Below are 56,619 nucleotides of genomic sequence, written 5' to 3'. Positions count from 1 at the left end.
AAGCTGATCATGGCCGCCCGAGCCCACTGGTTCGAGTAAGTATCGCGGCCTGAGGAGAGAAGTGCATGACGCAAGTCACGGTGAAAGAACTGGCCCAGGTGGTCGACACACCGGTGGAGCGCCTGCTGCTGCAGATGCGCGAGGCGGGATTGCCGCACACCAGCGCCGAGCAGGTTGTGACCGACAATGAGAAGCAGGCCCTGCTGGCCCATCTCAAGAGCAGCCACGGCGAGCGCCTGGAAGAGCCACGCAAGATTACCCTGCAGCGCAAGACCACTACTACGTTGAGAGTTGCAGGCAGCAAGACCATCAACGTCGAAGTGCGCAAGAAGAAGACCTACGTCAAGCGCAGCCCTGACGAGATCGAAGCTGAACGCCAGCGCGAACTCGAAGAGCAGCGCGCCGCGGAGGAAGCCGCTCGCCTGAAGGCCGAGGAAGAAGCCCGTCAGCGCGCCGAAGAGGCCGCTCGTCGTGAAGCTGAAGCTCGTGCCAAGGAAGCTGCCCAGGCCGCCTCGGTCAATGCCGCTCCGGCTGTCGAGCCTGCCGCTGCCGCTCCTGTTGCTGCCGCAGCCACCGCCGCGCCGGCTGCTGGTGCCGCCGCTGCTGGCGCCGAGCGCAAGAAAGAGGAAGTGCGTCGCCCTGAGCGCGCTCGCGACGAAGACGATCGCCGCGACCGTAAACATGCGCAGCACCGTCCTTCGCTCAAGGAAAAAGAAAAGGCTCCGGCCCCCCGCGTTGCTCCGCGCAGCACCGAAGAGGAAAGCGATTCCTTCGGTCGTCGTGGTGGACGTGGCGGCAAGTCCAAGCTGAAGAAACGTAACCAGCACGGGTTCCAGAGCCCGACAGGACCTATCGTGCGTGAAGTCAGCATTGGCGAGACCATCACCGTGGCCGAACTGGCCGCCCAGATGGCCGTCAAGGGTGCAGAAGTCGTCAAGTTCATGTTCAAGATGGGGACTCCGGTGACCATCAATCAGGTGCTCGATCGCGAGACCGCCCAACTGATCGCCGAAGAATTCGGCCACAAGGTCAAGCTGGTCAACGAGAACGCCCTGGAAGAGCAACTGGCCGAATCCCTGAAGTTCGAAGGCGAGGCCCTGACCCGTGCGCCGGTGGTGACCGTGATGGGTCACGTCGACCACGGCAAGACCTCTCTGCTCGACTACATCCGCCGTACCAAGGTGGCCAGCGGTGAAGCGGGTGGGATCACCCAGCACATCGGTGCCTACCACGTGGAAACCGATCGCGGCATGGTGACCTTCCTGGACACCCCCGGCCACGCAGCGTTTACCGCCATGCGTGCCCGTGGTGCCAAGGCCACTGACATCGTCATCCTGGTGGTGGCGGCCGATGACGGCGTGATGCCGCAGACCGTGGAAGCCGTGCAGCACGCGAAAGCGGCTGGCGTTCCGATCGTGGTCGCGGTCAACAAGATGGACAAGCCCGAAGCCAACCCGGACAACATCAAGAACGGCCTGGCCGCTCTGGAAGTGATCCCGGAAGAGTGGGGCGGCGATACTCAGTTCGTACCTGTGTCGGCCAAGGTCGGTACCGGCGTCGACGAACTGCTCGAAGCCGTACTGCTGCAGGCTGAAGTTCTGGAACTTACCGCCACCCCGTCGGCCCCCGGCCGTGGTGTCGTGGTCGAGTCCCGTCTGGACAAGGGCCGCGGCCCGGTCGCTACCGTGCTGGTTCAGGACGGTACCCTGCGTCAGGGCGACATGGTCCTCTGCGGCGTCAACTATGGCCGCGTCCGCGCCATGCTCGACGAGAACGGCAAGCCGGTGAAAGAAGCCGGCCCGTCCATCCCGGTCGAAATCCTCGGTCTGGACGGTACGCCGGACGCCGGTGATGACCTGACCGTGGTTGCCGACGAGAAGAAGGCCCGCGAAGTCGCCCTGTTCCGCCAGGGCAAGTTCCGCGAAGTCAAACTGGCTCGCCAGCAGTCCTCCAAGCTCGAGAACATCTTCGAGAGCATGGGCCAGGACGAGAAGAAGACCCTCAACATCGTACTCAAGTCCGATGTGCGTGGTTCTCTCGAGGCGCTGCAGGGTGCCCTGGCCGAGATCGGCAACGAAGAAGTCCAGGTGCGTGTTGTGGGTGGCGGCGTAGGTGGTATCACCGAGAGCGACGCCAACCTGGCGCTGGCGTCCAACGCTGTGCTGTTCGGCTTCAACGTGCGTGCCGATGCCGGCGCGCGCAAGATCGTCGAGCAAGAAGGTCTGGACCTGCGCTACTACAACATCATCTACGACATCATCGAAGACGTTAAGAAAGCACTGTCCGGCATGCTGGGCAGCGAAGTCCGGGAGAACATCCTGGGTATCGCCGAGGTGCGCGACGTGTTCCGTTCGCCGAAGTTCGGCGCGATCGCCGGCTGCATGGTTACCGAGGGTCTGGTACACCGCAACCGTCCGATCCGCGTACTGCGCGACGATGTGGTGATCTTCGAAGGCGAACTGGAATCCCTGCGCCGCTTCAAGGACGACGTGTCCGAGGTGCGTGCCGGCATGGAGTGCGGTATCGGCGTGAAGAGCTACAACGACGTCAAGGTCGGCGACAAGATCGAAGTCTTCGAGAAGGTCCAGGTGGCGCGTACGTTGTAATCGGCTCCAGGCTACAGGCGGCAGGCCTCAGGCAGCGGATGGTACGCTGCTCGGGCTTGCCGTTTGTTTTTGTGTTTAGTGTTTTCAGCCTGCGGCTTGAAGCCTGCAGCCTGTAGCGAGTTTCGATATGGCCAAAGACTACAGCCGTACCCAACGCATCGGCGACCAGATGCAGCGCGAACTGGCGCTGCTCATCCAGCGAGAGATCAAGGACCCGCGTCTGGGGCTGGTGACCATCACCGCGGTGGAGGTGAGCCGCGACCTGTCCCACGCCAAGGTGTTCATCACCGTCATGGGCCAGGACGACAATGCGGAGAAGATCGAGTTGAACCTCGACATCCTGCAGGACGCAGCCGGTTTCCTGCGCATGCAGCTGGGCAAGGCCATGAAGCTGCGCAGCGTGCCGCAACTGCATTTCCACTACGACGCCAGCATCCGTCGCGGTGCGGAGCTGTCGGCGCTGATCGAGCGTGCCGTGGCGGAAGACCGCAAGCACCAGGGCAGCGGCGAGGAGTGATGGCGTGGCCCAGGTGAAACGTATCCGCCGCAATGTCAGCGGTGTGCTGATCCTCGACAAGCCGCGCGGCATGAGCTCCAACGCCGCGCTGCAGAAGGTGCGCTGGCTGCTCAATGCCGAGAAGGCAGGTCACACCGGCAGCCTCGACCCCCTGGCCACCGGCGTGCTGCCGCTGTGCTTCGGCGAGGCGACCAAGTTCTCCCAGTACCTGCTGGATGCCGACAAGGGCTATGAAACCCTGGCCCAGCTTGGCGTCACCACCTCCACCGGGGACGCCGAAGGTGAAGTGCTCGTGCGTCGCGAAGTGACCGTTGGTCGCCAGGATATCGAGGTGCAGCTGCCGCGTTTTCGTGGTGAAATCAAGCAGATACCTCCGATGTACTCGGCCCTGAAGAAGGACGGCCAGCCCCTCTACAAGTTGGCTCGTGCTGGTGAGGTAGTGGAGCGCGAAGCGCGTTCTGTTACTATTGCGCGCTTGGATTTGCTGGCCTGTGAAAACGGCCATGCAAGGCTGGCCGTAGCCTGCAGCAAGGGCACCTATATCCGCACCCTGGTCGAGGATCTTGGCCAGGCACTGGGATGCGGGGCACATGTGGCAGAGTTGCGCCGGACCCAGGCGGGCCCCTTCGTACTGGCCCAGGCGATCAGCCTGGAGACCCTGGAGAAGGCTCACGCCGAGGGCGGCAGCGAGGCACTGGACCAGTTCCTCCTGCCTGTCGACAGCGGACTGGAGCACTGGCCGCTGATCCAGCTGACCGAGCACAGCGCCTACTACTGGCTTCACGGTCAGCCGGTGCGGGCTCCGGAAGCACCCAAGTTCGGCATGATGCGAGTACAGGATCACACCGGTCGCTTCATCGGAATCGGTGAAGTGAGCGATGACGGGCGCATTGCGCCGCGTCGACTGATTCGGTCGGAATGACCGATCCGAGGATGGCTGTTAATAGGCACGGTCAATCCTCTTTTTTGAACACGGGGCGAAGGTCCCGGCCTATTACTCTCAGAGGAAGCCCATCATGGCACTGAGCGTTACTGAAAAAGCCCAGATCGTTAACGAGTACAAGCAAGCTGAAGGCGATACCGGTTCTCCGGAAGTGCAGGTTGCCCTGCTGACCGCCAACATCAACAAGCTGCAGGATCACTTCAAGGCCAACGGCAAGGATCACCACTCCCGTCGTGGTCTGATCCGTATGGTTAACCAGCGCCGCAAGCTGCTGGACTACCTGAAGGGTAAGGACACCTCTCGTTACAGCGCCCTGATCGGTCGTCTGGGTCTGCGTCGCTAAGCGACACAGATGGGCTGGAAGCTGGAAAACCGGAAGCTGGACATCGTTCCAGCTTTCGGCTTTCCAGCTTCTGGTTTTTTAAGGGATTGAAACGGGTCCGACTCCCGCCTCTCCCACGATTTCCCCCAAGGCAACATCAGAGAAGGAAAACACCGTGAACCCGGTAATCAAGAAATTCCAGTTCGGTCAATCGACCGTTACCCTCGAGACCGGCCGTATCGCCCGTCAAGCTTCCGGTGCCGTTCTGGTCACCATGGATGACGACGTCACCGTTCTGGTGACCGTGGTTGGCGCCAAGCAGGCCGACCCGAGCAAGGGTTTCTTCCCGCTGTCCGTCCACTACCAGGAAAAAACCTACGCCGCCGGCCGTATCCCCGGTGGTTTCTTCAAGCGTGAAGGCCGTCCTTCCGAGAAGGAAACCCTGACCTCGCGCCTGATCGACCGTCCGATCCGCCCGCTGTTCCCGGAAGGCTTCCTGAACGAAGTCCAGGTCATCTGCACCGTGGTTTCCACCAACAAGAAGACCGATCCGGATATCGCTTCCATGATCGGTACTTCCGCTGCACTGGCCATCTCCGGCATTCCGTTCAATGGCCCGATCGGTGCCGCCCGCGTGGCCTACCACGCAGAAGCAGGCTACCTGCTGAACCCGACCTACGAGCAACTGAAAGCGTCCGCCCTGGACATGGTCGTTGCCGGTACCGAAGACGCCGTGCTGATGGTTGAGTCCGAAGCCCAGGAGCTGACCGAAGACCAGATGCTGGGTGCCGTGCTGTTCGCCCACCAGGAATTCCAGGCCGTGATCACCGCGATCAAGGAATTCGCTGCCGAAGCCGGCAAGCCGGCCTGGAACTGGACCGCTCCGGTTGAAAACACCGCCCTGCTCAATGCCATCAAGGCCGAGTTCGGCGAGGCCATCTCCCAGGCCTACACCATCACCATCAAGCAGGACCGCTACAACCGCCTGGACGAACTGCGTGACCAGGTCGTTGCGCGCTTTGCTGGCGAGGAAGAAGGCCAGTTCCCGGCTGGTGAAGTGAAAGATGCCTTCGGCCTGCTGGAATACCGCACCGTTCGCGAGAACATCGTCAACGGCAAGCCGCGTATCGACGGCCGTGACACCCGCACCGTACGTCCGCTGAAGATCGAAGTCGGCGTGCTGGACAAGACCCACGGTTCCGCCCTGTTCACCCGTGGCGAAACCCAGGCCCTGGTGGTCGCCACCCTCGGCACCGCCCGTGACGCCCAGCTGCTGGACACCCTGGAAGGCGAGCGCAAGGACTCGTTCATGCTGCACTACAACTTCCCGCCCTTCTCGGTCGGTGAATGTGGTCGCATGGGCAGCGCCGGCCGCCGCGAAATCGGCCACGGCCGCCTGGCCCGTCGTGGCGTTGCCGCCATGCTGCCGAAGGGTGACGAATTCCCCTACACCATCCGCGTGGTTTCCGAGATCACCGAGTCCAACGGCTCCAGCTCCATGGCTTCCGTCTGCGGCGCCTCCCTGGCCCTGATGGACGCCGGCGTGCCGATGAAGGCGCCGGTTGCCGGTATCGCCATGGGCCTGGTGAAGGAAGGTGACAAGTTCGCCGTCCTGACCGACATCCTGGGCGATGAAGACCACCTGGGCGACATGGACTTCAAGGTAGCCGGTACCGCCAAGGGCGTGACCGCGCTGCAGATGGACATCAAGATCAACGGCATCACCGAAGAGATCATGGAGATCGCTCTGGAGCAGGCTCTGGAAGCGCGTCTGAACATCCTCAACCAGATGAACCAGGTGATCGCCGAGTCCCGCAGCGAGCTGTCCGCCAACGCTCCGACCATGATCGCGATGAAGATCGACACCGATAAGATCCGCGACGTCATCGGCAAGGGCGGCGCCACCATCCGTTCGATCTGCGAAGAGACCAAGGCCTCCATCGACATCGAAGACGATGGCAGCGTGAAGATCTTCGGCGAGACCAAGGAAGCTGCCGAGGCCGCGCGCCAGCGCGTTCTGGGTATCACCGCCGAGGCCGAAGTCGGCAAGGTGTACGTGGGCAAGGTCGAGCGCATCGTCGACTTCGGCGCCTTCGTCAACATCCTGCCGGGCAAGGACGGTCTGGTGCACATCTCGCAGATCAGCGACAAGCGCATCGACAAGGTCACCGACGTCCTGCAGGAAGGCCAGGAAGTCAAAGTCCTGGTTCTCGACGTCGACAACCGTGGTCGCATCAAGCTGTCGATGAAAGACGTAGAGGCTGCCGAAGCTTCCGGCGTTTGATAATCGTCACGCAATAGAAGAGAGGGCCCCTTGCGGGCCCTCTTTTTTTGCCTGGAGAATGGCAAACCGCCACCGTACCTGGATCTGTCATGGACAAGACGCTCTGCCAGTACCACCCAGCCCAACCCGCGACCTGGCACTGCGTGCCGTGCCAGCGCCATTTCGGCGATTGCTGCATCCCGCTCAACGCAGATGCCCCCGACGACAGCCCGGTCTGCCCCCTGTGCAGCCGCGAGCTCACCTTCCTCGGCGCGGCCAATACCGCCCTGCCGTTCTGGGAGCGGCTGCCGCAGTTCTTCGCCTACGGCCTGCAGGTCAGCCCGCTGGCGTTCAGTGCCCTGCTGGCCCTGGCCGGGCTGTTCATGCCGCGTTCGCTGGTCCTCTGGTGCATCCTGCTGAGCGTGGCCACCAAATACTTCCACAGCGTGATCGAGTCCAGCAGCGACGGCCTGCGCGAGGCGCCGAGCCTGATGAGCGCCTTCGGCGGCGACGGTTTCTCGCTGTTCATCAAGCAGGTGCTGGTGTTCGCCATCGCCCTGGGAGCGCTTTGGCTGGCGGCGGACTTCAACAGCGAAACCCTCTTCTGGGTGGTTAACATCGCCATCGTCCTGCTGCTGCCGGCGAGCATCATCCGCCTGGCGCTGAGCAAGGAACTGGGAGCGGCCCTGAGTCCTGACCAGGTGGGTGAGGTGATCAGGGCCATGGGGGGGCGTTACCTGATTCTCTGCGCCTTCCTCTTCATCCTCTGGCAGTCCCCCAGCTATGTCGCCTGGATGCTTTCCGGCGGCCTGCCCAGGGTGGTGCTGATGCCCATCGCCACCTTCCTCTTCGGCTACTTCGGTGTGGTGATGTGCAGCATGATGGGCTACGCGGTGTTCCAGTATCAGGGCGCGCTGGGCTTCGCCATTGCCGAAGAGGGCACCCAGCAAGGCCTGCCGGAGCACGAATGGCGCCGCCGCAAGGCCCTGGCCGAGGCCGAGATCCGCCTCAAGGAAGGCCAGAGCGACGGTGCGCTGGAAACCCTGGCCAACGCGCTACAGCGCGATCCGGAGGACCTGCGCATGAACGAGCGATACCACCAGCTGCTGTTCGGCCTGGGCGCCCACGAGCGCTGCCTGCGTCACCTGGATCACTACCTGCCCCTGGCCGCCCGCCAGAACCCGGCATTGGCTGCCACTGCACTGCTCAACGCCCGCCAGTTCAAGGCCGATTTCCAGCCGGCCGACGCCCTGGTCTGCGAGCAGGTCGCCGGCGCGCTGCTGGAGCGGCACAAGGTGCGCGAGGCCCTCAGCCTGCTGCGCAACCTGCACCAGCGCTTCCCTGACTATCCGCACATCCCACGCGCCTACCTGCTGGCAGCCCGTGGTTTCGCCGAAGGCCTCGGGCAGCTGGAGCCGGCGCAGAAGCTGCTGGCCTATATTCGCGCGCGCTATCCGGCCACGCCGTTGCTGGATCAGGTCAGTGCCCTGGAAGCCGCCCTCGCGAAGCTGGGCAACGCTGGCCGCTGAGCCCGTTTCACCGTGCAGTCTGCAACGCCCCAGTGGCGTGAACTTGCAGACTGCATGCAACGGGGCTCCTGGGTGTTTCCTTATCTTATTGATCTGGTTCGACTTTCTTGCCGTCGGGAGGCTGGCACAGGCCTTGCGATGACTCTGCTGAGCCTGCAATCACGAGTTCGATGCAGACGTTCCAGAGAAGAGAGGAGACCCACCTCATGAAACAGACTTTCACCAAATGGACCTTTGCCGCTGTCACTGCCGCCGCGATCAGCCTGCCGTTCGTGGCCGGCGCCTACGCAGAAACCAGCGGTGATCCGATGCTGGCAGCCAGCGAGACCATGCAGAAAGCCGAAGACGCGGTCTCTGATACCTGGATCACCAGTAAGGTCAAATCCACCTTCCTGGCCGACAAGAACCTCAGCGGGATGGACATCAAGGTTGAAACCAACCAGGGCGTAGTCGCGCTGTCCGGTACGGTGCAGACCGATGCCGAACGTGAGTTGGCCATCGATACGGCCAGCAAAATCAAAGGGGTCACTGCGGTTTCCGCCGATGGCCTGAAGTCCGCCGAGTAACGGTTCGGCCGGCGAATAGACGAGGCCCCGCATAGCGGGGCCTTTTCGTCTTCGGGGTCAGCGCGCCAGGTGCTGCTGGTAGAGCGCCAATTGCCGGGTCTGCTCCGCCTCGGGGAAAGCCCGGTGCAGGTACTGACCCAGTTCGTTCACTGCGCGCAGGTCCTGGCGCTGGCCCAGTTGCTTTGCCAGCTGCAGCGTCACGCCGGGGAGTTGCGCGGGCACCGGGGTCAACTGACAGAGGCGGCGCCATGGCGCCATGGCGCGAGTGCTGTCGCCGGCCCTGATCAGCCGCTGCAGCAGGTGCAGCAGCACGGCCGGGTGCTGCAGCAGGCGTTGCTGCGGGTCCGCCACATCGTCAGCGAGTTTCTGCAGCAGGGGCAGGGCGGCGGCCCGTTCCGGCAGGGCGAACAGCTGTTTCAGCACGGCGGCCAGGAGGGCCTTGTCCTGACGGCTCTTGGCCAGCGGATAGAGACGTTCCAGCAGGGCCATTCGGCTGGGATAGCGTTGCAGCATGTCCAGGCCGCGGGGCGCGGCTTGGTCGAGGGCGAATTGGCCGATCAACCGATCCAGGGCGGCCAGCTCGCGCTTGAAGGGCGCGTCCGGGTCTTCCTTGCTGAGGTAGGCCTCGTCCACCTTGAGAAAGCCCGCCCGATGCAGCAGCCAGGTGGCCAAGAAGCCGAAGGCCAGGCCGCCGAGGTGTGCGTAGTAGTTCACGTGGTCGTCGGCCAGCAGGACGCCATACAGTTCCTTGCCGAGCCAGGCGGGGAATATCCACAGGGCCGGGGCCTTGAAGTAGCCGATCAACGGGCCCAGCCAGTAGAAGAAGCGAATCTTGCGCAGCCCGTATACGCCGATGGTCATGCCCATCAGCCCCGATACGGCGCCGGAGGCTCCGATGCCTGCCGCCCAGACAGGGTCCAGCGCCCACCAGAGCAGGTGCGAGGCCAGCCCGCTGGTCAGGTAGAGACCGAGGTAGACCCAGCGCCCCAGGGCGGCTTCCAGGGCGAAGCCGCAGATGAACAGGAAGATCATGTTGCCCAGCAGGTGATCGAAGCTGCCGTGCAGGAACATGGCGCCGAACAGGCCATGGACGCTGAACTTGTTGGGAATAAAGCCGAAGCGCTGGGAGCTGATCCTGTCCCGCGCCGCCTCGGCCTGCTGTCGCGCCTGTTGCCACGCCGGATCGGCCTGGTAGGCCGGGGAGTGGTGCAGCCAGTCCTCGAATTCCAGGTCGCGCAGGATGAGGGTCGCCAGCGCTTGCCGGCGCATGCTATCGATGGCGTGGCGCTGGTCGGCGTCGTACTGTTCCCGCTTCACCAGGTGGTCGACGAACAGGGCTCGCTCGCGATTGAGCAGGCCGCCATCCAGATAGCGTTGCTGGGCCTCTTCGATCCGCGCCTGGTCACCGCCCTGGTAGACGATGTAGATCAGGGTGTTGAGCAGGATCAGTAGCAGGGTGATGACCGGCGGCCGCCGCCAGTCCAGGGGTTGATCGGCGGGAAGGATGATCATCGTGTGCGGCTCAGTTGCGCTTGCTGTCGATTTCGCTGAGGCGGCCGCCGACGAATCTCAGGTAGTGGTACATGCCGTTGGAGGGGCCGTAGACCCATTCCTCCACTTGCATTTCCTGGCGCCCGCTGGTGGTCTCCGAATAGCCGATGAAATCGCGGGAGGCGGGCTCGCCGCACTTGCGCTGAACCTCGGTGCTGCGATCGCCGACGCTCACCAGTTTGCTTTCGCAGCGGAAGGTGTTGGCGTTGGCCGCAAGGGGCAGAAGGAGAGCGGCTGCGAAGAGGCAGGCGGGGGCTTTCATGGGGCGGGCATCCTGTCCTTGGGGGTAAGGCGCAGAGCCTAGCATTCCCGCCGAGAGGTTGTCAGTTGCCGCGTTTGCTGTCGATGTCGCGCAGCCGATTGCCCTCGAAACGGAGGAACTGGTACATGCCGTTGCGCGGTCCGTAGACCCATTCCTCGACCCGCACTTCGTCGCGCCGGTAGTACTCGTCCACCACTTCCTTGAAGCCCAGGTCGGTGCGGCTGATCGGCTCGCCGCACTTGTCCAGCACTTCGCTGGTGGTGTCGTCGAGGCTGATGAGGCTGCTGTTGCAGCGCAGGGTGGAAGAGGCCTGGGCATTGCCCACGGCAAGCAGCAGGGACAGGCAGAAGAGCATGCGGCGTTTCACGGGGATGTCCGAAGATCGCTGGGAACTGGCTACAGCCTACACCTGGCGCCCCGGGGGCGTCAGCGGTTGCGCCGGGTTTCGATGCGGACCAGGCGATTGCCCTCGAAGGTGAGGATGCTGAGCATGCCGTTGTTGGGGCCGTACACCCATTCTTCCACGGTGAATTCGCGCCGGTCGTAGGAGCCCAGGGTGTAGCCGACCAGATCACGGTGCACCGGCTCACCACATTTCTGCAGGACTTCGAAGGTGCGGTCGCCGAGGCTGACCAGTCTGCTGCCGCAGCGCATGGTTTCCGCCCCGGCCGGAGTGGCCAGGGCGAGGACCAGCAGGGCGAACGGCAGCATGCGCATGAGAACTCCTACTCGCTGTCCAGGTGCAGCGGTGTGATCACCTCTCCGGCCTGGTTGGGCTCCACCAGGCTGACGTCCAGCAGGAAGATGCGGTCGTCGGCAAGGCCGCCGCGGTCCACCAGATAGTCCTTGATGCTGGTGGCGCGGGCCTGGCCCAGCTGGCGCAGCAACAGGTCGCTCTGGGCCCAGGAGGCGAGCACTGCTTCGCGCAGCCTGGCGGTGCGCTGCTCGCTGTCCAGTTCCTCCCACTCGGCCGGAGGCTGCTGCTTCAAGCGGGAACGGTAGATGCCCTCCAGCATAGGCCCTTTCTCGTCCTCGGGTATCTCCAGCTGCCTGGCTTCGGCCGGTACCTTGTCGCCCCGGCGCTGGGCGATCTTGTAGTAGGTGTTCTGGTATTCCCGCTCCAGGCGCTGCTCGGCCAGCAGTGGACCGTCGGCGGCCTTGGCGCTGGCCCCTTCCACTTCCAGGCGCAGGGCCGGACGCTTTTTCAGCGCCTCGGCCAGGGTATCCAGGGATTTCTGCGCCTCGGCATCCAGCTCGCTGCTGCCGGCCGGGAAGGGGACCTGGCCGAGGTCTGCGCTGCTGCCGCCGACCAGGCCGGCGACAAAGTTGAAGGGCGCCTGTACCGCGCGCAGCACCAGGTTGCGCAGGGTCTGCCAGACGATGGGCGCGACGCTGAACTGCGGGTCGTTGAGGTTGCCCGCCACCGGCAGCGAGATGTCGATCTTGCCCGCTGTGTCCTTCAGCAGCGCGACCGCCAGGCGCACCGGCAGGTCCACGGCATCGGGGCTGGAAACCTGTTCGCCGAGTTGCAGCTGTTCCAGTACCAGGTGGTTTTCGGCCTTCAGTTGTCCCTTCTCGATCTGGTAGTGCAGGTCCAGGTTCAGCCGCCCCTTGCGGATGCGGTAGCCGGCGAACTTGCCGGAGTAGGGCGTCAGGGTGGTCAGCTCGACGCGCTTGAAGCTGGTGGCGATGTCCAGGCTGTCCAGGGGATCGAAGGGGTTCAGGCTGCCCTTGATGGTCACCGGCGCGTAGCGGTCGACCTTGCCGTTCACCGCCACCTTGGCCGGTTTGGGATTGCGGTTGTCGAGGGTGCCGATTTCACCGTTGAGCTGCTGGATGGCGGTGGCGAAGTTGGGGGTCAGGCTGAAGTCGGCGAAGTTGGCTGAGCCGTCCTTGATCTCAATGCCGCCGATGCGGATGCCCATGGGCTTGCCGGCCGCTTCCGGCTGAGCGCTGGCGGCTTTCTGGGGACTGGCGTCGGCGGGTTGCTTGATCACCAGATCGCTGGCGTTGGTGGTCAGGTCCTCGTTGATGATGAAGCGCGCGTAGGGCTGGTTCAGGCTCACCTTGTCGATCACCAGGCTGTCGCCGTGCTGGTAGTTGAGGCCATCCACCAGCAACTGTTGCCATTTGACGAAGTCGCGTTCCTTGATGGTGTCCAGGGTGTGCATCTGGTTGACCAGCGCGCGGCCGGAAATGCCCAGGGCCAGTGGCTCGGTGCCCTTGAGGTCGACATTGAGGTCGCTGTCGAGCAGGCCGCTGCGCAGCTCCAGGCGCACGAAGGGGCTGATGTAGGCCTGGGCTATGCGCAGGTCGATGTCGCGGGTCTGCACTTGCAGCTTCGCCGTGACGGGCTTGAGCTGGACCTGGCCGACCGCCTGCACCTTGCCCTGCTTGCCGAGGCCGGTGTCGAGGCTGAGGTTGAAGGGCGATTCGCCGCGACTGTCGAAGTCCTTGAGGTCCAGGTTGAGCGGGCCCAGCTCCAGTTGCACCGGCTCCTTGGGCACCCGGTCGGCCAGGTGCACCTTGTAGCCGCGCAACTGGGTTTCCTTGAGCCGCACGACCCAGGGTTTACCAGGTTCGTCCGTTTTTGCCTGGGCATCAGCGGCCGCGGGTTTCTCTTCCGCCTTGGGCGCGGGCTTGGGCTTGCTGGCAAAAAGCTTCTGCCAGTCCAGCTGGCCGTCGGCCTCGCGGGCGGCCCAGGTTTCCAGATTCTGGCTGTGGATCTTGCCCACCAGCACTTCCTGCTTGGCCAGGTCCAGGGAGCTGTCGCTGACTTCCAGCGTCTCCAGGTTGACCAGGGGGCGGTTGTCCGGTGCCTTGATGGCGAAGGGCGCGACCTTGATCCAGATCTTGTCCAGGTTGAGCTGGGTGCTCTTGGCCAGGCTCAGCTTGTAGTCCGTGGACAGGCTCATCACGCCTTTTTCCAGGGCCAGGGGCACCGCGTCGCGGACATAGGGCCAGAAGGCCTTCATCTGGCCGTCGGTGATCTTCAGCTGGCCGCTGGAGGTGAAGGGCACCAGGCTGATCTGGCCTTCCCAGTCGATGCGCCCGCCATTGGGGCCGGTGGCCACGAGGGACATCTCGGCATTGTCGTCGGGCAGGGTGCTGAGGTTGTGCAGTTCGAGGTTGAGGGAGTCGTAGACGAACTCGATGGCCTCACTGGGGCGCAGGTCCTGGAAGTGCAGGCCACCTTCGCTCAGCTTGATGCGGTCGATGCGGACCGGAAAGGGATCACCCGCCGGCTCCTCCGGCTTGGGTTCGCTGGGGGGCAGCTTGAACAGTTGGGTCAGGTTGAGCGTGCCGTCCTTGGCGAACAGCACCTCGGTGTTCGACTTGTCCAGCTCCACGTCCGCCAGGTGCAGGGCGCCTGACCAGAGGCTGTCCAGTTGCAGGTTGGCATGGAGCCGCTCGAAGCCCACCTGTTCGGCCTTGTCTTCGCCTATGTGCAGGCCCCACAGGGTCAGCTCGAGGCTGAAGGGGTTGAGCTGGATGCGCTCCAGTCGCGCGGGGACCGTGGCGTATTGGGCCAATTGCTGGTTGGCCACCCGCAGGGCGATCCCCGGGATGATCAGAAAGCCAAGCAGGCTGTAGAGGGCAACGACGATCAGCAGGGCGCAGGCGGCCCGTTTCAATCCTTTGTACATGAGGCGTCAACTATCCCGGCAGAGAATCCCTTGGATTATGGCACGGCCTCCGGGTTCCGGCAGATGGCTGGATCTCGTTGCTGCGCTACTTTCAGAGCTGCAGGACCAGGGTCTTGAGCGGCGGCCGTCCGTCGAGCGAGGGGAAGTCGGCGGCAGGCGCGAGCGGTTGCCAGTCGCGCACCGGCCGCCCCAGCTTGCTGGCGCAACGCAACACCTGCTCGCGCCAGTCCTCCATCGCGACCTTGGCGAGGTTGTTGTTGCACACCAGCACGCCACCTTCGGCGGTCGCCATGAGCGCGGGCTTGAGCAGGCTCTGGTAGTCGCGCAGCAGGTCCACGGTGCCGAAGGCGCTCTTGGCCCAGGCCGGCGGGTCGAGGAATACCAGGTCGAACTGGCGCTGCTCCAGGCGCGGGTAGCTCGGCAACCTCTGGCCGTGGCGACGGGCGATGGGCAGGCCGGCGAGCTGGCGGATGGCCGGGAAGTAGTCCGATTGCACGAAGTGCATGGGCGCGAGCGTCGGGTTCAGCGCGCCGTTCTCGCGGCCGACCGCCAGGTTGCCCTCGGCGAAATCCAGGTTCCACACCTCGCTAGCGCCGCCCGCCGCCGCACAGAGTCCGACGCCGCAGGTGTAGGCGAAGAGGTTGAGCACCGACTTGCCGGCACTGTTGGCCTTCACCCAGCCACGGGTGTTGCGCAGGTCGAGGAAGAGCAGCGGGTCCTGGCCGGGGTGGCGGCCACGTACCCGGTAGTTCAGGCCCCATTCGTGGCCCACCAGATCCTCCAGAGCGGCGGGCTCGGCCTGGTAGACCGGGTCGCGGCGGTCGACCCGGGAATTGCCCTGGGAGCGGTCGTTGTAGACCAGCAGCAGCTTTTCGCCGAGGAATGTGTTCACCGCAGCGGCCAGCTCCAGCAAGGGCTCGCGCTCCACTGGCTGGTGGAAGCTCTGCACCATCAATTGCGCACCGTAGCGGTCGACGGTCAGGCCAGGGATGCCTTCCTGGCTGCCGTGGAAGAACCGGTAGCAATCGGTGCCCTGGGCATGGAGTTCGGCCAGCAGCGGCTGGCGGGCGTCGAGGGCGGCGCGCAGCGCCTGGAGGAGAGTGGAGGGCATGCGCGACGTCTCACAGAAAAGGGCGCGCAGTTTAACAAAGGTCGAGGTCGGCGCGGCCCTGGCCGGCCTCATCCATGCTCAACGGGGCGGCAGCCCCATGCGTCGGCGCGCACGGTGCACGGCACCGTTGCGCATGGCCCAGCGCAGTAGCGGCGCCACGCGCCAGACCAGATTCCGCACCACGCGACGCTGCCAGGGGCGCTGGTGCAGGCCGAGCATGGCGCTGGCCCACTCCGGCATCAGGTCGATGCCTGCCTGCATCATCAGGATGCCGAAGGGTTTGGCGGCGGCGCTGGGCGCCGGCGCTGCGAGGAGGATGCGTACGACTTCCAGGCTGCGTTCGTCGCAGAGCAGCTGCGGACGCATGGCTTCCAGGTAGTCCGCGACTTCCTGGCGGGACTTCGGCACATTGCTCGCGCCGAGCCGCTCGGCCACCAGGGCGATCTCGGCGTAGTAGCGGTCCTGGTCCTCGCCGCTCAAGTGCGGATTGAGGTAGCGCAGGTGGGACTCGAGGAAGCAGCTGACCTCCGCCACGTGCACCCAGGTGAGCAGCGCGGGGTCGCTGGCTGCGTATGGGCGGCCGTCGGGGGCGGTGCCGGTCACCTGCAGGTGGATGGTGCGCACCTTGTCGATCAGCCAGTCGGCGTCTTTGCGGGTGCCGTAAGTGGTGCCGGAAATGAACTGACCGGTGCGGCGCAGGCGACCGAGCATGTCCGTGCGGAAATTGGAGTGGTCCCAGACGCCCGAGAGCGCCAGGGGATGCAGCATCTGCAGGAGCAGCGCGCTGATGCCGCCGATCATCATCGTGGTGAAGTCGCCGTGGACCTTCCAGGTCACCGAGTCCGGGCCGAACAGGCCGGGGTCACCCTTGGGGTTCTCGAAGTCGAGCTGACCGAGGGCGAGGCCGGTCAGGCCGATGATCTGGCTTTCGATGCGGCGGCGGATGAATTCCATGGGAGGGGCGATTCCAAAGGAAAGGCGGCAGCCCCCGGTGTGGGCTGCCGCCTTGGCAGGTGTTACTGGTTGAGGCGCTTGTCGATCAGGTTCTGCACCACGGACGGGTCGGCCAGGGTGGAGGTATCGCCCAGGTTCTCCAGCTCGTTGCAGGCGATCTTGCGCAGGATGCGGCGCATGATCTTGCCCGAGCGGGTCTTGGGCAGGCCCGGCGCCCACTGGATCAGTTCCGGCTTGGCGAAGCTGCCGATTTCCTTGCTGACCAGGGCCAGCAGCTCCTTCTTCAGCTCATCGGTGGGTTCCAGGCCTTTCATCAGCGTGACGAAGGCGTAGATGCCCTGGCCCTTGAGATCGTGGGGATAGCCCACCACCGCGGCCTCGGCCACGGAATCGTGCAGCACCAGGGCGCTTTCCACCTCTGCGGTGCCGATGCGGTGGCCGGATACGTTGATCACATCGTCGACGCGACCGGTGATCCAGTAGTAGCCATCTTCGTCGCGGCGGGCGCCGTCGCCGGTGAAGTAGTAGCCGGGGTAGGCGGAGAAGTAGGTGTCGATCAGCCGCTTGTGGTCGCCGTAGATGCTGCGGATCTGGCTTGGCCAGCTGGCCTTGATCGCCAGCACGCCGGAGCCGGCCCCTTCAATTTCCTTGCCCTTTTCATCCAGCAGTACCGGTTGCACGCCGAAGAACGGACGGGTGGCCGAGCCGGGCTTGAGGGCGGTGGCGCCCGGGAGCGGGGTGATGAGGATGCTGCCGGTTTCGGTCTGCCACCAGGTGTCGACGATGGGGCAGCGGCAGTCGCCCACCACGTGGTAGTACCACTCCCAGGCTTCCGGGTTGATCGGCTCGCCGACGCTGCCGAGCAGGCGCAGGCTGGCGCGGCTGGCTTTCTTCACCGGGGCCTCGCCTTCGCGCATCAGGGCGCGGATGGCGGTCGGCGCGGTATAGAAGATGTTCACCTGGTGCTTGTCGATCACCTGCCAGAAGCGCGAGGCATCCGGGTAGTTGGGCACGCCTTCGAATATCAGGGTGGTGGCGGCGTTGGCCAGCGGGCCGTAGACAATGTAGCTGTGGCCGGTGACCCAGCCCACGTCCGCGGTGCACCAGAAGACTTCGCCGTCGTGGTAGTCGAACACGTACTTGTGGGTCATCGCCGCGCTCAGCAGGTATCCGCCGGTGCTGTGCAGCACGCCCTTGGGTTTGCCTGTGGAGCCGGAGGTGTAGAGGATGAACAGCGGGTCCTCGGCGTCCATCCATTCCGGCGGGCAGTCCTCGCTGACGCCGTGCAGCGCCTCGTGGTACCAGAGGTCGCGGCCCTCCAGCCAGTCGATCTTGCCCTGGGTACGCTGGACCACCACCACCGTCGAGACGTTCGGGCAGTCGTTCAGCGCCTTGTCGACGTTCTGCTTCAGCGGAACGTACTTGCCGCCGCGAACGCCTTCGTCGGCGGTGATCACGGTGCGGCAGTCGGCATCGAGGATGCGGTCACGCAGGGCGTCCGGGGAGAAGCCGCCGAATACCACCGAATGCACGGCGCCGATACGCGCGCAGGCGAGCATGGCGTAGGCCGCTTCGGGAATCATCGGCATGTAGATGCACACGCGGTCGCCCTTTTTCACGCCACGGCTCTTGAGCACGTTGGCCAGGCGGGTGACATGGCTGTACAGCTTGCGATAGGTGATCTGCGCGGATTCGCTGGGGTTGTCGCCTTCCCAGATGATGGCGACCTGCTCGCCGCGCTGCTCCAGGTGGCGGTCGATGCAGTTGTAGGCGACGTTCAGCTTGCCGCCCTTGAACCATTCGGCTTCGCCCTTCTTCAGGTCGCTGCGGTGCAGCTGCTCCCAGGGCTGGAACCAGCTGAGGAAGCTCGTGGCCTGCTCGCTCCAGAACAGTTCGGGCTGCTCGACGGACTGCTGGTACAGGCGCAGGTAGGCATCGTTATCGATGAGTGCGTGCTTGCGCACGGCCTCTGGCACGGGGTGAAGGCTGATCTCGTACATGGCTGGTCCTTGTTGTTGTGTTGCCGAAATACCCACAAGGGTGCATCCAAGGCATCGCAGGGTTCAAGGGTTGTCCATGGAGATTTGAGCCCAAGGCCTGCCGGATCGTTCAGTGGCGCAGGCGCTGTGCCGGCATTGCCTGGCGAGTATCGGCAGCGGTTCTGCCGGCAGAAGCATTAGGGCGGGGAGGGCTAGGGGCGAATTCATTGGCCGACCGGGCCGAATGTTCGGCCCGGTGGCAGGGCTCTACGCGGCGATCGCGAGTGAGTCCGCCGCGACGGTGTCAGCCGCGGTGACGCGCGCGAAAGAAGTCGATCAGGCCCTGGGTCGAACCATCCTCGGCCTGGGCTTCGTCCTGGCCGGTCAGGCGCGAATAGACGGCCTTGCCCAGTTCCTTGCCCAGTTCCACGCCCCACTGGTCGAAGGCGTTGATGCCCCAGAGTACGCTCTGCACGTAGACCTTGTGTTCGTACATGGCGATCAGTGCGCCCAGGCGGCGCGGGCTGATGCGTTCCATCACCAGGGTGTTGCTCGGACGGTTGCCGGGCACCACCTTGTGCGGCGCCAAACGCTGCGCTTCTTCTTCCGGCAGGCCCTGGGCGCGCAGTTCGGCCTCGGCCTCCTCGCGGGACTTGCCGAGCATCAGCGCCTGGCTCTGGGACAGGCAGTTGGCGAACAGCCACTGATGGTGGTCGGCCACCGGGTTGTAGCTGGAGACGGGGACGATGAAGTCCGCCGGGATCAGCTGGGTGCCCTGGTGCAGCAACTGGTGGTAGGCATGCTGGCCGTTGCAGCCGACACCGCCCCAGATCACCGGGCCGGTACCGGCGGTGACCGGGGTGCCGTCCTGGCGCACACTCTTGCCGTTGGACTCCATGTCCAGCTGCTGTAGGTGATCGGTGAAGTTACGCAGGTAGTAGTCGTAGGGCAGGATCGCGTGGCTGCGTGCGCCCCAGAAGTCGCCGTACCAGACGCCGAGCAGGCCGAGGATCACCGGGATGTTGCGCTCGAACGGCGTGCTCTGGAAGTGCTGGTCCATGCTGTAGGCGCCGGACAGCAGTTCCTTGAAGTTGGACATGCCGATGGACATGGCGATCGGCAGACCGATGGCGGACCAGAGGGAGTAGCGTCCGCCCACCCAGTCCCACATGGGGAAGATATTTTCTTCGCGGATGCCGAAGGCCACCGCCGCTTCCTTGTTGCTGGAAACGGCGATGAAGTGCCGGTACAGCTCTTCCTTGCTGCCGCCCTGGGCCAGGTACCAGGCGCGGGCGGCCTGGGCATTCTTCAGGGTTTCCAGGGTGCCGAAGGACTTGCTGGAAACGATGAACAGGGTGGTCTCGGCGTTCAGGCGGCACGCCAGTTCGCGGAATTCGCTGCCGTCGATGTTCGCCAGGTAATGGCAGCGCACGCCTTTCTGGGCAAAGGGCAGCAGTGCTTCGGAGACCAGCTGTGGGCCAAGGAAGGAGCCGCCGATACCGATGTTCACGACATCGGTGATGGGTTTTTCCGTGTAGCCGCGCCACAGGCCGTTGTGCAGGGCGCCCACCAGTTCGGTCATCTGGTGCAGCACATGGTGCACCTCGGGCATCACGTCGCTGCCATCCACCCAGACCTTGTCGCCGATGGGGCGGCGCAGTGCGGTGTGCAGCACAGGACGGCGCTCCGAGGCGTTGATCACGTCGCCACGGAACATCGCCTTGATGGCCTCGTCGAGCCGGGCTTCTTCCGCCAGCTTGACCAGCAGTTCCAGGGTGTCGGTGCGGATCAGGTTCTTGGAGAAGTCCAGCAGCAGGCCGCAGGCGCTCAGGCTGAAGCGCTTGAAACGCTCCGGGTCCTCGGCAAAGGCCTGGCGCAGGCTGAATCCGGCAAGGTCCTGTCGATGCTGGCGGAGCCCCTTCCAGGTGGGCAGTTGGGTGACATCGAGCGGCGTCAGGTGGTGGTCCATGGCGTACCTGTGTGCGACTTAATAAAAAGCCCGGAAATGTCCGGGCTTCGGGTCATGCAGCTCTCCGGTCTCAGGCGACCTGTACCGGAATCGCGTTGCTGGTATGGCTGAGTTCGTTACCCGGAGCCATGTACAGCATACGCGGTTTGAAATTGGCCAGTTCGGCTTCGCTGTAGTGAGCGTAGGCGCAGATGATCACCCGATCACCCACCTTGGCCTTGTGCGCCGCGGCGCCGTTCACCGAGATCATCCGCGAGCCGTTCTCGGCGCGGATGGCGTAGGTGGTGAAACGCTCGCCGTTGTCGACGTTGTAGATCTGGATCTGTTCGTACTCGCGGATACCGGAGAGGTCGAGCCAATCACCATCGATGGCGCAGGAGCCTTCGTAGTCGAGCACGGCGTGGGTGACTTCGGCGCGGTGCAGTTTGGCCTTGAGCATGATGGCGTGCATGGCTTTTCCTCGTCGGGATGCGGGCGGCGGCAGAGTTTGCCCGAACCCCCGAGGGGGTTCAAGGCGGCGACAGGTGTCGATCAGTGCGCTTCGAGGTTGAAGGCAAGGTTGTCGATCAGGCGGGTGTTGCCCATGAAGGCGGCGCCCAGGATCACCAGCTGCTGGTCCTTGTCGCTTGCGGGGCGCAGGTTCAGTGCTTCGCGGATTTCCAGGTAGTCCGGGCGGAATCCGGCCTTGGCAAGTTCGGCCCGGCCTTCCTCTTCCAGCGCGGTGAAATCACGGCGGCCTGCACGGATGGCGGAGGCCATCTGCTGCAGGGTGCGGTACAGCGCGGGAGCGGCAGCGCGCTGGGCGGCGTCCAGGTAGCCATTGCGCGACGACAGGGCCAGGCCATCTTCGGCGCGAACCGTGGGCTCGCCCATGACCTGGATCGGCATGTTCAGATCGCGCACCAGTTTGCGGATTACCGCCAACTGCTGGAAATCCTTCTCGCCGAACACCGCGAGGTCGGGCTGGACCATGTTGAACAGCTTGCTGACCACGGTGGCCACGCCTTCGAAATGACCCGGGCGGCTGCCGCCGCAGAGGCCTTCGGAAACCAGCGGGACATTGACGCGGGTCTGGCCGTCCATGCCGTCCGGGTACATTTCTTCCACGTCCGGGTGGAACAGGAGGTGGCAGCCAGCGGCTACCAGCTTCTCCTGGTCGGCCACCAGGGTGCGGGGGTAGGTGGCCAGGTCTTCGCTGGGCCCGAACTGCAGCGGGTTGACGAAGATACTGGCGACCACGAAATCGGCGCGCTGGCTGGCTTTCTCTGCCAGGGCGACGTGCCCGGCGTGGAGGTTGCCCATGGTGGGCACGAAGCCGATGCGCTTGCCTTCGCTGCGCGCGCGGGCGACGGCTGCGCGCAGTTCGCGGACGGTCTTGACGGTGATCATGCGGAGAATCCGTGTTCGGCGGCGGGGAAGGTAACGTCCTTGACGGCCTGGACGTAGGCCGAAAGGGCAGCCTGGATGCTGCTCTGGCCTTCCATGAAGTTCTTCACGAACTTGGGCGAGCGGCCGGTGAGGGACAGGCCGAGCATGTCGTGCAGGACCAGTACCTGACCATCGGTGGCGCTGCCGGCGCCGATGCCGATCACCGGGATCTTCACCGACTGGGTGATTTCGGCGGCCAGCTCGCTGGGTACGCACTCCAGCAGCAGCATGGCGGCGCCAGCCTGTTCCAGGGCCATGGCGTCGGCGCGCAGCTGGCGGGCCTGGGCTTCCTGGCGGCCCTGGACCTTGTAGCCGCCGAGGATGTTCACGGCTTGTGGGGTCAGGCCCAGATGGGCGCAGACCGGGACGCCGCGCTCGGCCAGCAGGCGGATGGGCTCGGCCAGCCAGGCGGCGCCTTCCAGCTTCACCATGTGCGCGCCGGCCTGCATCAGGGCGGCGCAGTTGGCGAAGGTCTGCTCGAGGTTGGCGTAGGCCATGAACGGCAGGTCGCTGATGATCAGCGCGCCCTGGTTGCCGCGCTTCACGGCAGCGGTGTGGTAGGCCATGTCGGCCATGCTGACCGGCAGGGTGCTGTCATGGCCTTGCAGGACCATGCCAAGGGAGTCGCCCACCAGCAGCACATCCACGCCAGCCTGGCAGGCTGCCTGGGCAAAGGTGGCGTCGTAGGCTGTCAGCATGGCGATCTTCTCGCCTTTCAGCTTGAGCTCTTGCAGGGTGGTCAGGGTCACATCAGGCATGAAAACGTCCTCATCGGCGCCGGTTTGCACCGGCGCGGGGCAACGGGACGCCTATAGTCCCGATGGGGGGGCATGAAGTCAATTGCAGGTGTTACCGACCTGTTACGGCGTTACCGCCAGGTCGGGCAGGCGCTCGAGACCTTCGAATGGGCAGGCGGCCAGCAGGACCTGCAGCGGGCGCCCATCGGGCAGTTGCAGGTCTTCGGCAATCTCCGCCAGGGGATAGAGCACGAAGGCGCGGGCGTGCATATGGTAGTGCGGAACCTGTAACCGCGGCTCATCGAGCTGGTGCTGGCCGAACAGCAGGATATCCAGGTCCAGGGTGCGCGGCCCCCAGCGCTCGTCCTTGCGCACACGCCCTTGCGCCAGCTCGATGGCTTGCAGGGCGTCGAGCAGTTCCAGCGGCGCCAGGTCGGTATCCAGGGCAGCCACGGCGTTCACATAGCGGGGCTGGTCCGGTGGACCGAGGGGATCGCTGGCGTAGAGCGAGGAAACCGCCGCCAGGCGCGTTCCGGGTAGTTCACCCAGGGCCGCAAGGGCTCCGCGCAGCTGGCTGACGGGATCGGCAAGATTGCTGCCGAGGCCGATGTATACGCGCTCCATGATCACTCGCCCGAATTGTCGGGTGTGCCATCGCTGCGCGGGCCACGACGGCGACGGCTGCCACCGCGGCGGCGGCGCTGGCCACTGGGCTGTTGCTCGTCCCTGGAGCTGAGTTCGCGGATCATGTTGCGGCGCTGGCTGTCGCTGGCGTCCTGGTAGTCCGTCCACCAGTCACCCAGGCCATCGGTCTTCTCGCCGGCGCTTTCGCGCAGCAGGAGGAAGTCGTAACCGGCGCGGAAGCGTGGATTCTCCAGCAGCAGGTCGGCACGCTTGCCGTGGCGGCGCGGCAGACGCTCCTGCATGTCCCAGATTTCACGGATCGGGATGCTGAAACGCTTGGGAATGGCGGTGCGCTGGACCTGTTCCATGATCAGGCCATGGGCCGCTTCCTGCATCGCCGGGATCGGCGGCATGCCGCGTTCCTGCAGTTGCGCGGCGCGGGCGGGCAGGGCCGGCCAGAGCAGGGCGGCAAAGAGGAAGGCCGGGGTAACGGGCTTGCCCTGGCGAATGCGCTCGTCGGTATTGATCAGCGCCTGGCGAATCAGGCGGCCGGTGTATTCGGGGTCGCGTTCCAGGGCCGCGGCGCTGGCCGGGAACAGCGGGGCGAACAGGTCGTACTCCACCAGCAGCTCGAAGGTGCGCTCGGCCTTGCCGGCGAGGAACAGCTTGAGCACCTCGTCGAACAGGCGCGCGGCGGGGATTTCCCGCAGCATCGGCGCCAGTCGGCGAATGGGGGCGGCGCTGTGCTTCTCGATCTCGAAGTCCAGCTTGGCGGCGAAACGCGCGGCGCGGAGCATGCGCACCGGGTCTTCCTGGTAACGCTGCTCGGGAATGCCGATCAGGCGCACCAGGCGGTTGCGGATGTCGTGGACGCCGTGGGCGTAATCGAGGATGCGCTCGGTGGTGGGGTCGTAGTACAGCGCGTTGATGGTGAAGTCGCGACGCTGGGCGTCGTCTTCCAGGCTGCCGTAGACATTGTCGCGAAGGATGCGGCCGCTTTCGTTGCGTGCGGCCTGATTGCTGTCTTCCTCGTCCTCGCCTTGCGGGTGGTTGGCGCGGAAGGTGGCGACTTCGATGATTTCCCGGCCGAACTGCACATGGGCCAGCTTGAAGCGGCGGCCGATCACCCGGGCATTGCGGAATTCGGCACGTACCTGCTCGGGCGTGGCATTGGTGGCCACGTCGAAGTCCTTGGGACGCAGGTTGAGCAGCAGGTCGCGGACACAGCCGCCGACGACGTAGGCCTGGTAGCCGGCCTTCTGCAGGCGGTCGACGACCAGCACGGCATTGCGACTGATGCCTGAACGATGCAGCGAATGCTGATTGTTGCCCAGTACTTCGGGAGTGCTGCGCGGATGCTGGGCGCGGCGAAGGGGTGAACGGAAAGACTGGAACAGCTTCTTCAGCATGGGATGCACTGTTTTGCGGATTGGACGGCCAGAAAAGGATATGGGCGCACGATGGCCGCGGATTCTAGCACTGGGAGGGGGGATGGAGAAGAAAAGGACTGAAAGAGAGCAAAGCTACTGGGGGAGCCGGAGCTCCCCCCCAAATTGGTGCGTGCTTTGTTTTTATTGTGTCGGGCTTGGTGTTTTTGTTGTTCGACCCGTTCCAGCAGGTGCTTCACCTCTGGATATGCCCTCCAATCGAGGGTTAGTAGCAAACGGATTGCTTTGGACGCTGATGGTGCCGTGATCATTCCGTGACCCAACCAGTACTGGCGCTGCTTTGGAAGCAGTTTTTGTTGTTCTCTGCCTGGCTGTGGGGCAAGCCCCAATGGCAACTCCTCTCCAAAAGAATCAGTTAGCTGCGCCTCCGCCGTATTGTTTTTATTGTGCTGGAGTCGATACGTCTTGTTTTTATTGTGGGGTTCAGCATTTGTTATTGTTGTTGTGCTGCAGATAAAGCAGATGCCGTGCCAACTTTTAAGATTCCTTGTAAATCAATGGTTTGCGAGGATTGGTGGCTGGGCGGAGGGCAAAAAAAAGCCGGGTTTTCGTTACCTTTAGACCCGGCTTTGTTACGTGATGTTAGGCGGGGTAACAGCACGGGGAACCCTTTGTGTTCCCTTGGTGTCACCCTCGCCGGGCGCTCAAGGCCCGGCTGCGGCGCCTGATTTGCGGCGCGGAATCCCCAGGCGCTGACGGCGTTCCCACAGGCATTTGCGGCTGATGCCCAGCTTGCGAGCCAGCTCCGTTTCCGTCATGTGGTCCTGGTGCTCCAACACGAAATGCTGGAAGTAGTCTTCCAGCGACAGGTCTTCGGTGGGCTCGTGGGCGGTGTTGTTGGCCTGCGCGGTAGTGGCGGCTTCGTTGAAGTCTTCTTCGTCCAGGTCGTCCAGCTCGATGTCGATGCCCAGCAGGTCCGCGGAGATATCCGGGTTCTCGCACAGGATCACCGCACGCTCGATGGCGTTCTCCAGTTCGCGCACGTTACCCGGCCAGTTGTAGTGGCGGATGGCCTGTTCGGCATCGATCGCGAAGCGCAGGCTGTCACGGCCCATCTGGGCGCACTGGCGCGCCAGGAAGGAGCGGGCGATTTCCAGCACGTCGTTACCGCGCTCGCGCAGCGCGGGCAGCTTCAGCGAAATGACGTGCAGGCGGTAATAGAGGTCCTCGCGGAACTGGCCGGTCTTGGCCAGGGTCTTGAGGTCGCGGTGGGTCGCTGCGATCAGGCGCACGTCGACCTTCTGCGACTGCACCGAGCCCACGCGGCGGATTTCGCCTTCCTGCAGGACGCGCAGCAGGCGTGCCTGGGCTTCCAGGGGCAGTTCGCCGATTTCGTCGAGGAACAGGGTGCCGCCGTCGGCGGCTTCCACCAGGCCGGCGCGACCGGCGGTGGCGCCGGTGAACGCACCTTTCTCGTGGCCGAAGAGTTCGGACTCGATCAGGGTTTCCGGGATGGCGGCGCAGTTCACCGAAATCAGTGGTGCCTTGGCGCGGCGGGACAGGTTGTGCAGGGCGCGGGCCACCAGCTCCTTGCCGGTGCCGGACTCGCCCTGGATGAGCACGGTCGAGTCGGTCGGCGACACTTTGCGGATCTTGCTGTAGAGCTCGAGCATCGCCGGGCAGGAGCCGATGATGCCGATCTCACCGTCGGTGTTGGCGGCCGGTGCCTTGTCGCCGCCACGGCTGGCGGCGGGGCGCTCGCTCGGGGCCGACTTGGCATCCTGGCGTTCCTTGAGGATGCGCGCGACCGCCTGGAGCATTTCGTCATGGTCGAAGGGCTTGGCGATGTAGTCCACCGCGCCCATCTTCATCGAATCCACTGCCGAGCGCAGGCTGGCGTAGCTGGTCATGATCAGCACCGGAGTGCCCTGGGCCAGCTTGATCAGTTCGGTACCGGGAGCGCCGGGAAGGCGAAGGTCGCTGATGATGAGGTCGAAACCGGGAATGCTGTAGCGCTCCTGGGCTTCCTGGACGGAGCCGGCCTCGCTGACCTGGTACTGATTACGTTCCAGCAGGCGGCGCAGGGCAGAGCGAATGATGGTTTCGTCTTCGACGATCAGAATATGTGGCATTAATTCGGCTCTCTAGACGGTCTCAGCTCACGGCGGATGTCGCTTCGACAAAACGAGGCAGCGTCACCCTGATTCGGGTGCCGCGCTGCTGTTCGGAGTCGGCCGGGCTTTCGATGGTTATCTGTCCATAATGCTCTTCCACGATCGAATAGACCAGTGCAAGGCCAAGGCCGGTCCCTTTCCCTGGGTCCTTGGTGGTGAAGAAGGGTTCGAACAGGCGGTCCATGATCGCCTTCGGAATGCCGCTGCCTTCGTCCTCGACGATGAGGTCGACGGTGTGTTCCGACGCTTCGCTGCGCACGCGGATGGCGCTGCCGGCAGGGGAGGCGTCGCGGGCGTTGGACAGCAGGTTGATCAGCACCTGGGCGAGGCGCTGGGGATCGCCTTCGACGACATGATGCGGATCGCAGAGGTTGAAGAAGCTCACCTCGATGCTGCGCTTGTTCAGTGAGAGCAGGCCGATGGCGTCCTGGGCCACTTCGGCCAGGCACACCGGCTCGCTCGCCTGCTGGCGGCCGCCGGCATGGGCGAAGCTCATCAGGGACTGGACGATACGGGTGACGCGCTTGGTCTGTTCGAGGATCTGGCTGCTGAGTTCCTTGATCTCCGTATCGCCCTCGCGCTCTTCCCGCAGGTTCTGCGCCAGGCAGGCGATGCCGGTGATGGGGTTGCCGATCTCGTGGGCGACACCGGCGGCCAGGCGGCCGATGGAAGCGAGGCGCTCGGAATGCACCAGCTTGTCTTCCAGCAGCTGGGTGTCGGTCACGTCTTCCACCAGCAGCACCAGGCCGCTGCTGCCGGGGGCCAGGGGTTCTTCGATCGCTGCCTTGTGCAGGTTAAGTGCACGGACCTGGCCATCCAGCGTCAGGCGCTGTTTGTGCAGGTGCTCGTCGGGCAGGTTGATGAAGCCTTCCAGCAGGCCCTTCCAGGGTTCGGCGATGGTGGGCAGGCGCGATCCCACGACGCGCTGGGCGGGAATCTCGGTCAGTTCCTCCATGGCGCGGTTCCACATGAGGATTTCCTGGTCCTTGGCCAGGGAGCAGACGCCCATCGGCAGTTCCTGCAGGGTCTGGCGATGGTAACGGCGCAGGGCGTCCAGTTCGGCCGCCAGGCCTGTGAGGCGCGAGTGGTAGTCCTCCAGTCGGCTTTCGATGAAGTGGATGTCTTCGGTGACGTAGCCCTCGCTGCCGGATTTGTAGGGCAGGAAGGTTTCCACCATGTCCTGGGCCACGCTGGGGCCCATCAGGCCGGAGAGGTTGGCCTCGATGCGGTCGCGCAGGCGGCGCAGGGCGTAGGGGCGGCGTTCGTCGAAGGGCAGGTGGAGGTCGCGCAAGGCCTGTTCCACTTCCTTCTGTGCGGTCTTGGCGCCCAGGGGCTTGGCCAGCTGAGTGGCGAACTCCTGGGGCGAGCTGGCCAGCAGTTCGCGGCGCTGCGGTCGGCGCACGTTGTCCACGGTGCAGGCTTCGGCGGCGCTGCGTTCTTCCGGGCTGGCTTCGGTGAAGAGCGAAACCAGGGTGAAGATCAGCACGTTGGCCGCGAGGGAAGCGATGGCCGCGATGTGCCAGCTGGTGTCGTCGAGTACGTAGATGGCATTGAACAGCGGCAGGTAGACGCCCTGCAGGTTGCCCACCAGGGGCAGCAGCATGGCGAGCAGCCAGACGATGAAGCCCGCCAGCAGGCCGGCGATGAAGCCGCGGCGGTTGGCGGTCGGCCAGTAGAGCACTGACAGCGCGCCCGGCAGGAATTGCAGGGTGGCGACGAAGGCGACTATGCCGAGGTTGGACAGGTCCTGCTCAGCCCCCAGCAGCAGGTAGAACCCGTAGCTCGCCATGATGATGAAGGCGATCAGCGCGCGGCGGGTCCACTTCAGCCAGCGGTAGATATTGCCCTCGGACGGTGGCTGGTAGAGCGGCAGCACCAGGTGGTTGAGGGCCATGCCGGAGAGCGCCAGCGTCAGCACGATGATCAGGCCGCTGGCGGCGGACAGGCCGCCGACGTAGGCGAGCAGCGCCAGTACCGGGTTGTCCATGGCGATGCCGAGGCCAAGGGTGAAGTATTCCGGATTGGTGGTAGCGCCCAGCTTGAGGCCGGCCCAGAGGATCAGCGGGATGGCCAGGCTCATCAGCAGCAGGAACAGCGGCAGACCCCAGCTCGCGCTGACCATGGCGCGCGGGTTGAGGTTCTCGGTGAAGGTCATGTGGTACATGTGCGGCATGACGATCGCCGAAGCGAAGAACACCAGCAGCAGCGTCCGCCAGGGGCCTTCCTGCAGCGGGGTGTGCAGGGTGGACAGCGCGGCCTGGTTCTGCAACAGCCAGAGTTCCAGTTCACGCGGGCCGTCGAACACCCCATAGAGTGCGTAGAGGCCGATGCCGCCAAGGGCCACCAGCTTGACCACAGATTCGAAGGCGATGGCGAACACCAGGCCGGCGTGCTTCTCGCGGGTGGCGATATGGCGGGCGCCGAAGAGGATGGTGAACAGCGTGATGAGCGCGCAGAAGCTCAGGGCGACACGGTTGTGCACCGGCTCGCGGGTGAGAATGCCGATGGAGTCGGCCACTGCCTGGATCTGCAAGGCCAGCAGTGGCAGGACGCCGATGATCATTATCACCGTGGTCAGCGCACCGGCCCAGGTACTGCGGAAGCGGAAGGCGAACAGGTCGGCCAGGGACGAAAGCTGATAGGTACGGGTGATGCGCAGGATCGGATAGAGCAGCACCGGCGCCAGCAGGAAGGCACCTGATACGCCGAGGTAGCTGGCGAGGAAGCCGTAGCCGTACTGGTAGGCCAGGCCGACGGTGCCGTAGAACGCCCAGGCGCTGGCGTAGACGCCCAGGGACAGGGTGTAGGTCAGCGGGTGGCGGATGATCCAGCGCGGGACGAAGCCCCGGTCACTGAGCCAGGCCACGCCGAACAGGGCCAGAAGGTAGGCAGCGCTGATCAGGATCAGCTGGGTGAGGCTAAAGCTCATCAGCATCGCGTTGACTCTGCAGAATGAAGGTCACCACGATCAGGATCAGCCACAGCAGGTAGGGACGGTACCAGGCGCCGTTGGGGTCGATCCACCAATCCATGATGGCGGGGGAAAACAGGTAGATTCCCACCACCAGGAGCAGGACCAGTCGATAGATGTACATGCCACAAATCTCGTCGTGTCTGCCGCGATGGTAGCGAATGCACCATCGGCGGGCGAGAGGCTAGCGAAGCTGTGCTTCGGCCAGGGTCCGGACCCGCGGTATGCGTCCGGTGTCCCAGTGGGTGATGCCCCATTCCAGCACTTCGCGCGGACTGTGCCCGGCCAGTTCGGCTGGGGGCTCCTGGCCAAGGGCGCGCAGGGCTCGAGTCAGCAGCGGTCCGGCGCTGTCGGCCGGTAATGGCGGCGAGCGGTAGGACTTGCCCAGCTTGTGGCCGTCCGGCTGGATGATCAGCGGCACATGCAGATAGCGTGGCTGGCTGAACCCCAGCAATTCCTGCAGATAGAGCTGGCGCGGTGTGGAATCCAGCAGGTCGGCGCCACGGACGATGTCGGTCACGCCCTGCCAGGCATCGTCCAGCACCACGGCCAGTTGATAGGCATACAGGCCGTCACGACGGCGGATGACGAAGTCGCCCACTTCCCGCCCCAGGTGCTGGCGGTATTCGCCCTGGACGCGGTCGATGAAGTGGTATTCCAGCTCCGGCACGCGGATGCGGATGGCGGCGTCGTGCTGCGGGTGCCCGGCATTGCGGCAGAACCCCGGATAGACCCCCTGATGCCCTTCCAGTCGCTTGCGCGAGCAGGTGCAGGCGTAGGCCAGCCCCATCTCGAAGAGACGTTCGATCACCTCGGCGTAGGCCTCGTGACGATCGCTCTGGCGGACCATTTCGCCGTCCCATTCGAAGCCGTAGTTCTCCAGGGTATGGAGGATCGCTGCCTGGGCGCCTTCGACTTCCCGTGGCGGGTCGAGGTCTTCCATGCGCAGCAGCCAGCGGCCGCCCTGTGCGCGGGCGTCGAGGTAGGAGGCGAGGGCGGCGACCAGCGAGCCGAAATGCAGATAGCCGCTGGGCGTGGGGGCGAAACGCCCGATATAGGCAGGGGACGTCATTGGAGCAAGGCCCTGTAAAGCGACGGGGCGCCGTTGGCGCCCCGTTTCGGCATCAGGAGCCGAGCTGCTTTTCCTTGATCTCCGCCAGGGTCTTGCAGTCGATGCAGAGGGTGGCGGTGGGGCGGGCTTCAAGACGGCGGATGCCGATCTCTACACCGCAGGAGTCGCACCAGCCGTAATCGTTGTCTTCGATCAGCTGGAGGGTTTCGTCGATCTTCTTGATCAGCTTGCGCTCACGGTCGCGGGCACGCAGTTCCAGGCTGAATTCTTCTTCCTGGCTGGCGCGGTCGGCCGGATCGGGGAAGTTGGCCGCTTCGTCCTGCATGTGGTGCACGGTACGGTCCACCTCTTCCATCAACTCCTGCTTCCATTTGTTGAGGATGTCGGTGAAGTGAGCGCGCATGCGGTCGCTCATGTACTCCTCGCCCTTGGTCTCTTGGTAGGGCACGAAGCCACGAATCAACTGGCTGTTCTGTTGTTTTGCATTGGTGGGCATGGATGGCCGCCTCTCACTTTCTCTAATCCATTGCGCAGGATTATGGTCCATCGCCGGTCATACCGGCCCTGCGGCTGCAAGCGGGCGAACTTACCAGATCAAATCCGGGTACGCTACTCCCCGCGTCGCACATGCTGCAGCGTCCAGGGACCATTGGTTAGAATCCTCTCTTTGCCTTAATAAAGGAAGGCCAATGGCTCAGTCTTACAGTGCGCGAAGCCGCGCCATCGAACCCTTCCACGTCATGGCCCTGCTGGCCAGGGCCAATGAACTCCAGGCGGCGGGTCATGATGTGATCCACCTGGAGATCGGTGAGCCGGACTTCACCACCGCCGCGCCTATCGTCCAGGCCGGCCAGGCAGCCCTGTCCGCCGGGCATACCCGCTACACCGCCGCGCGCGGCCTGCCGCAGTTGCGCGAAGCCATCGCCGGCTTCTACGCATCACGCTATCGGTTGAACATAGACCCGGATCGCATTCTCATCACCCCCGGCGGTTCCGGCGCCCTGCTGCTGGCCAGCAGCCTGCTGGTGGACCCGGGCAGGCACTGGCTGTTGGCCGACCCCGGCTATCCCTGCAATCGCCACTTCCTGCGTCTGGTGGAAGGCGCCGCACAGTTGGTGCCGGTCGGCCCCGAAACCCGCTACCAGCTGACCCCGCAACTGGTCGAGCGGTACTGGGATGCCGATAGCGTGGGGGCGCTGGTCGCCTCGCCGGCCAACCCGACCGGCACCGTGCTGCACGCCGACGAGCTCGCGGCCCTGTCGCAGTCCCTCAAGGCACGCGGCGGTCATCTGGTGGTGGACGAGATCTACCACGGTCTGACTTACGGAATGGACGCCAGCAGCGTGCTGGAGGTGGATGACGAAGCCTTCGTGCTGAACAGTTTTTCCAAGTATTTCGGCATGACCGGCTGGCGCCTGGGCTGGCTGGTGGCGCCGGCCGATGCAGTGCCCGAACTGGAGAAACTGGCGCAGAACCTCTATATCAGTGCGCCCTCGATGGCCCAGCACGCGGCCTTGGCCTGCTTCCAGCCGCAGACCCTGGAAATCCTGGAAGAACGCCGTGAACAGTTCGCCCGTCGCCGCGACTACCTGCTGCCGGCCTTGCGTGAGCTGGGCTTCCGTATCGCGGTCGAACCGGAGGGGGCCTTCTATCTCTACGCGGACATTTCGGCTTTTGGTGGTGATGCCTACGCGTTCTGCCGCCACTTCATCGAAACCGAGCACCTGGCCTTCACGCCGGGCCTGGATTTCGGCCGCCACCAGGCGGGCCACCACGTGCGCTTTGCCTACACCCAGGACCTGCCGCGCCTGGAAGAGGCGGTGCAGCGCCTGGCCCGTGGCCTGAAAACCTGGGCGAACCGATGAGGTTCTCCCCGGCCCTGGAGGAGGGCAGGCTGCTCAAGCGCTACAAGCGCTTCCTCGCGGATATCGAGACGGTCTCGGGGGAGTTGCTGACCATCCACTGCCCCAATACCGGGTCGATGCTGAACTGCATGAGCGAGGGTTGTCGGGTCTGGTTCAGTCGCTCCAATGACCCCAAGCGCAAGCTACCGGGTACCTGGGAAATCGCCGAGACGCCCCAGGGCCGGCTGGCCTGCGTCAATACGGCGCGGGCCAACGCCCTGGTGGAGGAAGCGCTGCGGGAGGGCGTGATCGCCGAACTGGCGGGCTTCGACAATCTGAAGCGCGAAGTGGCCTACGGACTGGAAAACAGCCGCGCCGACTTTCGCTTGGATTTCGCCGGTGGTCCGGCCTTCGTCGAGGTGAAGAGCGTGACCCTGGGCTTCGACGGCACACAGGTTGCCGCCTTCCCGGACGCCGTGACCCAGCGCGGCAGCAAGCATCTGCGGGAGCTGGCCTCGCTGGCCCGTGACGGCGTGCGGGCCGTGCAGCTCTATTGCGTGAATCTTACGGGTATCGACGCCGTACGTCCGGCCGAGGAAATCGACCCGGCCTACGCGGCTGCACTGCGTGAGGCGGTCGCCGCTGGCGTGGAAGTGCTGGCCTATGGCGTGGAGCTGACACCGGAATACGTGCAGGTCAGCCGCCGCCTCGATGTGAGGCTCTGAGTCTCAGGCTTCGCCGAGGAGCCAGATGCCTTCGGCGTCCTCGCGGCAGTCCAGTGGCTGCAGGACATCGCCGACACAGGGGCCGGTCACGCATTCACCCGATTCGATCAGGAACAGTGCGCCGTGGGTGGCGCACTGGATCAGGCTGCCGCTGTGGTCGAGGAACTGGTCCGGTAGCCACTCCAGCGGAACGCCGCGGTGCGGGCAGCGGTTCTCATAGGCATGGACCCGCCCATGCCGACGCACCAGCAGCAGTTTCAGCTCATCAACGACGAAGCCCCGGCTCTGGCCTTCGGCCAGTTCATCGGGGCGGCAAAGCAGGATCATCGGCATCTCCACGACAGGCGCGCATTATCGCGCGCCGCCGTAGATTGCCCAAGGGGCACGTCCCTGTGCTGAAAGTTGAAAGGCGTCAGATCTCCCAGACCAGGTTGACCGAGGCATTGCGGCCCGGCTGGGTGTAGCGGCCCAGGCTGCGGCTGCTGGCGTCCAGGCCCTGGACGTCGCCCCACTGCCAGTACTTCTTGTCGGTCAGGTTGAACAGGCCGGCGTTTACCGAGAGCGCTTCAGTGACCTGCCACCAGGTGTTCAGGTCGAGGGTGCCGTAACCCGGCGTGGCGAACTGCTCAGTGATGCGCAGGCTGGCGTTGTTCGACTGGTCGATGCGGTCCTTGGCCTTGACCAGGGTCCAGGCCAGTTCGCCGCCGAACTTGCCGGAGGGTTCCGCGTAGCCGAGGCCGATCACCGCCTTGAGCGGATCGATGCTGTTGATCGATGCCCCGGTTTCCTCGTTTTTGCCACGGGCATAGGCGATCGTGCCGAGCAGGCGGGTGCCGGTCGGCAGGCCGAAGCTGTCGAGGAAGAGTTCGCCTCGCGCCTCGGCGCCGCGGATGGTCACCTTGTTCAGGTTCTGCGACTGGAAGGTGAGCAGGTTGCCGCCGGTCGGATCGGCGACGGTCACCTGCTCGATGAAGTCTTCATAGCGGTTGTAGAACAGCGCCACGCCGAAGCTGCCGGTGTCGTATTTGCCGCGCAGGCCGATTTCGTAGCTGTCGCTGGTTTCCGGCTTCAGGCGGGTGTTGGAGATGTTCTGATAGCCCATGCCGGCATTGACGAACTCACCGAAGATATCCACCGGCTGTGGCGCCTTGAAACCGGCGGCGTACTGGCCGTAGAGGCTGTGGGCGTCGTCCAGGCGATAGGTGATGCCGAGCTTCGGCGACAGATGGTGATCGCTGAAATTAGACGGGTTGCGGTCCACCGGGTTGCTGTTCAGGTATTCCGGCGTCACGTCGGGCCTGAGTTCGTAGTGGTCGTAGCGCAAGCCGGGCAGTAGGGTCCAGCGGCCGAACTCGATGCTGTCCTGGGCGAACAGGGCGTACTCGTGGGTGACCGGATCGGGGAAGTCGCTCAGCGGGAAGGTTTCCGCGCCGAATGCCGGCGGCAGGGGTTGCCCGGTGCTGACGCGAATCTCGTTGCCCTTGCGCAGGTCGCTGCTCTCCAGGCGCTTGAGGTCGACGCCGTAAATCAGGTGGTGCCGGGTATCGCCCAGGGCGAAGTGCTTGTCCAGCTGGCTATTGAACGACCAGAGCTTCTCTTCGTAGACCGAGTCGCGGGTGCGCAGGCGCTCGAAGGCCGAGGCCGGCGGCACCGGGTTGCGGTTGAAGGCCATCCAGCTGTAGCGGTTCTGATCGGTCTGCTGGCGAATCTGGCTGTTCTGGTGGTTGAGCTGCCATTTCAGCTGATCGGCAAAGGCCGTGTTCAATTCCAGCTGGTGCTCCAGGCTGATGCGTTCGCGATCGGTGCTGTCCCTGGCGTTGCTGGCGGCGATCAGGGCATTGCTGAACATGCCGCCGCCAAGGGAAGTGGAGTTCAGGTTGGAGGCTTCGCTCAGCACGCGGGTATCGACGTCGTCCTGGAAGCGCTCGTAGGTCAGTTGCAGGCGGTCGTTGCCGGCGTAGTTCCAGCCGAGCTTGGCCAGCAGGTTGTCGGTGGTGAAGTCTTGCGGGTTGGCTTCCTCGCGGGCATTGCCCAGGCCGCCACGGCCGCCGAAGGTTTCAGTTTCGTCGCCGCTGCGGCGGCCGAGGTGGAGCACGCCGTCCAGCGAGCCCTGGCGGGCGGCGAAGGTCGCGCTGCGCAGCCAGCTGTTGTCGGCACTGCTGTAGCCGGTCTTGAGGCGGGCGTAGGCGTCGTCATCTTCATCCAGGTAGTCGGCGGCATCCTTGGTCAGGAAGCTCACCGCGCCACCGATGGCGTCGCTGCCGTACAGCGAGGAAGCCGGGCCGCGGATGATTTCCACCTGTTTGACGATGTCCGGGTCGATGTAATTGCGCTGGGCGTTGAGGAACGGGCCGAAGTTGAAGGCGTCCGGAACGGACACACCGTCCACCTGGGTCAGTACCCGGTTGCCACCGATGCCACGGATGGTGAAGCCGGAGAGGCCGAAGCGGCTGCCGGTGCCGCTCACCGAGACGCCCGGCTCATAGCGCACCAGGTCGCGGATGTTGTTCACGTTCTTCTGATCGATATCGCGCTCGGTCTGCGCGGTCACCGTGTTCGGCACCTCGTCGAGGCGCTGCTCGCTGCGGGTGGCGGTCACCGTCATGGTGTCGAACTGGGTTGCCGTCCTTTCGGCGGCCAGTGCGAGGGAAGGGCAGAGCAACAGCAGGGCAAGCCCGGATCGACGGGCAAAGGGCGGACGCAGCGCCATGGAGAGTCTCCCGGTAACAAGGGCGTACCAGCAGCCGACATGGTGTCGCCGGAGACTTTCCGGCTTCCTGGCATCCGTTTCCAGCGATATGTCCGCTTTTTCCGGGGCCTTTTTCGTCAGGTCGTGCTGGTGATCGCAGGTTGATATCGGCGCAAGACCATAATGACGTTGACAGTCAAATGCAAATGATAATCAAATGAATTGTCTTTATCTATTGATCCAGTCTCGATGCCGCGCTTGCTGCCCTGCTTCGCTCTTGCCCTGTCCCTGCACCTCGCTGCAGGTTGGCTGTTGCATGGCCTCAGAGAAGCGCCGGGTGTGGCCGTGGGGGCTCCCGAGGCGATGCTGATCCAACTGGTGAGCCCGGAATCGGCGCCCGCCCCGCTGGCGGCGGCGAAACCTGTGGCGCGCGCGTTGCCTATCGCCAGACCGGTGCAACCGGTGAAGGCGCCACGCCCCGAGTCCAGGCCTGCTGTGGCGGGCAAACCGAAGGCCGTGCCTGTCCGTCCCGTGGCCAAGGCAGCGCCCGTCGAGCCCGGCACCAGCGAATCAGCAGGTGCGTTGCCAGCGGTCGCCGCCGACGCAGTCCCCAACCAGCGCGAATCTCCGGCGTTCGCCAGTACGCCGGCGAGCAGGGCGGTGGACATGGAAGTCTTCAGTCGTGAGCCCGAATTCCTCACGCCGCCAAAACCTCCCCTCTATCCGGCCCAGGCGCGCCGTCGCAACCAGCAGGGCCTCGTCCTGGTGGAGGTGCGGCTGGATGCCGATGGCCAACTGCGAGAGCTGAGGCTGCTTCGTTCCTCTGGCGTGGAAAGCCTCGATAGATCGGCCATGGATGCGGTCGCCAACTGGCGCTTCCGCCCGGAAACCCGCAACGGCCTGCCTGTGCCTAGCCGCGTGCACATCCCCATTGAGTTCGCCCTTTCGGCGAGTCGCTGAATCACAAGGAGCTTCAGATGAGCCTGCAATCTTCGACCCCCAGCCCGGTTTCACCGCTCTACCAGGCCTGGCAGGCCTTGCTTTCCGAGCAGCCGCGCCTGCGCGCGCGGGATGCCGCCCAGCGCCTGTCCGTCAGTGAAGCCGAGCTGACCGCCAGCCGCCTGGGTGTTGATACCGTGCGCCTGCGTCCGGACTGGGCCAGCCTGCTGCCTGCTCTGGGCGAACTGGGTTACATCATGGCGCTGACCCGCAACGAACATTGCGTGCACGAGCGCAAGGGCTATTACCGGGAGGTTTCCGTGGCCGCCAACGGCCAGATGGGCCTGGTGGTGTCCGCCGATATTGACCTGCGCCTGTTCATGGGCGGCTGGGCCAGCGTATTCGCCGTGGCCGAGGAAACCCCGCGCGGTATCCAGCGCAGCATCCAGATCTTCGACCAGCAGGGCATGGCGGTGCACAAGGTGTTCCTGACCGAAGACAGCGAGCTCAGTGCCTGGGACCCCCTGGTGGAGCGCTTCCGTACCGTGGAGCAGAGCGACGAACTCGATCTGCGGCCGCAGCCGGAACCCGTCCAGGCTCGGCCCGATGCGGAAATCAATGTCGATTCCCTGCGTCAGGGCTGGGCAACGCTGAAGGACACCCACCACTTCTTCGCCCTGTTGAAGAGGCACGGTGCCGAGCGCATCCAGGCGCTGCGCCTGGCCGGCAGCCAGTGGGCCGAGAAGCTGGATACCGCCGAGCTGCCACGCCTGATGGAAAAGGCCGGCGCGCACGAGGTGCCGATCATGGTGTTCGTTGGCAACCGTCATTGCATCCAGATCCACAGCGGTACCGTCAGCAACCCGAAGTGGCTGGACACCTGGTTCAACGTGCTGGACCCGGAGTTCAACCTGCACCTGCAAACCGCCGGTGTGACCGAGCTGTGGCGCGTTCGCAAGCCCAGCACCGATGGCGTGATCACCAGCTTGGAAGCCTTCGATGCGCAGGGTCAGCTCGTCGTGCAATTGTTCGGCGCCCGCAAGCCCGGTATTCCTGAGCGCGAAGACTGGCGGGCCCTTGCGGAAAGTGCGCCGGCGCTCTGAGCTCGAGCTGTCAAGGGACCATTCACGTCCCTATCCAGGCCAGCGCCCTATTAGCACAGGGTGCTGGCTTTTCCCGCATTCAGCGATGGAGTTGTTTTCGATGCATTCAGTGATCAGGCTGGCCAGCCTCTGTGTCGGCATTCTGTTCTTCCACCAGGCGGCTATGGCGCAAGAGCTGCCCCAGCGCTGGGTCAGCGCCGGCGGTTCGGTCAGTGAGTGGGTGGTCGCCCTGGGCGGACAGGACAAGCTGGTGGGCGTGGATACCACCAGCCAGCACCCCGAATCATTGAAGGCCCTGCCCAGCATCGGCTATCAGCGGCAGCTGGCGGCGGAAGGCATTCTCTCGCTGCGTCCGGACATCCTGGTCGGGACCGAGGAAATTGGGCCGCCGTCGGTGCTGGCGCAGATCGGAGCGGCCGGGGTGCGGATCGAGCGCCTGTCTTCCGCCCCTGACCTGCCCACCCTGGAAAAGAACCTCAAGCTGATCGGCACCTTGCTCGGTGCCGAGGCGCGTGCCGACCAGGCCTTCGCCGACTATGGGCAGCGCTTGGAGCGCCAGGCCGAGTGGGTGGCGAAGGTGCAGCAGGCGCTGAAGACTCCCAGGGTGCTGTTCCTGCTCGGCCACTCCGGCAGCAGTCCGCTGGCGGCTGGCAAGGACACGGCCGCTGCCTGGCTGATCGAGCGTGCCGGCGGGCATAACCTGACCGATCACCAGGGTTACAAGGCTATTTCCAATGAAGCGCTGGCGGCGCTCGACCCCGATGTGGTGGTCATTGCCGATCGCCGATTGGAGGGTGATGCCGCGCGTGAGGCGCTGCTCAGGCAGAACCCGGCCCTGGCTGTTACTCGTGCCGCCCGCGAGGAGCGATTGATCAGCCTGGACCCGACCCTGCTGGTGGGCGGGCTGGGGCCGCGTGTGCCTGATGGCATGGCCGAGCTGTCCGCCAGCCTCTATCCTTCGGCACCGGCCCTGATAGAGAAAGCCCTGAGCCAGCCATGACCGCTTCCCTTCATTCGCGCCCATTGTTCGTCTTCCTGGGTGTCCTTCTACTACTTGCGCTTTGGCTGTCCCTGGCGCTGGGGCCGGTGAGCCTGCCGCTGGGCGAGACCCTGCGCGCAGCGATGCGACTGGCAGGTCTGCCGTTTTCCGGGGAGGGACTGGAACAGGCCGAGCTGATCCTCGGGCAGATCCGCCTGCCGCGCACCTTGCTCGGGCTGGCGGTGGGAGCGGTGTTGGCGCTGTCCGGCGTCGCCATGCAGGGCCTGTTCCGCAACCCCCTGGCCGACCCGGGCCTGGTGGGAGTGTCCAGCGGCGCAGCCCTGGGCGGTGCCGCGGCCATCGTCGGTGGAGCCGCACTGGGCGGGCTACCGGATGCGTTCGCGCCCTACCTGTTGTCCGTCTGCGCCTTCGCCGGCGGCTTGGGGGTGACCTTGCTGGTCTATCGTCTCGGCCGTCGCGACGGCCAGACCAGCGTGGCCACCATGCTGCTTGCCGGTATTGCCCTGACTGCGCTGGCCGGCGCGGTGATTGGCCTGTTCACCTACCTTGCCGACGACGCCACCCTGCGCAGCCTGACCTTCTGGAACATGGGCAGCCTCAATGGCGCGAGCTATTCGCGGCTCTGGCCGCTCCTGATCGTCACGCTGTTCGTGTTCTTCTGGTTGCCGCGTCGCGCCAGGGCGCTGAATGCCTTGCTGCTGGGCGAATCCGAAGCCCGTCACCTGGGCTTTGATGTGGAGCGTCTGAAGCGCGAACTGGTGTTCTGCACGGCGCTCGGCGTGGGCGCGGCGGTGGCGGCGGCCGGGTTGATCGGTTTCATCGGCCTGGTGGTACCGCACCTGGTTCGTCTGGTCGCCGGGCCGGATCACCGGGTCCTGCTGCCGGCGTCGGCCCTGGCCGGAGCCAGCCTGATGCTGTTGGCGGATCTGGCGGCGCGCCTGGTGCTGGCGCCCGCCGAGCTGCCCATCGGTATCGTCACCGCGCTGATCGGTGCGCCGTTCTTCCTTTATCTGCTGGTGCGAGGTCGCCCCTGATGCTGCGCGCGGAACGACTGGACGTGCTGCGGGGCGGCAAGCGGGTACTCGCGGGCGTCGACCTGGAGCTGCAGCCCGGAGAAGTGCTGGGTGTGCTCGGACCCAATGGCGCCGGCAAGAGCACGCTGCTCGGTGCCCTTTGCGGCGAGGTGGCGGCGGCGGCCGGGCAGGTCAGCCTGGATAGACGGGCGCTGGCCGACTGGAGCGGTCCGCAGCGCGCGCGGCGCATGGCGGTACTGCCGCAAGGCTCCACGCTGAACTTCGCGTTCCGCGTCGAAGAGGTCGTGGCCATGGGGCGTCTGCCTCACGATACCGGCCGGGAGCGGGACGCCGAGGTGGTCGCCGAGGCCCTTCAGGCGGCGGATGCCAGTCACCTGACGGGCCGCAGCTACCTGGCGCTCTCCGGTGGCGAGCGCCAGCGGGTGCACCTGGCACGGGTGCTGGCGCAGCTCTGGCCGGGCGACGCCGGGCAGATACTGCTGCTGGACGAGCCCACCTCGGCGCTCGATCCATTGCACCAGCACACCACCCTGCAAGCCGTGCGTGCTTTCGCCGATCGCGGCGTGGCGGTGCTGGTGATCCTCCATGACCTGAACCTGGCGGCGCGTTATTGCGACCGCTTGCTGTTGCTCGCCGATGGCCGGCCACATCTGTTGGGGGCGCCGGAGCAGGTGCTCCAGGCTGAACCGCTCAAGGACGTTTTCGGCCTGGAGGTGCTGGTGCAGCGCCACCCGGAGCGGGGACATCCCCTGATCGTCGCTCGCTGAATAGAACAAGGAACCTTCATGCGCGTTTTCCTGCTTTTCATCTGCGGCTTGCTGGCCGCTTGTCAGAGCCTACCGCCGCTACCTGCCTGGCAGAGCCCCGAAGGCCGCGATAGCGCGGATCTGGGCGTGATCCGTGACCTGCGCAGCGGTGAACGACTGACGCCGGAACAACTGGTCGACCGGCTCGCCGTCCAGCCGCGGGTGCTGGTCGGCGAGCAGCACGACAATCCGGATCACCATGCCTTGCAGCTGTGGTTGCTGCAGGCGCTGGAGTCCCGTCGTGACCAGGGCAGCCTGTTGCTGGAAATGCTCGATCCCGAGCAACAGGCCGGGGTGGATACCGTGCACCAGGCACCGCTGCTGGCTGACCTGCCACAGGCGCTGGCCTGGCAGAAGAGCTGGGATTGGGACCTGTACGGCCCGATCGTCCGTCATGCGCTGCTGCAGCCGTACCCAATGCTGGCTGCCAACCTCGACCGCAGCGAGATCAAGCGCATCTACCAGGAGCGTCCGCAGTTGCAGGGCAAGCGCTCCACCGCCGATGCGGTACGCGAACCGTTGCTGGAGCAGATTCGCGAGTCCCACTGCGGCATGCTGCCGGACTCCCAGATGCCGGCGATGCTGGCGGTGCAGCAGCAGCGTGATCGGCGCATGGCCGAGCGGCTGCTGGCGGCTCCCGCCCCGGCCATGCTGTTCGCCGGGGCCTTCCATGTGCGTCGCGACCTGGGCGTGCCCCTGCATCTGGCGGACCTGGGCCAGCCTGATGGCAGCGCAGTGCTGATCCTGTCAGAGGTGGGCAAGCCGGTGGCGCGGGGCATGGCCGACTTCGTCTGGTACACCGCGGCGCTTCCGCCCATCGATCACTGCGCCGACATGCTCAAGCAGATGGCGCCGTCGCGTTGAGGTGCTGGAGGAGAAATCGCGGGCAAAAAAAGACCCGGCATTTTGCCGGGTCGAAAACCGTGATTAGCCTGATGAGGAGATAACCTGAAGAGTCCGACTGCTTGGTCTCCCAGCTTACCGACTGATCTCGCGACCAGTTGCGTTAATAATAACAATTATCATTTGCGAGTCAAGCGCCGATTCGGAGATTTTCTCCTCCTGTAACTCGATACCCTGAAAGCAGAAACCCCGGCCTGGCGCCGGGGTTTCGTTTATCAGGTCAGGTATTGGGGTCAGGCCCGCTCGGGCGACAGGCGCAGCTGGGTGACTTCCTTGTTCAACAGGTCGATGCGGCGCGCCATGCTCTCGATGAGACTGTGGGCGATGCGCGGGTTGCTCTGCATCAGGCTGAGGAACTGCTCCTTGGGGATCACCATCACAGTGCAGGCCTCGCTGGCAATCACCGTGGCGCTGCGTCGCTCACGGGTGAACACCGCCATGGCACCGAAGATCTCGTCCTTCTGCACGTCGCCGACCTTCTGACCATCGACGTACGCCTCGGCGTGGCCTTCGATGATGATGAACACGTGGTTGGCTTCGTCGCCCTGGTGAATCAGCTCTTCGCCAGCGGAGAAGTGCTGGAAACCGGTAGAGGGGCGAACGTCAGGCTGTTTCAGTCGGGCCACGGCGTCCGACAGCAGGGCGGTTTGGCCCACCAGGTACTGGATGAACAGCTCCTGGCGTTTCTCGTGGCTGTAGATGTGCTTGAACACTTCAGTGCGGCTGAACGGCAGCAGGCTGATGGGTTCGTCGCTGCTATAGCGGCAGGTGGGCAGGTCGATGCCCTGGCGCAGCCCCATCAAGTCGCCTTCCTGCAGATAGAAAAGGGGACGTTCATCGACGATCGCGTGGATCAGGCCATTCTCGATCAGGAACAACTGGTTGCCCGGCAGCTTCGGTGCCAGGTCTTCGACCTGCTCCAGTCGCAGCGCGGGGCCGCTCGGTTCCAGCCCTTCGAGCAACTGCCCGGGGATGCTTTGCAGTCTGTTGATCAGCTGGTCGGCGTAGGCCGGTTGCTCCCCGAGTAGGTACATGGCAGAAATTCCTTGAACTGACTGGAATGGCGTCGCACACGAAGGTCCCTGAAACAATAGGGACCTTCGCCTGGCTCGTAAATCTCTCTCGGCGGAGGTTGTGAGCTAGCTCTTGTTGTGAGCGCCTGGTGCGTCCAGTTGATGATTCAACTCTGCCTTGTGGCCGGGAGGCAGGTCATTCCAGTGGATGTCCAGAAGGGCACCCTCGATGGCATAGAGCAGCACTTTCGAGGCCCTGAAGCCCCTGGCCCGAACAGCCTTGTAGGCGCCGACGGCACCCAGCCGGCGCAGGTCGGATGCACTGTGGATGCCGACGGCGTGCAGCCATTGTGCTGAAGTCTTGCCCAGGTTCTTCATGTGTTGCAGTTCGTCGTTCATCGAGCCTCCTTGCGATGGATTGGGCGCGAGAGGGACAGGACTGTGAATAAGTGTAGCGGCCATTCGTGACGCGTGGCCTTGTGCTATCGCTCAATCCTCGTGCGCTTCCCGCACGGATAACGATCACTGCTGACGATAGGGCGGTTCGCTTCTTTCGGGCGGAGGTACCAACGACCGACGGGGGGGCGCCGGTTATTGGGGGAAATGATCCTGCTGCGCGACTGAGGGCGACTCAGCCGGCAGTATAGAAGCCGCGCCGGATGTTGCCCGGCGCGGTGGGGGAGGGTCAGACGCCCGGCAGATGCTGGCGGATGAGTTCCACCAGGCCGTCGAGGCTGGCGGCCTGATCGGTGTCGATGCGCTTGCTTTGCGCCTGCTCGTTCGCATCCAGGGGTTCGCGGCTGGCCAGTTGCGCGCGCACCACCTCCATGGTGGCGTCGGACGGGTCGCTGCCTTCGGCCTGGCGCTGGGCCAGCCAGGACTCGATCACCGCCTCCGGTGCATGGCAGTCGAGGATCAGGAACGGCGTGCCGGTTTCCTCGGCAACCTTGCGTGCGGCCTTGCGTTGCTCCTGCTTGAGGAAGGTCGCGTCGATGACCACGGGGAAGCCGGCGTGCAGGGCAACACGCGCCAGCTGGTTGAGGTGCTTGTAGGTGGCGGAACTGGCATCGGCGCTATAGATGCCGGCCTGCAGACCTTCGCTGCCCTGCTGCTGTTCACCGAACAGGCGTTTGCGTTCGACGTCCGAGCGCAGGCGGATGGCGCCGAGGGCTTCCACCAGGCGCAGCGCTACGTGGCTCTTGCCCGAGGCGGACACGCCGCTGGTAATGGCCAGAAACGGCGAGGGGATGGCGCTGTAGCTTTCTGCCAGGCCAGCGTAGTTGCGGTACTGGCGAAGCGTGGCGGCCTTCTGTACCGCGTCGGGCTGGTGGGCCAGGCTGAACAGCGCAATCTTGGCTCGGACCAGGGCGCGATAGGCCTTGTAGAAGTTGAGCAGCTCCAGGCCCTCGTAATCGCCGGTGTGCTCCAGGTACTGGCTGACCAGACGGCGGGAGAGGGACTTGAGACCGCGATCTTCCAGGTCCATGGCGATGAAGGCGGTATCGGCGTAGACGTCGGTGAAGCGGAAGGGCTCGTTGAATTCGATGCAGTCGAAGATCACCACCTCGCCGTCGATCAGCGTGGCGTTGCCCAGGTGGATGTCACCGTGGCATTCGCGGATGAAGCCTTCCTGCTTGCGTCGCGCCAGCAGCGGCTTGAGTCGCTCGTGGCTGCTCTCGGCCCAGGCTTCCAGGGCCTCCAGTTGCTGCAGGTCGGCCTTGTCGCTCAGCAGCGGGCGGATCTGCTCGAAGTTCTGGCGAACCGGCATCATCACCGCATCCGGAGTACCCAGCGGGTGCTCGACGGCCACTTTCGGGGCGGCCAGGTGGAAGCTGGCGATCTGCCTGGCGAGGGCGTCGATATGGGTGGGGGTCAGTTCGCCGCGGGCCTGCATGGAGCTGAGCAGGTTTTCCTGGGGGAACTGGCGCATCTTCAGCACGTACTCGATGGCCGGGCCATCGCCGCCGATCTGCGGGGCCTCGGCGCTGCCGGTGATCGGCAGGACTTCCAGGTAGAGGTCGCGGGTCAGGCGCTGATTGAGGCGCAGTTCCTCTTCGCAGAAATGCTTGCGATCTTCGAGTCTGGTGAAATCGAGGAAGCCGAAGTTCACCGGCTTCTTCACTTTATATACGTAGCTGCCGGTCAGCAGCACCCAAGAGATGTGCGTCTCGATCACCAGAAACCCGTCCACCGGATGAGGATAGAGGGCGGGATTCTGCAGGGCGGCTATCAGGGACTGGCTCACGGGCGTTCCTTGTTCGGTAGCTGTGGAAGCCCCGCATTATCGCCTCTGTGCGACGGCCTGCATACCGTCAGGGCGTGCCTGTTGGCTGTGGATAAAGTGCGTATAATGCGCCGCCATGACACGTCCTCGCTCTCCCAAATCTCGCTCAAAACGCCGTTCCAGCAGCCTTCGCCCCTGGTTGGGCTGGGCATTCAAACTGGGCCTGGTAGGCCTGGTGATTCTGGCCGGTTTCGCCATCTATCTCGACGCCGTGGTGCAGGAGAAATTCTCCGGCAAGCGCTGGACGGTGCCGGCCAAGGTCTACGCGCGGCCGCTGGAGCTGTTCGTCGGCCTGAAGCTGTCCAAGGACGACTTCCTGAAGGAACTGGACGCCCTTGGCTATCGCCGCGAAAGCCTGTCCAACGGTCCGGGCGCCGCTTCGGTTTCGGGTAATACCGTCGAGCTGAATACCCGTGGCTTCCAGTTCTATGAGGGCGCCGAGCCGGCCCAGCGCGTGCGCGTGCGCTTCTCCGGCGACTTCGTGGCCGGCCTGAGCCAGGCCAGCGGCGCCGACCTGGCGGTCGCGCGCCTCGAACCGCTGCTGATTGGTGGCCTCTATCCCGCCCACCATGAAGACCGCGTGCTGATCAAACTGGACCAGGTGCCGGCCTACCTGGTGGAAACCCTGGTGGCAACCGAAGACCGCGAGTTCTTCAATCACCATGGCGTGTCCCTCAAGTCCATCGCCCGCGCGTTCTGGGTCAACGCCACCGCCGGTGAACTGCGCCAGGGCGGCAGTACGCTGACCCAGCAGCTGGTGAAGAACTTCTACCTGACCAGCGAACGCAGCCTCTCCCGCAAGGCCACCGAAGCCATGATGGCGGTACTGCTGGAGCTGCATTACGACAAGCGTGAAATCCTCGAGGCCTACCTCAACGAGGTGTTCCTGGGCCAGGACGGCCAGCGCGCCATTCACGGCTTCGGCCTGGCCAGCCAGTACTTCTTCAGCCAGCCGCTGGCCGAGCTGAAGGTGCATCAGATCGCCCTGCTGGTGGGGATGGTCAAGGGCCCGTCCTACTACAACCCGCGTCGTTACCCCGAGCGGGCGCTGGAGCGCCGCAACCTGGTGATCGACCTGCTCGCCGAGCAACACGTGATCACCCCCGAGGAAGCCGCTGCCGCCAAGCAGAAACCACTCGGTGTGACCAAGCGCGGCAGCCTGGCCGATAGCTCCTACCCGGCGTTCCTCGATCTGGTCAAACGCCAGTTGCGCCAGGACTATCGCGAGGAAGACCTCACCGAGGAAGGCCTGCGCATCTTCACCAGCTTCGATCCGATCCTGCAGTCCAAGGCAGAGACCGCGCTGAACGAAACCCTGAAACGCCTGGAAGGGCGCAAGGGAGTCGACCAGGTGGAATCGGCCATGGTCGTGAGCAATCCGGAAACCGGCGAAATCCAGGCGCTGATCGGCAGCCGCCAGCCACGCTTCGCCGGCTTCAACCGTGCGGTGGACGCCGTTCGCCCCATCGGTTCTCTGATAAAACCGGCCGTCTATCTCACCGCCCTGGAACGCCCGAGCCAGTACACCCTGACCAGCTGGGTCGCGGACGAACCCTTCTCGGTGAAAGGGCAGGACGGTCAGGTATGGCGCCCGCAGAACTACGATCGCCGCGCCCACGGCACCATCTACCTGTACCAAGGGCTGGCGAATTCCTACAACCTGTCGACTGCCAAGCTCGGTCTGGAACTGGGCGTGCCCAATGTGCTCAAAACCTTGGAGAGACTGGGCGTTTCCCGCGAATGGCCGGCTTATCCTTCGATGCTCCTCGGCGCCGGTGCGCTGAGCCCGATGGAAGTGGCGACCATGTACCAGACCCTGGCCAACGGCGGATTCAACACGCCGTTGCGGGCGATTCGCAGCGTGCTGACGGCCGAAGGGGAGCCGCTCAAGCGCTACCCCTTCCAGATCCAGCAACGCTTCGATCCGGGCGCCATCTATCTGGTGCAGAACGCGATGCAGCGCGTGATGCGCGAAGGTACCGCGCGGTCGGTGTATAGCCAGTTGCCGTCGTCCCTGACCCTGGCGGGCAAGACCGGTACCACCAACGATTCGCGCGACAGCTGGTTTGCCGGCTTCAGTCAGGATCTGCTGGCGGTGGTCTGGCTGGGGCGCGATGATAACGGCAAGACGCCGCTGACCGGGGCAACCGGTGCGCTGCAGGTCTGGACCGCCTTCATGCGCAAGGCCGACCCGCTGCCGCTGGATATGCCGATGCCGGACAACGTGGTGCAGGCGTGGATCGACCCGCACAGCGGCCAGGGCTCCGACCCGAGCTGCCCCGGCGCGGTGCAGATGCCCTACATTCGTGGCAGCGAACCTGTCCCCGGCGCGCCTTGCGGCCTGGGAGCTCCCGTGGACTCGGTGATGGACTGGGTTCGCGGGTGGATGCAATGAACCGAGAGGATGAAACGTGAGTAAAGCCTGGATTCCCGCACTTGCCGCCGCCGCCCTGCTGGCCGGTTGCGCCACCCCGCAGCGGGGCGCCATTCCCGTGGTCGATTCCGGCGCGCCCTTGTCCGAGCTCGAGCAGGGCAGTTCCAGCCGCGGTGGCTACAATCAGGCGCCCGCCGAGCCGCGCCGTCTCCCCGAAGATTCCGGCGTGGTAGTGATGGTGCCCGGCGCCAGTTCCGGTGCCCCCATTGCGGCTCCCGCTTCTAGTGCGCCCATCAGCGGCAGCATCACCAGTGGTGCGATCACCCCCGGCCCCATCACCAGCGGTCCGGCTGCGAGCGAGCCCAGCGTGCCGAGCTATGGTGCGCCGAATTCCAGCTATGGCGTGCCGAGCTACAGCGCTCCGGCCCCCAGCGCCCCGACGGGGATTCCCAGTAATACGGGCGGCCTGTCTGCTGACGAACAACTCGATGGTCCGGTGCTGGCGCTGCTGACCACTGCCCAACAACAGCAGGGGGGCGGTGATCTCAATGGTGCGGCTGCCAGCCTGGAGCGTGCCCAGCGCATCGCTCCGCGCGAACCCCAGGTGCTCTATCGCCTGGCCGAAGTGCGCATGGCCCAGGGCGATGCGGCCCAGGCCGAGCAATTCGCTCGTCGTGCGCTGACCTACGCCAATGGCCGCCCGGCCTTGCAGGCCAGCCTGTGGGATCTGATTGCACGTGCCCGGGACCGCCAGGGCGATCCGTCTGGCGCGGCGCTGGCTCGTGAAAAAGCCAAGGTCAACCTCTAATGGACCCGCGTTGCGTCAACATCGCCGACCAGCTCCTGCTCATCGAGCAGGAGCTGCGCAGGCTTGGCTGGTGGGACGAGGTATCGCCCAGCGACAATGCCCTGGCCAGCCAGACGCCGTTCTGCGTGGACACCCTGGCCTTCGAACAGTGGCTGCAGTGGATCTTCCTGCCGCGCATGAAGGTCATCCTGGAGAACGACCTGGAGTTGCCTCACGCGTCAGGCATCCGCGCCATGGCGGAGGAGGTCTACCGGGAGCGGCTCAGCGAAGTGGGCCTTTTGCTCGACGCCCTGGGGGCGTTCGACCGGTTGATAGGCGGGGCGAACTGAGGCAGCGCCTCAGTTGCAGTTCTCGCTGATCGCCTTTTCGGCATCCTTGATCCGGGATTGCCGCTCTTCTTCGGTCAGGCGGCGTACTTCCCCGCTCACTTCTGCGCGCAGCCGCGGATTGTTCTTCAGTTGTGCCAAGTTGGTACGGACGGTGTCGCAATACTTGCGGCGCTCCGCTTCCTGGGTTGCAACTTCCGCCTTCACTTTCTCGTCGATGGCCTTCTGGTCGCCTACCGGCTTGCTCGCCGGTAGCCGTGCCCGCTGCTGTTCGATTTCGCTGTCCAGAAGCGGCAGGCTGGGGCTCGGCTTCGCTACCGAGGTATTCACGCTCGTGGCTTCCTGGCCGTCTGGCGGCTGCGCGCCAAAGTGGGTAACGCCCTGGGCATCGACCCATTTGTAGACTTGGCCAGCCATGGCGGATGTGGCCAGTGCCAGCAACAGGCTGCCGGTGAAAATCATGCGATGCATGCTGTTTCCTTCAAGTGGCGGTGAGTCCTTGGCTAACTATAACCAAAGCCGTCGACCTTGATCCTGCGTCGTGTCACAGCAATCCATGCAGATTCCGCAACGGATTACTTGACTTGTCTCGTGCTTATCCGAAGAATCCAGGGTTCGCTATTCCAGTGGGCCGGCCGCAAGTCGGAAGCTGTAGTAGTCGATGAGGTGCATACCCGCGCCGACCTGTAACACCCGCAACGCGTTACCTCGCGCTGGGTGGGAAAGCCCCGCAACAACTCTCAGGGGCCGACCCGATGCCTGTTCAATCAGCAGCTGACGTAGTCGGCGACCACCAGTCGCTCATGCGCTGATTGCAGGCAAACCTAATCAGGCCGTCCGGTCGCGGGCGGTTATCTGGCGTTCTAGAGGTGAAAAACGTGGAGCTCTTATCTGGCGCTGAAATGGTCGTCCGCTCGCTGCGTGACGAAGGCGTTAAGTACATCTATGGGTACCCGGGTGGTGCCCTCCTGCATATCTACGATGCCCTGTTCAAAGAAAACGATGTGACCCACATCCTGGTCCGTCATGAGCAGGCTGCTACCCACATGGCCGACGGCTACGCCCGCGCCACCGGCAAACCCGGTGTTGTGCTGGTGACTTCCGGCCCGGGTGCGACCAACGCCATTACCGGCATCGCCACCGCCTACATGGACTCCATCCCGATGGTGATCCTGTCCGGCCAGGTGCCGAGCAACATGGTCGGCACCGATGCCTTCCAGGAAACCGACATGGTCGGTATTTCCCGTCCGATCGTGAAGCACAGCTTCATCGTCAAGCATCCCTCGGAAATCCCCGAGGTGATCAAGAAGGCGTTCTACATCGCCCAGTCCGGCCGTCCGGGCCCGGTTGTCGTCGACATTCCGAAGGACATGGGCGACCCGACCCAGAAGTTCGAATACAGCTACCCGAAGAAGGTCAAGCTGCGCTCCTACAGCCCCGCGGTCCGCGGCCATTCCGGCCAGATCCGCAAGGCTGCCGAGATGCTGCTGGCTGCCAAGCGTCCGATCCTGTACTCCGGCGGTGGCGTGATCATGGGCGACGCATCCGAGCAGCTCACCGAGCTGGCCAAGATGCTCAACCTGCCAGTGACCAACACTCTGATGGGCCTTGGCGCTTTCCCGGGCACCGATCGCCAGTTCGTTGGCATGCTCGGCATGCACGGCAGCTATACCGCCAACCTGGCGATGCACCATTGCGACGTGATTCTGGCCGTCGGCGCGCGTTTCGATGACCGCGTCATCAACGGTGCCGCCAAGTTCTGCCCGAACGCGAAGATCATCCACATCGACATCGACCCCGCGTCGATCTCCAAGACCATCAAGGCCGATATCCCGATCGTTGGCCCGGTAGACAGCGTGCTCTCCGAGATGGTCGCCATCCTCAAGGAAATCGGCGAGACTCCGAACAAGGAAACCGTCGCGGCCTGGTGGAAGCAGATCGATGAATGGCGCGCCGGTGGCGACCTGTTCCCTTACGACAAGGGCGACGGCAGCATCATCAAGCCGCAGAGCGTGATCGAGACCCTCTGGGAAGTGACCAAGGGCGATGCCTACATCACCTCCGACGTGGGCCAGCACCAGATGTTCGCGGCGCAGTACTACCGCTTCAACAAGCCCAATCGCTGGATCAACTCCGGTGGCCTGGGCACCATGGGCTTCGGCTTCCCGGCGGCCATGGGCATCAAGCTGAGCTTCCCTGAAGCCGACGTCGCCTGCGTGACCGGCGAGGGCAGCATCCAGATGAACATCCAGGAGATGTCGACCTGCCTGCAGTACGACCTGCCGGTGAAGATCATCAACCTGAACAACGGTGCGCTGGGCATGGTTCGCCAATGGCAGGACATGCAGTACAACAGCCGCTACTCGCACTCCTATATGGAGTCGCTGCCTGATTTCGTCAAGCTGGCCGAAGCCTATGGCCACGTCGGCATTCGCGTGACCGATCCGAAGGATCTGAAAGCGAAGATGGAAGAGGCGTTCTCGCTGAAGAACCGTCTGGTGTTCCTCGATATCAAGGTCGACTCCAGCGAACACGTCTACCCGATGCAGATTCGGGATGGCGCCATGCGCGACATGTGGCTGAGCAAGACGGAGCGGACCTGAACATGCGACACATCATTTCCCTGTTGCTGGAAAACGAGCCGGGCGCCCTGTCCCGCGTCGTTGGCCTGTTCTCCCAGCGCAACTACAACATCGAAAGCCTGACCGTGGCCCCGACCGAAGACCCGACCTTGTCGCGTCTGACGCTGACCACCATCGGCCACGATGAAGTGATCGAGCAGATCACCAAGAACCTCAACAAACTGATCGAAGTGGTGAAGCTGGTGAACCTGTCGGAGAGTGCTCACATCGAGCGCGAACTGATGCTGGTCAAGGTGAAGGCCACTGGCGCCCAGCGCGCCGAGGTCAAGCGCACCACCGACATCTTCCGCGGCCAGATCGTCGACGTGACTTCCAGCGTCTACACGATCCAGTTGGCGGGCACCAGCGACAAGTTGGACAGCTTCATCCAGGCCATCGGCAACAGCTCGATCCTGGAAACCGTACGCAGTGGCGTCACCGGGATTTCCCGTGGCGACAAAGTGCTGACGATCTGATCTCTGTCGTGAAAAACCCCGCCTGGTGCGGGGTTTTTATTGCCCGGGTTTTACTGGCGGCGATTCCAGAAGGCTGCGATCAGCGGGTCCTTGAGACGTTTTTCCAAGGCGAACAGGCCGATGTCGTAGGCGGCCAATGGCGGCTGGATATCGTAGATGCGGATGCGTGCGGTCAGTGGGCTGTTGTCGAGCACGATCTGCGGAACCACGCCGATACCGAAGCCCAGGCTCACCATGCTGACGATGGCCTCATTGCCGCTCACCTGGGCATAGATGCGTGGCTTGATGCCGTGGCTTTTCAGCCAGCGGTCGGTCCGGGTCCGGGCCAGGCCTTCTTCCGAGAGAATCATCGGCACGTCCTTCCAGCTCTGCGCCGTGGGCTGCCGTCGTTGTTCTTCCGTCAGCAGTTGAGGCAAATGCGGGCCGATGAAACGCAGCTCTGAGCGCGTAATCGACTGGAACTCGACACCGGCTGGCAGGTTGTCAGGGCGCGCACCGATGGCAAGATCTTCCAGTCCTTGTTGCACCCGCTCGACGGCCTTTGCCGGGTCGCCGGTGTGCAGCTTCATTTCAATGCGGGGGTAGTCCAGGCGGAAGCTGCTCAGGATGTCGTAGAGGAAGCTGTAGCTCGCCGTCACCGAGCAGTACAGGGAGAGTTCGCCGTGCAGGTCCATCTGCTCCTGCATGAGTCGTTGGCGGATGGCATGCCAGCCGCTTAGGACCTCGCTCGCATATTCGCGGAACTGCTTCCCCTCGCGGGTCAGCTGAACGGAGCGACTGTCGCGCACGAACAGAGGAGCGCCAAGTTCGTCCTCGAGTTGCTTGATGCTGCGACTGAGCGCGGAGGGGCTGACATGCTGCTCGCGGCTGGTTTTGCCGAAGTGCAGGTTGTCAGCCAGGGAAAGAAATAGCTTGAGGGAGTGGCTGTCCATGAGCGTTTCGAATACTGGCACGTTGCGTTGCGAATATATCATTTTACGCAATGGATCAGATCGCTTAATGTGCCCTTGTCGCGGTGCTCGCACCCCATCCCTTTCGTTATAAAAGAGTCAGGACCATGAAAGTTTATTACGACAAAGACTGTGACCTCTCGATCATCCAGGGCAAGAAAGTTGCCATCATTGGTTACGGTTCCCAGGGCCACGCTCACGCATGCAACCTGAAAGACTCCGGTGTGGACGTGACCGTTGGCCTGCGTCCCGGCTCCGCCACCGTTGCCAAGGCCCAGGCCCACGGCCTGACCGTCAAGAGCGTGCCGGAAGCCGTTGCCGCAGCTGACCTGGTAATGATCCTGACTCCGGACGAGTTCCAGTCCAAGCTGTACAAGGAAGAAGTCGAGCCGAACCTGAAGAAGGGGGCCACCCTGGCCTTCGCCCACGGCTTCGCCATCCACTACAACCAGGTCGTACCGCGCGCTGACCTCGACGTGATCATGATCGCGCCGAAGGCCCCGGGCCACACCGTACGTTCCGAGTTCGTCAAGGGCGGTGGTATTCCGGACCTGGTAGCCGTTTACCAGGACGCTTCCGGCAATGCCAAGAACGTAGCCCTGTCCTACGCCTGCGGCGTGGGCGGCGGCCGTACCGGCATCATCGAAACCACCTTCAAGGACGAGACTGAAACCGACCTGTTCGGTGAGCAGGCTGTTCTGTGCGGCGGTTGCGTCGAACTGGTGAAGGCCGGTTTCGAAACCCTGGTCGAAGCTGGCTACGCGCCGGAAATGGCCTACTTCGAGTGCCTGCACGAGCTGAAGCTGATCGTCGACCTGATGTACGAAGGCGGCATCGCCAACATGAACTACTCGATCTCCAACAACGCCGAGTACGGTGAGTACGTAACCGGTCCGGAGGTCATCAACGCCGAATCCCGTCAGGCCATGCGCAACGCTCTGAAGCGCATCCAGGACGGCGAATACGCCAAGATGTTCATCCAGGAAGGTGCCTCGAACTACGCTTCGATGACCGCCTACCGCCGCAACAACGCTGCTCATCCGATCGAGCAGGTTGGTGAGCGTCTGCGCGCAATGATGCCGTGGATCTCCGCCAACAAGATCGTCGACAAGACCAAGAACTAAGGTCTTTTCCGATCCAGAAAGAACGCGGCCACGGCCGCGTTCTTTCGTTATGGCGGCAGGGTTCTGGTATAAAGCCTGTTTGCCGGGCGCTGCATCCCGCGTGTTGCCCACCACAAACCGTATTCGTTGCAAGGATGTTGTTCATGAATGAACGTCCCGAAGAGCCGAATCAGCCCATCGAGGGCGAGAGCCTGCTGCCCATCGACGAGCATGTCGAGGAAGTCCAGGATGCCGAAGGGCGCAAGGTTCGCCACCGCGGCATCTATCTGCTGCCCAATCTCTTCACCACTGCCAACCTGTTCGCCGGTTTCTACGCCATCGTCAACGCCATGAGCGGCAACTTCTCGGTGGCCGCCGCTACCATTTTCGTCGCCATGGTGCTGGATAGCCTCGACGGCCGTGTTGCGCGACTCACCAATACCCAGAGCGCATTCGGTGCCGAATACGACTCGCTGTCGGACATGGTCGCCTTTGGTGTTGCGCCGGCGTTGCTGGCCTTCGAGTGGGCCTTGAGTGGTCTGGGCAGCGTCGGTCTGACTGTCGCCTTCATCTATGTGGCCGGCGCGGCACTGCGTCTGGCGCGTTTCAATACCCAGATCGGCAAGGTGGACAAGCGCTACTTCATCGGCCTCGCCAGTCCAGCTGCGGCAGGTGTGGTGGCCGGTACCGTGTGGGCGTTCAGCGACTTCGGCATCAAGGGTTCGAACATGTCGTTCATCGTCGCCCTGCTCGTCGCCCTGGCCGGCATGCTGATGGTCAGCAACATCAAGTTCTACAGCTTCAAGGACCTGGACCTGAAAGGGCGTGTGCCTTTCGTGGCCATTCTCGCGGTCGTGCTGGTCTTCGCCGTGGTGTTCAGCGACCCGCCGCGCATCCTTCTGCTGATCTTCCTGGCTTACGCCGCTTCCGGCCCGGTGCAATACTTGCTCCAGCTGCGTCGCCGCAAGCAGGTCGAGTGATGTAATTTCCTCGCGGCTCCGCAGTCTACTGGGCATCCCTGCCCAAGTTGTGGAGCCGCCATGCTGATTCAGATCCCTCCTTCCTCTGCGTGTCGCGAGAGCGAAGTCACTCCCGAATCCATCTACCTCTCCCGTCGCCAACTGCTCGGTGCGGCCGGCGCACTGGCGGCCATGGCGGCGATGCCGGGTCGTGCGCAGGACGCGTCGGCCTATCCGGATGTCGAGTCAGCGCCGGCGCCTGCGTGGTTCAGCGAGAAGCTCGCGAGTACCCGATGGCAGGCGATTACGCCGGGGCACGAATCGATCACACCATTTCGGGATGCGACCCACTACAACAACTTCTACGAGTTCGGGACCAATAAGAGCGACCCGGCGCGCTATGCGGAGAAGATGCAGGTCGAACCCTGGACTGTGCGAATCGATGGAGAAGTAGCTAAACCGGGTACTTACTCGGTAGAGGATCTGGTCAGGCCACACGGGCTGGAAGAGCGCATTTACAGGCTGCGTTGCGTCGAGGCCTGGTCCATGGTCATTCCCTGGCTGGGCTTCCCTTTGGCTGAATTGCTCAAGCAGGTCGAGCCTACAAGCAAGGCCAGGTACGTCAGCTTCGAGACCCACCTTGCTCCAGAGGAGATGGCTGGCGTGCGGTCCGGCTTCTCCCTGATCGATTGGCCTTATGTGGAAGGGCTGAGGCTGGATGAGGCCATGCATCCGCTGACGATTCTTGCTGTGGGTATGTATGGTCGCGTGCTGCCGAATCAGAATGGCGCGCCGCTCCGTCTGGTGGTGCCCTGGAAGTACGGATTCAAGAGCATCAAGTCCATCGTGCGAATCAGTCTGGTCAGTGAGCAGCCGCCTACCACATGGCAATCCATTGCCCCTGAGGAATATGGCTTCTATTCGAACGTTAACCCTGAGGTGGACCATCCCCGCTGGAGCCAGGCCCATGAGCGGCGCCTCCCCAGCGGCCTGTTCAGTCCGAATATCGTGCCGACGCGTATGTTCAACGGCTATGACGAAGTGGCCGGCCTCTATGCTGGGCTGGATTTGAGGAAGTACTACTGATGCGGTTCAGGCTCTGGAGACTCTTCTTTTTCCTTGTGGCGCCGATCCCGGTCGGTCTCTGGCTCTATCAGGCCTGGATATTTGCCCTGGGGCCGGATCCGGGCAAGGTTCTGGTGGATCGTCTGGGGCTGGGGGCGCTCTGGCTTCTGCTCATCACTTTGTCCATGACGCCGCTGCAGAAGCTGACCGGCTGGGGAGGGTGGATTGCGGTGCGCAGGCAAGTGGGGCTGTGGTGTTTCACCTACGTAGTGCTGCATATCACTGGGTATGCCGTGTTTCTGCTCGGCCTGGACATGCAGCAGTTACTGATTGACCTGGGCAAACGTCCCTACATATTCGTAGGCGCCTTGGGGTTCTGTGGGTTGCTGGCCCTGGCGGTAACTTCGAACCGCTTCAGCATCCGTCGCCTGGGTAAGCGCTGGAAGCGATTGCATCGGCTGGTATATGCCATTCTGGCAATCGCTCTACTGCATATGCTCTGGGTGGTACGGGCGGATATGGCCGAATGGTCCGGCTATGCCGTCACAGGCATTGGGTTGCTGCTGTTGCGAGTACCGATTGTGGAGCGCTACCTACCCAGGGTTTTTGCGCTGTTCAGGCGGGATGACAAAAAAGTTTCAATTTAGTGTTGACGGCAGATTCTGCGTCCCTATAATGCGCCCCACTTCCGGCGCAGTCTCCAAGAAAAACTCCTTGTAGATCAATGGGTTAAGTTATTGGTGAGGTGTTGGAAGGGTTCGCTTCGAGAAGTTCGCCGCTGGCGAATGAGGCTGAACCGGAGGTGTTGACAGCGAGTTTGAACGCTGTAGAATGCGCCTCCCGCTGACGAGAAGAGTGAATCGGATCGGAAGCGCAAGCGCTTGAGTAGAAACGAAAATTTCGAAAAAGAGCTTGACAGTAAGAACGGCTAGCGTAGAATGCGCGGCCTCGGTTGAGACGAAAGGCTTGATCGAAATGCTCTTT

At 64.0% G+C, this 56,619-nt stretch carries 52 protein-coding genes (1 of these 52 only partly in view); 25 read left to right on the top strand and 27 right to left on the bottom strand.

The genetic code is table 11. From position 1 onward, the window contains the following. The 8 genes from nusA to ACFW0B_RS19270 all read left to right on the top strand — a co-directional run. On the top strand, positions 1-39 hold the end of the coding sequence (gene nusA / locus ACFW0B_RS19305) for a transcription termination factor NusA (protein ID WP_449150605.1). The gene continues 1,443 nt to the left of window position 1, outside the view; only the last 39 of its 1,482 coding nucleotides appear in the window; its start codon lies beyond the left edge, outside the window; the stop codon is at positions 37-39. A 26-nt stretch (positions 40-65) separates the two neighbouring features. Further along, positions 66-2,606: a translation initiation factor IF-2 gene (gene infB, locus ACFW0B_RS19300; RefSeq protein ID WP_449150604.1), complete on the top strand. Its 2,541-nt coding sequence runs from the start codon at positions 66-68 to the stop codon at positions 2,604-2,606. Between the two features lie 127 nt (positions 2,607-2,733). Further along, positions 2,734-3,123, top strand: a complete 390-nt coding sequence (gene rbfA / locus ACFW0B_RS19295; RefSeq protein WP_449150603.1) for a 30S ribosome-binding factor RbfA — start codon at positions 2,734-2,736, stop codon at positions 3,121-3,123. 4 nt (positions 3,124-3,127) lie between these two features. Beyond that, complete coding sequence (gene truB, locus ACFW0B_RS19290) at positions 3,128-4,045, top strand: tRNA pseudouridine(55) synthase TruB (RefSeq protein WP_449150602.1); 918 nt, start codon at positions 3,128-3,130, stop codon at positions 4,043-4,045. Between the two features lie 94 nt (positions 4,046-4,139). After that, positions 4,140-4,409, top strand: coding sequence for a 30S ribosomal protein S15 (rpsO, locus tag ACFW0B_RS19285; RefSeq protein WP_016494768.1), 270 nt, complete (start codon positions 4,140-4,142; stop codon positions 4,407-4,409). Between the two features lie 154 nt (positions 4,410-4,563). Continuing rightward, complete coding sequence (pnp, locus tag ACFW0B_RS19280) at positions 4,564-6,672, top strand: polyribonucleotide nucleotidyltransferase (RefSeq protein ID WP_449150601.1); 2,109 nt, start codon at positions 4,564-4,566, stop codon at positions 6,670-6,672. Between the two features lie 89 nt (positions 6,673-6,761). Then, entirely contained in the window at positions 6,762-8,180 is a 1,419-nt protein-coding gene (locus ACFW0B_RS19275) for a DUF4013 domain-containing protein (protein WP_449150600.1), read from the top strand. A gap of 206 nt (positions 8,181-8,386) precedes the next feature. Beyond that, on the top strand, positions 8,387-8,746 hold the full coding sequence (locus tag ACFW0B_RS19270; RefSeq protein ID WP_449150599.1) for a BON domain-containing protein: 360 nt from the start codon (positions 8,387-8,389) through the stop codon (positions 8,744-8,746). Between the two features lie 57 nt (positions 8,747-8,803). On the opposite strand, the gene ACFW0B_RS19265 is transcribed toward ACFW0B_RS19270, so the two are convergent. From ACFW0B_RS19265 to dksA, 19 genes are all read right to left on the bottom strand, one after another. Further along, on the bottom strand, positions 8,804-10,258 hold the full coding sequence (locus ACFW0B_RS19265) for a rhomboid family intramembrane serine protease (protein WP_449150598.1): 1,455 nt from the start codon (positions 10,256-10,258) through the stop codon (positions 8,804-8,806). 10 nt (positions 10,259-10,268) lie between these two features. After that, a complete protein-coding gene (locus tag ACFW0B_RS19260; RefSeq protein WP_449150597.1) occupies positions 10,269-10,559 on the bottom strand; it encodes a DUF2845 domain-containing protein in 291 nt (96 codons plus the stop codon). 61 nt (positions 10,560-10,620) lie between these two features. After that, a complete protein-coding gene (locus ACFW0B_RS19255) occupies positions 10,621-10,914 on the bottom strand; it encodes a DUF2845 domain-containing protein (RefSeq protein ID WP_449150625.1) in 294 nt (97 codons plus the stop codon). A 71-nt stretch (positions 10,915-10,985) separates the two neighbouring features. Next, positions 10,986-11,276: a DUF2845 domain-containing protein gene (locus ACFW0B_RS19250; protein WP_449150596.1), complete on the bottom strand. Its 291-nt coding sequence runs from the start codon at positions 11,274-11,276 to the stop codon at positions 10,986-10,988. A gap of 8 nt (positions 11,277-11,284) precedes the next feature. Then, entirely contained in the window at positions 11,285-14,206 is a 2,922-nt protein-coding gene (locus tag ACFW0B_RS19245; RefSeq protein WP_449150595.1) for a DUF748 domain-containing protein, read from the bottom strand. Positions 14,207-14,297: 91 nt separating this feature from the next. Then, positions 14,298-15,317 (bottom strand): class I SAM-dependent rRNA methyltransferase, encoded by a 1,020-nt coding sequence (locus tag ACFW0B_RS19240; RefSeq protein ID WP_449150594.1) that lies wholly within the window; start codon positions 15,315-15,317, stop codon positions 14,298-14,300. A 78-nt stretch (positions 15,318-15,395) separates the two neighbouring features. Further along, on the bottom strand, positions 15,396-16,271 hold the full coding sequence (locus ACFW0B_RS19235; protein ID WP_449150593.1) for an oxygenase MpaB family protein: 876 nt from the start codon (positions 16,269-16,271) through the stop codon (positions 15,396-15,398). A 62-nt stretch (positions 16,272-16,333) separates the two neighbouring features. Beyond that, entirely contained in the window at positions 16,334-18,271 is a 1,938-nt protein-coding gene (gene acs, locus ACFW0B_RS19230) for an acetate--CoA ligase (protein WP_449150592.1), read from the bottom strand. Positions 18,272-18,554: 283 nt separating this feature from the next. Next, on the bottom strand, positions 18,555-20,219 hold the full coding sequence (gene pgi / locus ACFW0B_RS19225) for a glucose-6-phosphate isomerase (protein WP_449150591.1): 1,665 nt from the start codon (positions 20,217-20,219) through the stop codon (positions 18,555-18,557). Between the two features lie 70 nt (positions 20,220-20,289). Beyond that, positions 20,290-20,670: an aspartate 1-decarboxylase gene (panD, locus tag ACFW0B_RS19220; RefSeq protein WP_016494751.1), complete on the bottom strand. Its 381-nt coding sequence runs from the start codon at positions 20,668-20,670 to the stop codon at positions 20,290-20,292. 80 nt (positions 20,671-20,750) lie between these two features. Beyond that, positions 20,751-21,608, bottom strand: coding sequence for a pantoate--beta-alanine ligase (panC, locus tag ACFW0B_RS19215; protein ID WP_449150590.1), 858 nt, complete (start codon positions 21,606-21,608; stop codon positions 20,751-20,753). Further along, positions 21,605-22,405 carry a 3-methyl-2-oxobutanoate hydroxymethyltransferase gene (panB, locus tag ACFW0B_RS19210; RefSeq protein ID WP_449150589.1) on the bottom strand — a complete coding sequence of 267 codons (801 nt, stop codon included), beginning with the start codon at positions 22,403-22,405 and terminating at the stop codon, positions 21,605-21,607. Before panB ends, panC begins: the two co-directional genes overlap by 4 nt. A gap of 102 nt (positions 22,406-22,507) precedes the next feature. Next, positions 22,508-23,008 carry a 2-amino-4-hydroxy-6-hydroxymethyldihydropteridine diphosphokinase gene (folK, locus tag ACFW0B_RS19205; protein ID WP_459251723.1) on the bottom strand — a complete coding sequence of 167 codons (501 nt, stop codon included), beginning with the start codon at positions 23,006-23,008 and terminating at the stop codon, positions 22,508-22,510. Positions 23,009-23,010: 2 nt separating this feature from the next. After that, positions 23,011-24,417: a polynucleotide adenylyltransferase PcnB gene (locus tag ACFW0B_RS19200; protein ID WP_449150588.1), complete on the bottom strand. Its 1,407-nt coding sequence runs from the start codon at positions 24,415-24,417 to the stop codon at positions 23,011-23,013. A 683-nt stretch (positions 24,418-25,100) separates the two neighbouring features. After that, positions 25,101-26,528, bottom strand: coding sequence for a sigma-54-dependent transcriptional regulator (locus ACFW0B_RS19195; protein ID WP_449150587.1), 1,428 nt, complete (start codon positions 26,526-26,528; stop codon positions 25,101-25,103). 22 nt (positions 26,529-26,550) lie between these two features. Next, positions 26,551-29,505 (bottom strand): sensor histidine kinase, encoded by a 2,955-nt coding sequence (locus ACFW0B_RS19190; RefSeq protein ID WP_449150586.1) that lies wholly within the window; start codon positions 29,503-29,505, stop codon positions 26,551-26,553. After that, entirely contained in the window at positions 29,489-29,665 is a 177-nt protein-coding gene (locus ACFW0B_RS19185) for a hypothetical protein (RefSeq protein WP_003095129.1), read from the bottom strand. Before ACFW0B_RS19185 ends, ACFW0B_RS19190 begins: the two co-directional genes overlap by 17 nt. Before the next feature lie 60 nt (positions 29,666-29,725). Next, positions 29,726-30,613: a tRNA glutamyl-Q(34) synthetase GluQRS gene (gluQRS, locus tag ACFW0B_RS19180; protein ID WP_449150585.1), complete on the bottom strand. Its 888-nt coding sequence runs from the start codon at positions 30,611-30,613 to the stop codon at positions 29,726-29,728. 52 nt (positions 30,614-30,665) lie between these two features. Further along, positions 30,666-31,109, bottom strand: coding sequence for an RNA polymerase-binding protein DksA (gene dksA / locus ACFW0B_RS19175; protein WP_449150584.1), 444 nt, complete (start codon positions 31,107-31,109; stop codon positions 30,666-30,668). 193 nt (positions 31,110-31,302) lie between these two features. Between dksA and ACFW0B_RS19170 the strand changes: the two genes are divergently transcribed. Together ACFW0B_RS19170 and sfsA are read left to right on the top strand one after the other, a co-directional pair. Next, positions 31,303-32,478, top strand: a complete 1,176-nt coding sequence (locus ACFW0B_RS19170) for a pyridoxal phosphate-dependent aminotransferase (RefSeq protein ID WP_449150583.1) — start codon at positions 31,303-31,305, stop codon at positions 32,476-32,478. Beyond that, on the top strand, positions 32,475-33,182 hold the full coding sequence (gene sfsA / locus ACFW0B_RS19165) for a DNA/RNA nuclease SfsA (protein WP_449150582.1): 708 nt from the start codon (positions 32,475-32,477) through the stop codon (positions 33,180-33,182). The genes ACFW0B_RS19170 and sfsA overlap by 4 nt, the downstream gene beginning before the upstream one ends. A gap of 3 nt (positions 33,183-33,185) precedes the next feature. On the opposite strand, the gene ACFW0B_RS19160 is transcribed toward sfsA, so the two are convergent. Next, positions 33,186-33,509, bottom strand: a complete 324-nt coding sequence (locus ACFW0B_RS19160; RefSeq protein ID WP_449150581.1) for a Rieske (2Fe-2S) protein — start codon at positions 33,507-33,509, stop codon at positions 33,186-33,188. 85 nt (positions 33,510-33,594) lie between these two features. Further along, positions 33,595-35,892: a TonB-dependent hemoglobin/transferrin/lactoferrin family receptor gene (locus ACFW0B_RS19155; protein WP_449150580.1), complete on the bottom strand. Its 2,298-nt coding sequence runs from the start codon at positions 35,890-35,892 to the stop codon at positions 33,595-33,597. Positions 35,893-36,120: 228 nt separating this feature from the next. Here ACFW0B_RS19155 and ACFW0B_RS19150 point away from each other — a divergent pair, with 228 nt between their 5' ends. From ACFW0B_RS19150 to ACFW0B_RS19125, 6 genes are all read left to right on the top strand, one after another. Further along, complete coding sequence (locus tag ACFW0B_RS19150; protein ID WP_449150579.1) at positions 36,121-36,831, top strand: energy transducer TonB; 711 nt, start codon at positions 36,121-36,123, stop codon at positions 36,829-36,831. Positions 36,832-36,848: 17 nt separating this feature from the next. Further along, complete coding sequence (locus ACFW0B_RS19145; RefSeq protein WP_449150578.1) at positions 36,849-37,913, top strand: hemin-degrading factor; 1,065 nt, start codon at positions 36,849-36,851, stop codon at positions 37,911-37,913. Between the two features lie 100 nt (positions 37,914-38,013). Further along, entirely contained in the window at positions 38,014-38,913 is a 900-nt protein-coding gene (locus tag ACFW0B_RS19140; RefSeq protein WP_449150577.1) for a heme/hemin ABC transporter substrate-binding protein, read from the top strand. Beyond that, a complete protein-coding gene (locus ACFW0B_RS19135; RefSeq protein WP_449150576.1) occupies positions 38,910-39,947 on the top strand; it encodes a FecCD family ABC transporter permease in 1,038 nt (345 codons plus the stop codon). Before ACFW0B_RS19140 ends, ACFW0B_RS19135 begins: the two co-directional genes overlap by 4 nt. Beyond that, positions 39,947-40,714: a heme ABC transporter ATP-binding protein gene (locus ACFW0B_RS19130; RefSeq protein ID WP_449150575.1), complete on the top strand. Its 768-nt coding sequence runs from the start codon at positions 39,947-39,949 to the stop codon at positions 40,712-40,714. Before ACFW0B_RS19135 ends, ACFW0B_RS19130 begins: the two co-directional genes overlap by 1 nt. Positions 40,715-40,732: 18 nt before the next feature. Continuing rightward, on the top strand, positions 40,733-41,617 hold the full coding sequence (locus ACFW0B_RS19125) for a ChaN family lipoprotein (RefSeq protein ID WP_449150574.1): 885 nt from the start codon (positions 40,733-40,735) through the stop codon (positions 41,615-41,617). Between the two features lie 272 nt (positions 41,618-41,889). Here ACFW0B_RS19125 and ACFW0B_RS19120 read toward each other — a convergent pair whose 3' ends face one another. From ACFW0B_RS19120 to ACFW0B_RS19110, 3 genes are all read right to left on the bottom strand, one after another. After that, on the bottom strand, positions 41,890-42,690 hold the full coding sequence (locus ACFW0B_RS19120) for a cyclic nucleotide-binding domain-containing protein (RefSeq protein WP_449150573.1): 801 nt from the start codon (positions 42,688-42,690) through the stop codon (positions 41,890-41,892). Positions 42,691-42,795: 105 nt separating this feature from the next. Then, entirely contained in the window at positions 42,796-43,068 is a 273-nt protein-coding gene (locus ACFW0B_RS19115) for a TfoX/Sxy family protein (RefSeq protein ID WP_449150572.1), read from the bottom strand. Positions 43,069-43,354: 286 nt separating this feature from the next. Next, on the bottom strand, positions 43,355-44,914 hold the full coding sequence (locus ACFW0B_RS19110) for a bifunctional aminoglycoside phosphotransferase/ATP-binding protein (protein ID WP_449150571.1): 1,560 nt from the start codon (positions 44,912-44,914) through the stop codon (positions 43,355-43,357). 115 nt (positions 44,915-45,029) lie between these two features. On the opposite strand from ACFW0B_RS19110, the gene mrcB reads away from it, so the two are divergent. Genes mrcB through ACFW0B_RS19095 form a run of 3 tightly spaced genes read left to right on the top strand, consistent with a single transcriptional unit; the run spans position 45,030 to position 48,464 of the window. Continuing rightward, complete coding sequence (gene mrcB / locus ACFW0B_RS19105) at positions 45,030-47,348, top strand: penicillin-binding protein 1B (RefSeq protein ID WP_449150570.1); 2,319 nt, start codon at positions 45,030-45,032, stop codon at positions 47,346-47,348. A 16-nt stretch (positions 47,349-47,364) separates the two neighbouring features. Beyond that, positions 47,365-48,135, top strand: coding sequence for a tetratricopeptide repeat protein (locus tag ACFW0B_RS19100; RefSeq protein WP_449150569.1), 771 nt, complete (start codon positions 47,365-47,367; stop codon positions 48,133-48,135). After that, positions 48,135-48,464, top strand: a complete 330-nt coding sequence (locus ACFW0B_RS19095) for a YqcC family protein (protein WP_449150568.1) — start codon at positions 48,135-48,137, stop codon at positions 48,462-48,464. Before ACFW0B_RS19100 ends, ACFW0B_RS19095 begins: the two co-directional genes overlap by 1 nt. 9 nt (positions 48,465-48,473) lie before the next feature. Here ACFW0B_RS19095 and ACFW0B_RS19090 read toward each other — a convergent pair whose 3' ends face one another. Continuing rightward, positions 48,474-48,932, bottom strand: a complete 459-nt coding sequence (locus ACFW0B_RS19090) for a DUF4124 domain-containing protein (protein ID WP_449150567.1) — start codon at positions 48,930-48,932, stop codon at positions 48,474-48,476. A 407-nt stretch (positions 48,933-49,339) separates the two neighbouring features. Between ACFW0B_RS19090 and ACFW0B_RS19085 the strand changes: the two genes are divergently transcribed. Together ACFW0B_RS19085 and ilvN are read left to right on the top strand one after the other, a co-directional pair. After that, complete coding sequence (locus ACFW0B_RS19085; protein WP_449150566.1) at positions 49,340-51,064, top strand: acetolactate synthase 3 large subunit; 1,725 nt, start codon at positions 49,340-49,342, stop codon at positions 51,062-51,064. A gap of 2 nt (positions 51,065-51,066) precedes the next feature. Further along, the gene (ilvN, locus tag ACFW0B_RS19080; RefSeq protein ID WP_449150565.1) at positions 51,067-51,558 is read left to right on the top strand and encodes an acetolactate synthase small subunit; all 492 of its coding nucleotides are present in this window, start codon (positions 51,067-51,069) and stop codon (positions 51,556-51,558) included. A gap of 50 nt (positions 51,559-51,608) precedes the next feature. Here the strand turns inward: ilvN and ilvY are convergent, their stop codons facing one another. Continuing rightward, the gene (gene ilvY, locus ACFW0B_RS19075; RefSeq protein ID WP_449150564.1) at positions 51,609-52,490 is read right to left on the bottom strand and encodes an HTH-type transcriptional activator IlvY; all 882 of its coding nucleotides are present in this window, start codon (positions 52,488-52,490) and stop codon (positions 51,609-51,611) included. Positions 52,491-52,573: 83 nt separating this feature from the next. On the opposite strand from ilvY, the gene ilvC reads away from it, so the two are divergent. The 4 genes from ilvC to msrQ all read left to right on the top strand — a co-directional run bounded on the left by ilvC (position 52,574) and on the right by msrQ (position 56,282). Next, a complete protein-coding gene (gene ilvC / locus ACFW0B_RS19070; protein WP_449150563.1) occupies positions 52,574-53,632 on the top strand; it encodes a ketol-acid reductoisomerase in 1,059 nt (352 codons plus the stop codon). A gap of 143 nt (positions 53,633-53,775) precedes the next feature. Continuing rightward, positions 53,776-54,591, top strand: a complete 816-nt coding sequence (gene pssA, locus ACFW0B_RS19065; protein ID WP_449150562.1) for a CDP-diacylglycerol--serine O-phosphatidyltransferase — start codon at positions 53,776-53,778, stop codon at positions 54,589-54,591. A 60-nt stretch (positions 54,592-54,651) separates the two neighbouring features. Then, a complete protein-coding gene (msrP, locus tag ACFW0B_RS19060) occupies positions 54,652-55,656 on the top strand; it encodes a protein-methionine-sulfoxide reductase catalytic subunit MsrP (protein WP_449150561.1) in 1,005 nt (334 codons plus the stop codon). After that, positions 55,656-56,282 carry a protein-methionine-sulfoxide reductase heme-binding subunit MsrQ gene (gene msrQ, locus ACFW0B_RS19055; protein WP_449150560.1) on the top strand — a complete coding sequence of 209 codons (627 nt, stop codon included), beginning with the start codon at positions 55,656-55,658 and terminating at the stop codon, positions 56,280-56,282. Before msrP ends, msrQ begins: the two co-directional genes overlap by 1 nt. Before the next feature lie 82 nt (positions 56,283-56,364). On the opposite strand, the gene ACFW0B_RS19050 is transcribed toward msrQ, so the two are convergent. Next, the coding region (locus tag ACFW0B_RS19050; protein ID WP_449150559.1) for a hypothetical protein at positions 56,365-56,619 on the bottom strand (255 nt) is incomplete at its 5' end.

Origin of the sequence: Metapseudomonas phytobenefica (assembly GCF_043392685.1) — a bacterium.
Taxonomy (GTDB): domain Bacteria; phylum Pseudomonadota; class Gammaproteobacteria; order Pseudomonadales; family Pseudomonadaceae; genus Metapseudomonas.
The sequence above is the reverse complement of the archived record's forward strand: the minus strand, read 5'-3'. Positions and strand labels throughout refer to the sequence as shown.

Coding starts and splice junctions, on each gene's coding strand:
- ACFW0B_RS19185 (WP_003095129.1), bottom strand. CDS start 29,665: ATGTACATCTATCGACTGGTCCTGCTCCTGGTGGTGGGAATCTACCTG.
- rpsO (WP_016494768.1), top strand. CDS start 4,140: ATGGCACTGAGCGTTACTGAAAAAGCCCAGATCGTTAACGAGTACAAG.
- ACFW0B_RS19150 (WP_449150579.1), top strand. CDS start 36,121: ATGCCGCGCTTGCTGCCCTGCTTCGCTCTTGCCCTGTCCCTGCACCTC.
- ACFW0B_RS19155 (WP_449150580.1), bottom strand. CDS start 35,892: ATGGCGCTGCGTCCGCCCTTTGCCCGTCGATCCGGGCTTGCCCTGCTG.
- ilvN (WP_449150565.1), top strand. CDS start 51,067: ATGCGACACATCATTTCCCTGTTGCTGGAAAACGAGCCGGGCGCCCTG.
- infB (WP_449150604.1), top strand. CDS start 66: ATGACGCAAGTCACGGTGAAAGAACTGGCCCAGGTGGTCGACACACCG.
- ACFW0B_RS19135 (WP_449150576.1), top strand. CDS start 38,910: ATGACCGCTTCCCTTCATTCGCGCCCATTGTTCGTCTTCCTGGGTGTC.
- ACFW0B_RS19255 (WP_449150625.1), bottom strand. CDS start 10,914: ATGCTCTTCTGCCTGTCCCTGCTGCTTGCCGTGGGCAATGCCCAGGCC.
- ACFW0B_RS19265 (WP_449150598.1), bottom strand. CDS start 10,258: ATGATCATCCTTCCCGCCGATCAACCCCTGGACTGGCGGCGGCCGCCG.
- ACFW0B_RS19160 (WP_449150581.1), bottom strand. CDS start 33,509: ATGATCCTGCTTTGCCGCCCCGATGAACTGGCCGAAGGCCAGAGCCGG.
- ACFW0B_RS19130 (WP_449150575.1), top strand. CDS start 39,947: ATGCTGCGCGCGGAACGACTGGACGTGCTGCGGGGCGGCAAGCGGGTA.
- ACFW0B_RS19125 (WP_449150574.1), top strand. CDS start 40,733: ATGCGCGTTTTCCTGCTTTTCATCTGCGGCTTGCTGGCCGCTTGTCAG.
- ACFW0B_RS19170 (WP_449150583.1), top strand. CDS start 31,303: ATGGCTCAGTCTTACAGTGCGCGAAGCCGCGCCATCGAACCCTTCCAC.
- ACFW0B_RS19140 (WP_449150577.1), top strand. CDS start 38,014: ATGCATTCAGTGATCAGGCTGGCCAGCCTCTGTGTCGGCATTCTGTTC.
- msrP (WP_449150561.1), top strand. CDS start 54,652: ATGCTGATTCAGATCCCTCCTTCCTCTGCGTGTCGCGAGAGCGAAGTC.
- ACFW0B_RS19260 (WP_449150597.1), bottom strand. CDS start 10,559: ATGAAAGCCCCCGCCTGCCTCTTCGCAGCCGCTCTCCTTCTGCCCCTT.
- ACFW0B_RS19200 (WP_449150588.1), bottom strand. CDS start 24,417: ATGCTGAAGAAGCTGTTCCAGTCTTTCCGTTCACCCCTTCGCCGCGCC.
- dksA (WP_449150584.1), bottom strand. CDS start 31,109: ATGCCCACCAATGCAAAACAACAGAACAGCCAGTTGATTCGTGGCTTC.
- panC (WP_449150590.1), bottom strand. CDS start 21,608: ATGATCACCGTCAAGACCGTCCGCGAACTGCGCGCAGCCGTCGCCCGC.
- msrQ (WP_449150560.1), top strand. CDS start 55,656: ATGCGGTTCAGGCTCTGGAGACTCTTCTTTTTCCTTGTGGCGCCGATC.
- sfsA (WP_449150582.1), top strand. CDS start 32,475: ATGAGGTTCTCCCCGGCCCTGGAGGAGGGCAGGCTGCTCAAGCGCTAC.
- acs (WP_449150592.1), bottom strand. CDS start 18,271: ATGTACGAGATCAGCCTTCACCCCGTGCCAGAGGCCGTGCGCAAGCAC.
- ACFW0B_RS19115 (WP_449150572.1), bottom strand. CDS start 43,068: ATGAACGACGAACTGCAACACATGAAGAACCTGGGCAAGACTTCAGCA.
- pssA (WP_449150562.1), top strand. CDS start 53,776: ATGAATGAACGTCCCGAAGAGCCGAATCAGCCCATCGAGGGCGAGAGC.
- ACFW0B_RS19095 (WP_449150568.1), top strand. CDS start 48,135: ATGGACCCGCGTTGCGTCAACATCGCCGACCAGCTCCTGCTCATCGAG.
- mrcB (WP_449150570.1), top strand. CDS start 45,030: ATGACACGTCCTCGCTCTCCCAAATCTCGCTCAAAACGCCGTTCCAGC.
- ACFW0B_RS19190 (WP_449150586.1), bottom strand. CDS start 29,505: ATGCTGATGAGCTTTAGCCTCACCCAGCTGATCCTGATCAGCGCTGCC.
- ACFW0B_RS19275 (WP_449150600.1), top strand. CDS start 6,762: ATGGACAAGACGCTCTGCCAGTACCACCCAGCCCAACCCGCGACCTGG.
- ACFW0B_RS19270 (WP_449150599.1), top strand. CDS start 8,387: ATGAAACAGACTTTCACCAAATGGACCTTTGCCGCTGTCACTGCCGCC.
- ACFW0B_RS19240 (WP_449150594.1), bottom strand. CDS start 15,317: ATGCCCTCCACTCTCCTCCAGGCGCTGCGCGCCGCCCTCGACGCCCGC.
- panB (WP_449150589.1), bottom strand. CDS start 22,405: ATGCCTGATGTGACCCTGACCACCCTGCAAGAGCTCAAGCTGAAAGGC.
- pgi (WP_449150591.1), bottom strand. CDS start 20,219: ATGGACCACCACCTGACGCCGCTCGATGTCACCCAACTGCCCACCTGG.
- ACFW0B_RS19250 (WP_449150596.1), bottom strand. CDS start 11,276: ATGCGCATGCTGCCGTTCGCCCTGCTGGTCCTCGCCCTGGCCACTCCG.
- gluQRS (WP_449150585.1), bottom strand. CDS start 30,613: ATGACGTCCCCTGCCTATATCGGGCGTTTCGCCCCCACGCCCAGCGGC.
- ACFW0B_RS19090 (WP_449150567.1), bottom strand. CDS start 48,932: ATGCATCGCATGATTTTCACCGGCAGCCTGTTGCTGGCACTGGCCACA.
- folK (WP_459251723.1), bottom strand. CDS start 23,008: ATGGAGCGCGTATACATCGGCCTCGGCAGCAATCTTGCCGATCCCGTC.
- rbfA (WP_449150603.1), top strand. CDS start 2,734: ATGGCCAAAGACTACAGCCGTACCCAACGCATCGGCGACCAGATGCAG.
- ACFW0B_RS19145 (WP_449150578.1), top strand. CDS start 36,849: ATGAGCCTGCAATCTTCGACCCCCAGCCCGGTTTCACCGCTCTACCAG.
- ACFW0B_RS19235 (WP_449150593.1), bottom strand. CDS start 16,271: ATGGAATTCATCCGCCGCCGCATCGAAAGCCAGATCATCGGCCTGACC.
- panD (WP_016494751.1), bottom strand. CDS start 20,670: ATGCACGCCATCATGCTCAAGGCCAAACTGCACCGCGCCGAAGTCACC.
- ACFW0B_RS19120 (WP_449150573.1), bottom strand. CDS start 42,690: ATGTACCTACTCGGGGAGCAACCGGCCTACGCCGACCAGCTGATCAAC.
- ACFW0B_RS19195 (WP_449150587.1), bottom strand. CDS start 26,528: ATGCCACATATTCTGATCGTCGAAGACGAAACCATCATTCGCTCTGCC.
- ACFW0B_RS19245 (WP_449150595.1), bottom strand. CDS start 14,206: ATGTACAAAGGATTGAAACGGGCCGCCTGCGCCCTGCTGATCGTCGTT.
- ilvY (WP_449150564.1), bottom strand. CDS start 52,490: ATGGACAGCCACTCCCTCAAGCTATTTCTTTCCCTGGCTGACAACCTG.